This is a genomic window from Sorangium sp. So ce124 (assembly GCF_051525235.1).
Classification (GTDB): domain Bacteria; phylum Myxococcota_A; class Polyangia; order Polyangiales; family Polyangiaceae; genus Sorangium; species Sorangium atrum.
This window is the reverse complement of record NZ_CP150312.1, coordinates 5,840,658-5,897,821: the sequence shown is the minus strand read 5'-3', so window position 1 is coordinate 5,897,821 and position 57,164 is coordinate 5,840,658. Positions and strand designations below refer to the sequence as shown.

Annotated in this window: 48 protein-coding genes and 1 tRNA gene (2 of these 49 cut by a window edge); 30 read left to right on the top strand and 19 right to left on the bottom strand. The window is 71.2% G+C overall.

The annotated features are described in order from the left end of the window. Positions 1-3,199: the 5' portion of a protein kinase domain-containing protein gene (locus WMF19_RS22110; protein WP_437900886.1), read on the bottom strand. 1,229 nt of this gene lie to the left of the window's left edge; 3,199 of the gene's 4,428 nt are visible here — the first part of the coding sequence; its start codon is at positions 3,197-3,199; its stop codon lies off the left edge, out of view. A gap of 271 nt (positions 3,200-3,470) precedes the next feature. On the opposite strand from WMF19_RS22110, the gene WMF19_RS22105 reads away from it, so the two are divergent. Both WMF19_RS22105 and WMF19_RS22100 read left to right on the top strand, forming a co-directional pair. After that, the gene (locus WMF19_RS22105; RefSeq protein ID WP_012236479.1) at positions 3,471-3,917 is read left to right on the top strand and encodes a response regulator; all 447 of its coding nucleotides are present in this window, start codon (positions 3,471-3,473) and stop codon (positions 3,915-3,917) included. Positions 3,918-4,020: 103 nt separating this feature from the next. Then, positions 4,021-4,791: a carbon-nitrogen hydrolase family protein gene (locus tag WMF19_RS22100; protein WP_437901655.1), complete on the top strand. Its 771-nt coding sequence runs from the start codon at positions 4,021-4,023 to the stop codon at positions 4,789-4,791. Between the two features lie 129 nt (positions 4,792-4,920). Here the strand turns inward: WMF19_RS22100 and WMF19_RS22095 are convergent, their stop codons facing one another. Further along, on the bottom strand, positions 4,921-5,862 hold the full coding sequence (locus WMF19_RS22095) for a pyridoxal-phosphate dependent enzyme (RefSeq protein ID WP_437900884.1): 942 nt from the start codon (positions 5,860-5,862) through the stop codon (positions 4,921-4,923). Between the two features lie 72 nt (positions 5,863-5,934). Continuing rightward, the gene (hemW, locus tag WMF19_RS22090) at positions 5,935-7,179 is read right to left on the bottom strand and encodes a radical SAM family heme chaperone HemW (protein WP_437900883.1); all 1,245 of its coding nucleotides are present in this window, start codon (positions 7,177-7,179) and stop codon (positions 5,935-5,937) included. 254 nt (positions 7,180-7,433) lie between these two features. On the opposite strand from hemW, the gene WMF19_RS22085 reads away from it, so the two are divergent. After that, complete coding sequence (locus tag WMF19_RS22085) at positions 7,434-9,608, top strand: RelA/SpoT family protein (RefSeq protein ID WP_437330526.1); 2,175 nt, start codon at positions 7,434-7,436, stop codon at positions 9,606-9,608. Between the two features lie 10 nt (positions 9,609-9,618). On the opposite strand, the gene WMF19_RS22080 is transcribed toward WMF19_RS22085, so the two are convergent. Then, complete coding sequence (locus WMF19_RS22080; RefSeq protein ID WP_437900882.1) at positions 9,619-10,221, bottom strand: YkgJ family cysteine cluster protein; 603 nt, start codon at positions 10,219-10,221, stop codon at positions 9,619-9,621. Between the two features lie 294 nt (positions 10,222-10,515). Here WMF19_RS22080 and amrB point away from each other — a divergent pair, with 294 nt between their 5' ends. Continuing rightward, the gene (gene amrB / locus WMF19_RS22075) at positions 10,516-11,784 is read left to right on the top strand and encodes an AmmeMemoRadiSam system protein B (protein WP_437900881.1); all 1,269 of its coding nucleotides are present in this window, start codon (positions 10,516-10,518) and stop codon (positions 11,782-11,784) included. 116 nt (positions 11,785-11,900) lie between these two features. Here the strand turns inward: amrB and WMF19_RS22070 are convergent, their stop codons facing one another. After that, positions 11,901-13,130: an FHA domain-containing protein gene (locus WMF19_RS22070; RefSeq protein ID WP_437331147.1), complete on the bottom strand. Its 1,230-nt coding sequence runs from the start codon at positions 13,128-13,130 to the stop codon at positions 11,901-11,903. A gap of 412 nt (positions 13,131-13,542) precedes the next feature. On the opposite strand from WMF19_RS22070, the gene WMF19_RS22065 reads away from it, so the two are divergent. Together WMF19_RS22065 and WMF19_RS22060 are read left to right on the top strand one after the other, a co-directional pair. Beyond that, a tRNA-Gly gene (locus WMF19_RS22065) sits at positions 13,543-13,617 on the top strand. Between the two features lie 187 nt (positions 13,618-13,804). After that, positions 13,805-14,968, top strand: a complete 1,164-nt coding sequence (locus WMF19_RS22060; protein WP_012236471.1) for an AAA family ATPase — start codon at positions 13,805-13,807, stop codon at positions 14,966-14,968. Here WMF19_RS22060 and WMF19_RS22055 read toward each other — a convergent pair. The 3 genes from WMF19_RS22055 to WMF19_RS22045 form a co-directional block, all read right to left on the bottom strand. Further along, a complete protein-coding gene (locus WMF19_RS22055) occupies positions 14,880-16,079 on the bottom strand; it encodes a pseudouridine synthase (protein WP_437900880.1) in 1,200 nt (399 codons plus the stop codon). The genes WMF19_RS22060 and WMF19_RS22055 overlap by 89 nt on opposite strands. A 233-nt stretch (positions 16,080-16,312) precedes the next feature. Next, complete coding sequence (locus WMF19_RS22050; RefSeq protein WP_437900879.1) at positions 16,313-17,092, bottom strand: hypothetical protein; 780 nt, start codon at positions 17,090-17,092, stop codon at positions 16,313-16,315. Position 17,093: 1 nt separating this feature from the next. After that, positions 17,094-17,960 carry a hypothetical protein gene (locus tag WMF19_RS22045; RefSeq protein WP_437900878.1) on the bottom strand — a complete coding sequence of 289 codons (867 nt, stop codon included), beginning with the start codon at positions 17,958-17,960 and terminating at the stop codon, positions 17,094-17,096. A gap of 305 nt (positions 17,961-18,265) precedes the next feature. Between WMF19_RS22045 and WMF19_RS22040 the strand changes: the two genes are divergently transcribed. From WMF19_RS22040 to WMF19_RS21990, 11 genes are all read left to right on the top strand, one after another. Continuing rightward, the gene (locus tag WMF19_RS22040) at positions 18,266-18,475 is read left to right on the top strand and encodes a ribbon-helix-helix domain-containing protein (RefSeq protein WP_012236467.1); all 210 of its coding nucleotides are present in this window, start codon (positions 18,266-18,268) and stop codon (positions 18,473-18,475) included. A 449-nt stretch (positions 18,476-18,924) separates the two neighbouring features. Next, positions 18,925-20,727: a translation elongation factor 4 gene (gene lepA, locus WMF19_RS22035; protein ID WP_437330521.1), complete on the top strand. Its 1,803-nt coding sequence runs from the start codon at positions 18,925-18,927 to the stop codon at positions 20,725-20,727. A gap of 93 nt (positions 20,728-20,820) precedes the next feature. Continuing rightward, the gene (locus WMF19_RS22030) at positions 20,821-21,468 is read left to right on the top strand and encodes a hypothetical protein (protein WP_437900877.1); all 648 of its coding nucleotides are present in this window, start codon (positions 20,821-20,823) and stop codon (positions 21,466-21,468) included. 23 nt (positions 21,469-21,491) lie between these two features. Next, a complete protein-coding gene (locus WMF19_RS22025; RefSeq protein WP_437900876.1) occupies positions 21,492-22,934 on the top strand; it encodes a M16 family metallopeptidase in 1,443 nt (480 codons plus the stop codon). Continuing rightward, positions 22,931-24,295, top strand: coding sequence for a M16 family metallopeptidase (locus WMF19_RS22020; protein WP_437330518.1), 1,365 nt, complete (start codon positions 22,931-22,933; stop codon positions 24,293-24,295). The genes WMF19_RS22025 and WMF19_RS22020 overlap by 4 nt, the downstream gene beginning before the upstream one ends. 332 nt (positions 24,296-24,627) lie before the next feature. After that, entirely contained in the window at positions 24,628-25,632 is a 1,005-nt protein-coding gene (locus tag WMF19_RS22015; protein WP_437900874.1) for a collagen-like protein, read from the top strand. A gap of 65 nt (positions 25,633-25,697) precedes the next feature. Continuing rightward, positions 25,698-26,222 carry a hypothetical protein gene (locus tag WMF19_RS22010; RefSeq protein ID WP_437900873.1) on the top strand — a complete coding sequence of 175 codons (525 nt, stop codon included), beginning with the start codon at positions 25,698-25,700 and terminating at the stop codon, positions 26,220-26,222. Positions 26,223-26,322: 100 nt separating this feature from the next. Next, positions 26,323-27,732 carry a tetratricopeptide repeat protein gene (locus WMF19_RS22005; RefSeq protein WP_437900872.1) on the top strand — a complete coding sequence of 470 codons (1,410 nt, stop codon included), beginning with the start codon at positions 26,323-26,325 and terminating at the stop codon, positions 27,730-27,732. A gap of 216 nt (positions 27,733-27,948) precedes the next feature. Then, entirely contained in the window at positions 27,949-29,514 is a 1,566-nt protein-coding gene (locus WMF19_RS22000) for a protein kinase domain-containing protein (RefSeq protein WP_437900871.1), read from the top strand. Between the two features lie 63 nt (positions 29,515-29,577). Continuing rightward, on the top strand, positions 29,578-30,540 hold the full coding sequence (locus WMF19_RS21995; protein WP_437900870.1) for a hypothetical protein: 963 nt from the start codon (positions 29,578-29,580) through the stop codon (positions 30,538-30,540). After that, positions 30,540-31,745, top strand: a complete 1,206-nt coding sequence (locus tag WMF19_RS21990) for a lipoprotein receptor (RefSeq protein WP_437900869.1) — start codon at positions 30,540-30,542, stop codon at positions 31,743-31,745. The genes WMF19_RS21995 and WMF19_RS21990 overlap by 1 nt, the downstream gene beginning before the upstream one ends. 64 nt (positions 31,746-31,809) lie before the next feature. Here WMF19_RS21990 and asnB read toward each other — a convergent pair whose 3' ends face one another. The 7 genes from asnB to WMF19_RS21955 all read right to left on the bottom strand — a co-directional run bounded on the left by asnB (position 31,810) and on the right by WMF19_RS21955 (position 40,304). Continuing rightward, positions 31,810-33,822 (bottom strand): asparagine synthase (glutamine-hydrolyzing), encoded by a 2,013-nt coding sequence (asnB, locus tag WMF19_RS21985; RefSeq protein WP_437900868.1) that lies wholly within the window; start codon positions 33,820-33,822, stop codon positions 31,810-31,812. 1 nt (position 33,823) lies between these two features. Then, on the bottom strand, positions 33,824-35,413 hold the full coding sequence (locus tag WMF19_RS21980) for a class I adenylate-forming enzyme family protein (protein WP_437900867.1): 1,590 nt from the start codon (positions 35,411-35,413) through the stop codon (positions 33,824-33,826). Positions 35,414-35,432: 19 nt separating this feature from the next. After that, a complete protein-coding gene (locus tag WMF19_RS21975; RefSeq protein ID WP_437594054.1) occupies positions 35,433-35,693 on the bottom strand; it encodes an acyl carrier protein in 261 nt (86 codons plus the stop codon). A 374-nt stretch (positions 35,694-36,067) separates the two neighbouring features. Further along, positions 36,068-37,042, bottom strand: coding sequence for an NAD(+) synthase (nadE, locus tag WMF19_RS21970; RefSeq protein WP_437330508.1), 975 nt, complete (start codon positions 37,040-37,042; stop codon positions 36,068-36,070). A 214-nt stretch (positions 37,043-37,256) separates the two neighbouring features. Beyond that, a complete protein-coding gene (locus WMF19_RS21965; protein ID WP_272099608.1) occupies positions 37,257-38,222 on the bottom strand; it encodes an aspartate carbamoyltransferase catalytic subunit in 966 nt (321 codons plus the stop codon). 8 nt (positions 38,223-38,230) lie between these two features. After that, entirely contained in the window at positions 38,231-38,794 is a 564-nt protein-coding gene (pyrR, locus tag WMF19_RS21960; protein WP_437900866.1) for a bifunctional pyr operon transcriptional regulator/uracil phosphoribosyltransferase PyrR, read from the bottom strand. 166 nt (positions 38,795-38,960) lie between these two features. Then, on the bottom strand, positions 38,961-40,304 hold the full coding sequence (locus WMF19_RS21955) for a hypothetical protein (protein ID WP_437900865.1): 1,344 nt from the start codon (positions 40,302-40,304) through the stop codon (positions 38,961-38,963). A gap of 106 nt (positions 40,305-40,410) precedes the next feature. On the opposite strand from WMF19_RS21955, the gene WMF19_RS21950 reads away from it, so the two are divergent. The 9 genes from WMF19_RS21950 (at position 40,411) to ribD (ending at position 47,711) form a co-directional block, all read left to right on the top strand. Further along, a complete protein-coding gene (locus WMF19_RS21950; protein ID WP_437900864.1) occupies positions 40,411-41,151 on the top strand; it encodes a YceD family protein in 741 nt (246 codons plus the stop codon). 4 nt (positions 41,152-41,155) lie between these two features. After that, positions 41,156-41,350: a 50S ribosomal protein L32 gene (rpmF, locus tag WMF19_RS21945; RefSeq protein WP_012236448.1), complete on the top strand. Its 195-nt coding sequence runs from the start codon at positions 41,156-41,158 to the stop codon at positions 41,348-41,350. A gap of 88 nt (positions 41,351-41,438) precedes the next feature. Then, positions 41,439-42,434, top strand: coding sequence for a beta-ketoacyl-ACP synthase III (locus tag WMF19_RS21940; protein WP_437330504.1), 996 nt, complete (start codon positions 41,439-41,441; stop codon positions 42,432-42,434). A gap of 161 nt (positions 42,435-42,595) precedes the next feature. Then, positions 42,596-43,537 carry an ACP S-malonyltransferase gene (gene fabD / locus WMF19_RS21935; protein ID WP_437900863.1) on the top strand — a complete coding sequence of 314 codons (942 nt, stop codon included), beginning with the start codon at positions 42,596-42,598 and terminating at the stop codon, positions 43,535-43,537. A gap of 6 nt (positions 43,538-43,543) precedes the next feature. Further along, complete coding sequence (locus tag WMF19_RS21930; protein ID WP_437900862.1) at positions 43,544-44,290, top strand: 3-oxoacyl-ACP reductase family protein; 747 nt, start codon at positions 43,544-43,546, stop codon at positions 44,288-44,290. A 146-nt stretch (positions 44,291-44,436) separates the two neighbouring features. Next, the gene (gene acpP / locus WMF19_RS21925) at positions 44,437-44,691 is read left to right on the top strand and encodes an acyl carrier protein (RefSeq protein WP_012236444.1); all 255 of its coding nucleotides are present in this window, start codon (positions 44,437-44,439) and stop codon (positions 44,689-44,691) included. Positions 44,692-44,818: 127 nt separating this feature from the next. Then, positions 44,819-46,063, top strand: coding sequence for a beta-ketoacyl-ACP synthase II (fabF, locus tag WMF19_RS21920; RefSeq protein WP_272099595.1), 1,245 nt, complete (start codon positions 44,819-44,821; stop codon positions 46,061-46,063). 24 nt (positions 46,064-46,087) lie between these two features. Beyond that, positions 46,088-46,549, top strand: a complete 462-nt coding sequence (gene nrdR / locus WMF19_RS21915; RefSeq protein ID WP_012236442.1) for a transcriptional regulator NrdR — start codon at positions 46,088-46,090, stop codon at positions 46,547-46,549. Positions 46,550-46,565: 16 nt separating this feature from the next. After that, entirely contained in the window at positions 46,566-47,711 is a 1,146-nt protein-coding gene (gene ribD, locus WMF19_RS21910; RefSeq protein ID WP_437330500.1) for a bifunctional diaminohydroxyphosphoribosylaminopyrimidine deaminase/5-amino-6-(5-phosphoribosylamino)uracil reductase RibD, read from the top strand. A gap of 20 nt (positions 47,712-47,731) precedes the next feature. On the opposite strand, the gene def is transcribed toward ribD, so the two are convergent. Together def and WMF19_RS21900 are read right to left on the bottom strand one after the other, a co-directional pair. After that, complete coding sequence (def, locus tag WMF19_RS21905) at positions 47,732-48,244, bottom strand: peptide deformylase (protein ID WP_437300843.1); 513 nt, start codon at positions 48,242-48,244, stop codon at positions 47,732-47,734. A 115-nt stretch (positions 48,245-48,359) separates the two neighbouring features. Continuing rightward, positions 48,360-50,483, bottom strand: a complete 2,124-nt coding sequence (locus WMF19_RS21900; protein WP_437900861.1) for an ATPase, T2SS/T4P/T4SS family — start codon at positions 50,481-50,483, stop codon at positions 48,360-48,362. Positions 50,484-51,439: 956 nt separating this feature from the next. On the opposite strand from WMF19_RS21900, the gene WMF19_RS21895 reads away from it, so the two are divergent. Next, positions 51,440-51,646: a cold-shock protein gene (locus tag WMF19_RS21895; RefSeq protein WP_012236438.1), complete on the top strand. Its 207-nt coding sequence runs from the start codon at positions 51,440-51,442 to the stop codon at positions 51,644-51,646. Between the two features lie 206 nt (positions 51,647-51,852). Here WMF19_RS21895 and WMF19_RS21890 read toward each other — a convergent pair whose 3' ends face one another. Together WMF19_RS21890 and WMF19_RS21885 are read right to left on the bottom strand one after the other, a co-directional pair. Beyond that, positions 51,853-52,797, bottom strand: a complete 945-nt coding sequence (locus WMF19_RS21890; RefSeq protein ID WP_437330498.1) for a metallophosphoesterase family protein — start codon at positions 52,795-52,797, stop codon at positions 51,853-51,855. A 160-nt stretch (positions 52,798-52,957) separates the two neighbouring features. Continuing rightward, a complete protein-coding gene (locus WMF19_RS21885; protein ID WP_437900860.1) occupies positions 52,958-53,923 on the bottom strand; it encodes a formylglycine-generating enzyme family protein in 966 nt (321 codons plus the stop codon). A gap of 242 nt (positions 53,924-54,165) precedes the next feature. Between WMF19_RS21885 and WMF19_RS21880 the strand changes: the two genes are divergently transcribed. The 3 genes from WMF19_RS21880 to fxsT all read left to right on the top strand — a co-directional run. Beyond that, positions 54,166-55,665, top strand: coding sequence for an SIR2 family protein (locus WMF19_RS21880; RefSeq protein ID WP_437900859.1), 1,500 nt, complete (start codon positions 54,166-54,168; stop codon positions 55,663-55,665). Positions 55,666-55,691: 26 nt separating this feature from the next. Continuing rightward, a complete protein-coding gene (locus WMF19_RS21875; protein ID WP_437900858.1) occupies positions 55,692-56,768 on the top strand; it encodes an ATP/GTP-binding protein in 1,077 nt (358 codons plus the stop codon). A gap of 147 nt (positions 56,769-56,915) precedes the next feature. Further along, on the top strand, positions 56,916-57,164 hold the beginning of the coding sequence (fxsT, locus tag WMF19_RS21870; protein WP_437900857.1) for an FxSxx-COOH system tetratricopeptide repeat protein. It continues 2,622 nt past the right edge of the window; 249 of the gene's 2,871 nt are visible here — the first part of the coding sequence; the start codon lies at positions 56,916-56,918; the stop codon falls past the right edge of the window.

The window sequence follows — 57,164 nt, the reverse complement described above, 5'->3', positions numbered from 1 at the left end:
CCTCTGTGTAGTGCCGCGCGAGCAGCTCGGGCGGCGTATCCGTGGAGCGCTCGGCGAGGACGGCGGCGATGCGCGCGTGGTACACCTGCCGGGTGCTGCGGAGCAGCGACTGGTAGGCGGCGTCCTGCACCAGCGCGTGCTTGAACGTGTACGTCGAGCGCGGGGGGCGCCCCCGCTGGAAGAGCAGCTCGGCGTCGACGAGCTGCGCGAGCGCCTCGCGCAGCGCCTCGGGGCTCGACGCCATGAGCAGCGGCTCGGCGCCCGCGCTGCCCGCCGCGCACTGCTCGAGCGCCTCGTAGCCGAACGATCGGCCGAACACCGCGCCGAGCTGCGCGACCTCCTTGGCAGGGCCCAGGCGATCGAGGCGCGACATCAGCGAGTGCTGGAGGGTGGTCGGGATCTCGAGCGCGCCCACCCCCTGGCGCGCGGCGCTCGGCGCGCCGGTCGACTCCCCTGCGGCGGCCTGCGCGGCGGCCGACTCGACCACCATGCGCGTGAGCTCCTCGGCGAACAGCGGGACGCCGTCGCTGCGCTCGGCGAGCGTCCGGATCACCTCGTCCGGCAGCGACGCCTTCATGCCCGGCGCGCCGCTCGTCGCGTACGCGCCGGCCAGCTGCTGGACGAGCGCCCGCATTCGCTCGGCGTTGAGCGGGGCGAGGTAGATCTGGGTGAAGTGCGAACGCACCGGCCACGGCGGCGCGAACGTCGGGCGCGCGGTCAGGAGCAGCAGCAGCGGAGACGGCCGCCCCTCGTCGATGAGCCGGCCGAGCAGCTCCAGGGTCGACGGGTCGGCCCAGTGCAGGTCCTCGGCCGTGAGCACGAGCGGCTGCCGATCGGCGAGCCCGAGGAAGAGCTGCAGGAGCGAGGAGATGGTCTCCTGCCGCTGGCGCTGCGGGGTGAGCGCCGGCACGGGGTGACGTCCCTCGGTCGGGATCGACAGCAGCGCGGCGAGCAGCGGGACGGCGAGCGGCCCCGCCTCCGCCTCGGCGAGCAGCTTCTCCAGCCGCGCGAGCCGGTCTTCGCGCGGCTCGATCCCTGCGCCGCGCTCCGTCGACGGCGCGGCGCCGCTCAGCGTGCTCGCGCGCTCGCGATCGCCCGCGAGCAGCGCCTTGAGCAGCTCGATCACCGGATAGAAGGCGCTGTTCTGGAGCTGGGGCGAGCAGCGCGCCTCGAGCCACAGGTGCGGCGTCCCGGCCAGCCGGTCGCGGAACGCGCGCACGCTCCGCGACTTGCCGATCCCCGCCTCGCCCGTCATCAGCACGACCTGCCCCGCGCCCCCCGCGGCCCGCGTCCACCGGGCGGCGATCTCGTCGAGCTCGCTGTCTCTCCCGACGAGCGGCGTGAGCCCGTGCTGCATCCTCGCGTCCAGCCGGTCCCGCGCGGTCGTGCGCCCGTGCACCGCGAAGACCTCGATCGGCTGGCGCGCCTCCTTCGGGCTGATCTCGCCGAGCGCGTCCACGTGGTAATAGCCCTCGACGAGCTTCAGCGTCGCGCGGCTCACGAGCACCGTGCCCGGCTCCGCGTGGGCCTTCAGCTGCGTCGCGGCGTTCAAGGTCGGGCCTGCGAGCGAGGGCGCGGCGTCGCTGTCCGCCACGACGACGATCCCTGTGTGCACGCCGACCTGCACGGACAGCGGCATGGACACGAGCTCGCGCGCGTTCAGGCGGGACATCTGCTCGACCAGATCGAGCGCCGCCTGCACGGCGCGAAGGGCGTCGTCCTCCCTCGCGACGGGGTGGCCGAAATACGCGATCGTCTCCTCGCCTGGAGAGCGGAGGAAGACCCCCTCGTGCGCCCCGATCACCTGGGCGCACACCGCCTGATACATCTGGACGAGCTCGTGGAACGCCTCGCTGTCGACCGTGTCCGCGATGCGCTCGGCGCCGGCGAGCCCGCAGACCAGCACGGTGAGCTGGCGGCGCTCGCCGCGCCCGCTGGTGGACATCGGCCGCGTCCCGGGCGCGACGCTGGGGCGGGAGGTGAAGCTCGTCGCCGGCGCCGTCTGCGGGCTCCCGGAGGCGCCCAGGTGGATCGACGCGTTGCGGATCGGCATCGCCGGCGCCGCGGCGGGCGCGAGGTTGCGGCCTGGGATCGCGAGCGTCGGCGCGGCGCCGAGCCGCTCGTCCTGCCGCTGCTGCTCGGGGGATTTGCGCACCGTGCCCGGCGGCGGCTCGATCTGCTCGGAGGGCACGAGCTGGGTCTCCTGCTCGGCCTCGACCTGCCGCGCCGGTCGCGTCACGATCGCCCGCTGCTCCAGGGCGCCGCCGCGCTCCTTCTGCGAGGCGGCGTGGCCGGGATCTGGCGGCAGCGGCCACGGGATCTCCGACACGTCGCACTCGTCCAGCAGCTCGTAGGCCTCGCGGGCGGACCGGAAGCGGTGCGCCGGCGACTTGGCGGTCGCCTGCTCGAGCAGCGCGCCGAGGGGGTGGCCGCGGAGCGCGCGGGGGATCGGCACCGGCTCGGGGCTCAGCTGGCGGAAGATGACCTCCGCGACCGTCGCCTCGTGCATCACGGGCGCGCCGATCAGGCACTCAAGAAAGGTGAGCCCCCATGCATAGATGTCCGCCGCTGTGGTCGGGGTGGACTGCACGAGCTGCTCCGGGGCCATGTAGGCCGGGGTCCCGTTGAACTCCCCGGTGGGGGTGAGCGCGCGGTAGTCGGCGGACCGGGCCTCGCCGATGAGCGCGGCGATGCCGAAATCCAGCACCTTGGCGTGTGTCCGCTTGCCCGACCCGGCGACCATGATGTTGTGCGGCTTGAGGTCGCGGTGCACGACGCCGCGCTCGTGGGCGAAGCCGATGGCGTCGAGCACCTGCAGCATCAGCCGCTTCGCCTCGCTCGGCTCGACCCCCCTCGTGCGCTGGCAGCGCGCGGTCAGCGTCTCGCCGTCGACGTACTCGAGCGCAAGGTAGAGCTCGCCCTCGGGCAGGCGCCCGGCGTCGAGCAGGCGAACGATGTTCGGGTGGCTCAGCTGGGCGATGACCTGCATCTCCCGCTCGAAGCGCGCTTCCTGGGAGCCCGACTCGCGCGAGCGCCGCAGCACCTCGGGCCGAAGCAGCTTGAGCGCCACGCGCTGGGTGGTCACGATCTGGCGCGCATCGTAGACGACGCTATGGCCGCCGCTCCCGAGGTGGCCGAGCACCTGATACCGGCCGTCCACGAGCGCGCCGACCTCGAGCAATCCATCGCGAGCGGGCATCTCCTGATCTCTTACCGCCGAACGCTGCCGGAGTGGATCGTGAACGCCGCTGCCGGACCAGGTTGATCGCTCGCGGCGCCTCGAGGCGGGCTGAAGCGACGCGAGGCAGGCGGGGCCGGCCGGGTGTCGGGTCGACGCGAGTCCCACCTCTACCGGCCTTCCTGCAGTGCCGCGAGCTCGGCTGCCCTTCGCTGGGCGTGATGCAGGCAACCAGATCGCCTCGGCTTGAGCGCGTGGTGCGGGAGGAAGAGGTCTGATACCCTCGCGCTTGATGGGCAATGCCCCGCACTCCGGCAGCATGCCGCCACCTTCGAGTGGTCGGGGCCAAGGAGCCCTCCTCTACGCCGTCGACGATGAGGAGCTCAACCTGGACCTCATGGATCGGGCGCTCCGCTCCGGCTACCAGGTCCGCACCTTCGGGGACCCTCGCCGCGCGCTGGCGGCCGCGGTGAAGGAGCCGCCCGCCGTGGTCGTCGCCGACTATCGGATGCCTCATTTCAGCGGGCTCGCGCTGCTGCGCGAGCTGCGTCGGCAGGGGCTGAGCTACGTCCCGGTGCTGGTCTGCGCGCCGACGGACGTCGAGCAGATCCAGAAGATCTCCCGGGAGAGCGCGGCCTTCCGGATCATCACGAAGCCCTGGATCGCCTCGGATCTGCGCCGCCAGGTCGACCTGGCGGTGAGCCTCCACCAGCTCCAGGTCGCGCGGAACCACCGCTGAGCCGGGGGCGCCCCGTGGCGTTGCGCTGCGCTGTCCAGGGCGACGCGACCGGATCGCCGCCGGGCGGCGCGGGAGCCTGCTCGCGGTGCGGGCGCGTCCGGTGGTGCCCTTGAGCGATCGCCTCCTCGACGTGGTCGCGCTCGAGCTGCCGCAGCGCTTCGGCGACCGGCAGGGCGCGCTCGCCGAGATCGACCGTCTCCTCGCCTCGCCCGCGCTCGCGGGGGCCGAGCTCGCGCTGCTGCCCGAGCTCATCCTCACGGGCTACGTCTCGCCGCGGGGCGACAGCGATCTGCGCCGCTTCGCGGAGCCGATCGACGGCGAGTCGGCGGCGCGGCTCGCCGAGCTCGCGCGAAGGCACGGGATCGCGCTGGCCGGCCCCCTCGTCGAGGCGAGCGGGGGCCGCTCCTACAACAGCTTGCTCGTCTTCGACGGCGACGGACGGCGCGTGGGCCATTACCGCAAGCGTCATCCGTGGTTCCCGGAGCGCTGGGCGGCGCCGGGAGATCTGGGGACCCCAGTCCTCGAGCTGCGCGGCATCAAGCTGACCGTCGCGATCTGCTTCGATGTTCACTTCCTCTCCGAGGACGCGGGCGACGCGCTCGATGAGGCCGATCTGCTGCTCTTCCCCACGGCGTGGGTCGATTCTCCCGGGGAAGGGGACATGCGCGCCGACCTCCTGCCCGCGCTCGCCCGGCGCCATCGCATCGCGATCGTGAACGCCAACTGGGGGCCGTCCCGCCCTGCGCTCGAGGGCCAGGGCGGCTCGCGCATCCTCGACGCGCAAGGGCGGTCGGTCGCGGCGGCGCCGCCCGGCCCGGGGCCGAGCGCGGTGCGCGCCACCTTGCGCTTCGCCCGAGACCGGCGCGGTACCTGAGGGGGAGCGGGGAGCGCCAGCGCGCCCTCGCGGGGAGGATCGAACGTCGATCGCGCTCGGGCAAAGGAGCGCGTTGCCCCGCGCGGGCGCGGCGCAGCCGGGGATCCCGCGGGGCTCCCTCGATCGCGCTCAGGTGAAGGGGAGCCGGGCCAGATCGACGTTGCCTCCGCTCAGGATGACGCCGATCCGTGCTCCCTGAACCGAGCGCCGCAGGACCGCCGCCACCGCGACGGCCGCGCTCGGCTCGATGACGAGCTTCATCCGCTCCCAGACGACGCGCATCGCCTTGACGATGTCCTCTTCGCTTACGGTGACGATCTCGACCCCGCGCTCGCGCAGGACCGCGAAGGTGAGCTCGCCGAGCGAGCTGCGGAGGCCGTCGGCGATCGTGACCGGGTCGTTCGAGGGGATGATCCTCCCTTCGCGCATCGATCGCGCGGCGTCGTCCGCGGCCTCGGGCTCGGCGCCGATCGTGCGCGCGCGCGACAGCGAGCTGGTGGCGATGGCCGTCCCGGAGAGCAGCCCGCCGCCGCTCACGGGCGCGACCACGGCGTCGAGATCGTCCACCTGGGCCGCGAGCTCCAGCGCGGCCGTACCCTGGCCGGCGATGACGCGCGCGTCGTTGTACGGATGGACGAGGACCGCGCCCGTCTCGGACATCACGCGGGCGATCGTCTCCTCGCGCGACCGAAGCGTGGGGGCGCAGCCCACGACCCGGGCGCCGTAGCCCTCCACGGCGGCGCGCTTCACGGCCGGCGCGTTCTCGGGCATGACGATGTACGCGGCGACGCCGCGGATGCGTGCCGCGAGCGCGAGCGCGGCGGCGTGGTTGCCCGACGAGTGGGTCGCGACGCCGCGCCGCGCCTCCTCGTCCGAGAGGGACAGCACCGCGTTGCACGCGCCGCGGAACTTGAACGCGCCGGCCCGCTGCAGGTTCTCGCACTTGAAGAAGACGCGCGCCCCCGCGATGCCGTCGAGCGTGCGGCTGGTCATGACGGGCGTCACGTGGGCGTGCGGCGCGATGCGCACGGCGGCGCCGCGGATGTCCTCGACGGTAGGCAAACGGCTCATGGGACGATCATCGGAGCGCGGTCCCGGCCCGGCGTCCACCGCGAGCCCGGGCGCTGCCCTCGCGGCGCTGCTTCAGAACAGGTCGGCCGCGATGCCGTCGGCGAAGACCCAGGCGGCTCGCGGGACGCGGACCCGCCCGCCGGCCACCTCCAGGCGGCCGGCGCGCTCGAGCCGCTCCGCGGCCCTCCGCCGCGAGGGCGGCCACGCCGGCACCCCGAGCGCCGCCGCAGCGGCCTCGAGATCGAGCCCCTCGCGCAGCCGCAGCCCGAGCATGATCCGCTCGGACAGCCGCGTCTCCGGCTCGAGCCGCTCCTCGCTCTCCACGGCGATCGCCTCGTCGCCTTCGGCCATCTCAGCCATGTACCGTTCCGGACTCACGATGTTCCGGTAGCGGACCGCGAACGCTTCTCCCTGGCCCTCCGCGCCGCCAGAGCGCAGGCCCCAGCGCGGATCCGGCCGCGACACCGTCCCGTAGGCGGCGCACCCGAGCCCGACGTAGTCGATGCCTTGCCAGTAACCGAGGTTGTGGCGCGCCTCGTGGCCCGGCCTCGCGTAGTTCGACACCTCGTAGTGGGCGAGCCCCTCTGCCTCGAGGGCCTCGTCGATGGCGAAGAACGTGTCCGCCACTCCATCGTCTCCGGCGAGCGGCAGGCGACCGCGCCGCGCGAGCTCTCCAAACGAGGTGCCGGGCTCGACCGTCAGGCTGTATGCCGAGATATGGGTCACCCCCGTCGAGGCCACGGCGCGCGCCTCGGCGGCGGCGTGCTCGGGGCGTTGCTCCCGCGCCGCTTCCGCCGTTCCGACCGCGACACCGTAGATGAGATCGCCGCTCACGCGCGGCATCCCGGACCGGAGCGCCGCCGAGAGCGCGCCGAGACCGCCCTCTGGGTCGTGCAGGCGCCCGAGGAACCGGAGGCGCTCGACGTCGAGGCCCTGAACTCCGATGCTGAGCCGGTTCACTCCGATCGCTCGGAACGCTCGGGCCCGCTGCTCATCGAGCGAGGTCGGGTTGCACTCTGCGGTCACCTCCAGGTCCGGCGAGAGCCGGCCGGCGGCCGCGGTGATGGCCGACAGCACCCTGCCCATCTCGTCCGGCTCCCACAGGGACGGCGTCCCGCCGCCGAAGAAGATGCTCCGGAGCTCGCGCTCGCCCAGCACATCCTCCCGCTTCCGGAGCTCGGCCAGCACGGCGTCGGCATAGCCGCGGTGGTCGATCGCGTCCCGCGCCTTCGCGAAAGACACGAAGTCGCAGTAGGGACACTTCTTGAGGCACCAGGGGAAGTGGACGTAGACGGTGATCGGCTCCATGGTTTTCATGAATCCGCGACAACCTTCGACCCGACGCAGGAGGGCGAAGCGGAAACTCCGAGATGAATCGAGATGAACGGAGACGAGGACGAGGACGCGTGCAACACGTGCGAGAACGACGAGGACGACGAGGACGCGCGGCGGAGCGCGCGTGCCCTGCGCCGGGCAGCGCGCGCGCCGCGCATGGTGACACAATTGCGGGGTCTAGATCGCGGTGTTAGCGTGCGAAAGGGAGGGGGCGCATTGCGCCCACCGAACTCTTCATGCTGACGTTGACGGAGCTTGTCGATCGCGTCCGGACCTATCAGCCGGCTGCAGACGTCGATCTCATCGCCCGGGCCTACGCCTACAGCTCTGACGCTCACAAGGGGCAGACCCGCAAGAGCGGTGACCCTTACTTTTCCCACCCGGCGAGCGTCGCCGCGATCATCACCGAGCTCAAGCTGGACACGGCGAGCGTCTGCGCCGGGCTCTTGCACGACGTCGTGGAGGACACGCTCGCGACGACCACCGACATCGAGAACAGCTTCGGCCAGGAGGTGGCGTTCCTCGTCGACGGCGTGACGAAGCTCTCGAAGATCAACTTCGCTTCCAAGGAAGATCGGCAAGCCGAGAACTTCCGCAAGATGCTGGTGGCGATGGCGCGGGATATCCGCGTGCTCCTCGTGAAGCTGTGCGACCGCCTCGACAACATGCGGACGCTCGAGTTCATGAAGCCCGAGGCGCAGGACCGGATCGCCCGGGAGACGATGGAGATCTACGCGCCGCTCGCGAACCGCCTCGGCATCGCGCGCTTCAAGAGCGAGCTCGAGGACCTGTCGTTCAGGTACATCGAGCCCGAGGCTTGGTCGGACCTCTCGCAGAAGGTCAAGACGACCGCGAAGGAGCGGGACAAGTACATCCACGAGGTCTCGAAGGTGCTCGCGGGCAAGCTCGCGGAGCAGGGCTTCGCGGTCGACGTCACCGGCCGCGCGAAGCACCTCTACTCGATCTGGCGCAAGATGCAGGCGCAGCAGTGCGATTTCGATCAGGTCTACGACGTCATCGCGTTCCGGGTCCTCGTCGAGTCGGTGGCGGACTGCTACGCGACGCTCGGCGTGATCCACTCGCAGTGGACCCCGGTCCCCGGCCGCTTCAAGGACTACGTCGCGCTGCCCAAGCCGAACATGTACCAGTCGCTGCACACGACGGTCATCGGACCCGGGCGCGAGCGGATCGAGATCCAGATCCGCACCCACGAGATGCACCGCGTCGCGGAGCAGGGCATCGCGGCGCACTGGAAGTACAAGGAGAACAACTCCGGCGGCATCGACCCGAAGGACGCCGCGCGGTTCGGCTGGCTCCGCCAGCTGATGGAGTTCCAGAAGGAGCTCAAGGATCCGGCCGAGTTCCTGGAGAGCGTCAAGGTCGACCTGTTCCAGGACGAGGTGTACGTCTTCACGCCGAAGGGCGACGTGCGCGTCTTCCCCCGCGGATCGACGCCCATCGACTTTGCCTACGCGATCCATACGCAGGTCGGCGAGCACTGCTCCGGGGCGCGGGTCAACGGCGCCATCGTCCCGCTCCGATCGAAGCTCCGGAACGGCGATGTGGTCGAGGTGATGACCAACCCGAGCCAGCACCCTTCGAAGGACTGGCTCGATTACGTCTCGACCAGCCGCGCGCGCTCGAAGATCCGCAACTTCCTGCGCACGGAGCAGCGGGAGAAGTCGCTCAAGCTCGGTCGCGAGCTCCTCGAGAAGGAGATGCACCAGCGGAGCATGAGCCTGAGTCGCCTCACGAAGAACGAGGGCGAGCTGCGCAAGGTCATGGAGCGCTTCGGGGTCACCTCGGCCGACGAGCTCTTCATCTCGGTCGGCTACGGCAAGGTGAGCGTCCGCGCTGTGTGCGAGTTCCTCGCGCCCACGCCCAAGGAGAACGAGAAGGGCACGCCGACCCCGCCGCCCGAGTCGATCAAGGAGGGGCGCATCGAGTCGCTCGTCCGCAAGGTCACCGGGCGCGACAGCCACGGCATCCGGCTGAACGGCATCGATGACGTCCTCGTCCGCTATACGAAGTGCTGTAACCCGCTCCCAGGCGACGAGATCGTCGGCTTCATCACGCGCGGCCGCGGCATCACCGTCCACCGCCGCAACTGCGCCAAGGCGTTCGACACGGACCCGGAGCGCCGCGTGGAGATCTCCTGGGACGCGCGCGCGAAGATCAACCGCCCCGTTCAGATCAAGGTGATGACGGCGAACCGGCCGGGCATCCTCGCGACGGTCGGCCATACGTTCCACGAGCAGGGCATCAACATCAGCGAGGCGACCTGTCGGGCGGGCGACGACGGCCGGGCGATGAACACGTTCACGTTCCTCTGCTCCGACCTCGCGCAGCTGAAGAGCGTGATCCGGCGCCTGCAGCGGATCCCCGGCGTGATGGCCGTCGAGCGGACCTGAGCGGCGGACCTCAGCGGCCGCGGCGAGCGCGCGCCGCGCTGCTCGTCCTGGGCGGCGCGCCCGCGGCGCTCGGTCCAGCCTCCGCCAGGGCGCGGGTGAGCGGACGGCCGAGGTCGCCACTCGGCTCGTGTCGCGCGGCGATCTCCTGCACCTTGCGGACGAGCCGGGTCACGTCGTGGTGGCGGACCGGGGATCCAGCGGAGGCGCGATCACAGAAGAACGTGCGGCACCCGAGGGGCCTCGCCGCGTAGATCGCGCAGCGGCCGGCGTCGGTGAGCATCGGGCACCGCCGCTCCGATGCCTGCGGCAGCGCGCGTCGCCGGCTCGGGCCGCCGGCGGATACCCCCGGCTCGGGCGGTCCCGCCCCGTCTGCTCGCACGATCCCCTCGAGCGCTCGGCGGCCCCCGCGAGCCGCGATCGCGCGCCGGACGGCAGCGAGCTCGACGGACGTCACGTACGGCTCGCGGCCCGTGATGCCGAACCGACAGCACTCGGTCGAGGCCTCGCACGTCCAGCCACTGAAGACCTCTTCCGCCTCGCGGTACACGGCCGCGAGCTCGGTGAGCAGATCGGCTTCACGGACGGGTGGATCGAGGGGCGTGGTTCGACGCATTCGTTCGGAGGCGCTCTCGTGGTGATCGGACGTACTGCCAGCCCGAAGCGGCTGCGGCGCAAGGGGAGGGGGGCGGAGCAGGGCGGAGCTCCAAGGGGCGACCCTAGTTCCACGCGGCGCCGCTGCGAAGCGGCAATCCGCGATCGTGACGCGCGCTCTGACGCGGGGCACCAGCGCCGTCCGTTCTGGAGCAAGCCGCCGCTGTGACCGCGGGGGCGTCGGCGCTGTTCCCTTCCCCCGTGCCGCGATGCCGCGCGCTGGGCGGCGAGCGCGCACGCGCTATTCTCGCGCTGGATGCCGGTGCTGCGCCCGAAGCTTCGAGCTCTAGAGATCGTCATCATCCAGGATGAGCGCCATGGCCGCGCGTTGATGCTGCGCGACACCGAGGGCATCGCGCCGGCTCCTGTCGTCGTTCCTGCCGCGAGCGCTGCCGTGCTCGCGCGCTTCGACGGGAGGCGATCGATCGACGAGATCGCGCGTGACGCCGCCCGGTCGACGGGCCAGCCCGTGGACGCCGCCCATGTGTCGCAGCTGGCCGACGAGCTGGAACGCGCGTGGATGCTCGACAGCCCGCGATTCCACGCGCGCCGGCGGAGCGTCGTGCAATCGTTCGACGCGGCGCCGATCAGGATGGCCGCGCACGCGGGCGGCGCGTACCACGGTGATCGGCGGAAGCTCGCCGACTTCATCGAGCGAAAGTGCCTCCAGGTCGCGCGGCCGCAGGGCGGAGCGACGCGCACGGTCGCCTCGCGAGGCGCGCCGACGCGCATGGTCGGGCTCTGCGCGCCGCACATGGATCTCTGGCGCGCAGCGACGGGCTACGGGCACGCCTACGCAGCGCTGGAGCAGGCGCTGGCAGGCCCAGGGCTCGAGAACGTCGATACGTTCGTTCTGCTCGGGACGTCGCACGCCGCGATGCGCCGTCCATACGCCGTTTGCGAGAAGACGTTCGCGACGCCGCTCGGTCCTCTCGAGCCAGATCGAGAGATGATCGCGGAGCTCGCGGCGGCGAGCCGCTTCGACGTGCGCGAGGACCAGTACCTCCACAAGAACGAGCACTCGATCGAGTTTCAGGCCGTGTTCGTGCGGCACCTCCTCGGCGGCCGCGCGGCGTCGATCGTGCCCATCCTCTGCGGCCTCTCGGAGTGTCAGGCGCGGCGTCGCGACCCCGCGCAAGACGATGGGGCCGAGTCGTTCCTGAGGGCGCTCGGTGACGCCCTGGCGAAGCGTCCCGGTCGCGTCCTCGTCATCGCAGGAGCGGACCTCGCCCACGTCGGCCCGCGCTTCGGTGATCCCGCGCCCCTCGACGAGCGCCAGCGGACGGCGCTGCGCGACCGCGACCTCGCCTCGATCGAGCGCGCGACGTCGATCGATGCGCCGGGCTTCTTCGTCGACGTCGCCCGGGATCTCGCCAGCCGCCGCGTCTGCGGCCTCGGCCCCATCTACACGTTGCTCCGGGCGCTCCCGCCGTCGTCGCGCGGCGAGATGCTGCACTACGAGCAATGCGTCGACCCCGAGGAGGGATCGATCGTCAGCCATACGTCTCTCGGATTTTACGGTTGAAGATCCGCGCCTGGGCGTCCGCCTGGCGCGCGCTGGCGTTTCGTCACGAAGCGCGCCGAGAGCCCCCCTCGGCGCTGGCGCGGCGCGAGGCTCCCGGGCGTGTGACGGGCGTCAGCTCAGCCGCGCGGGACCCTGCGGCGCGCGATGTCGAGGCCGAGCCGGTCGGCCTCGCGGTAGATCGCCTGCCGCGACATGCCCAGGGCACGCGCAGCCGACGCGACGGAGCCGTTGGCCCGGGCGAGGGCGTCCTCGAGGCGGGCGCGCGCGAGCGACGGATCCGTCGCGGGCGGGAGGTTCGGCTTGACGCGCGGGCCGCGCGCGAGCGATCCCGCGATCGGCGTGACGGAGAGCGGACCGTCCGGCGAAGCCTGGGCTGCGGTCACGATGGCGGACTCGAGCTGCGGCACGCCGCCCGGCCAGCCGGCGCGGACGAGCGCCTCCAGGAGCTGCGGGGTGAAGCGATCGAGTCCGATCGCGTTGCGCTCCGCGATGTCGCGCACGATGAGCGGAACGTCCTCGCGCCGCATCTCAAGCGTCGGGATCGTGATCCGCTTGCCGGAGAAGAGCGAAGCGAACCACGGCGCCACGCGCCCGTCGCCGGCGGCCCGGTCGAGCGGCTGTCCGGTCGTCGCGATGATGCTGACGCCGTTCGAGCGGCCGACCGAGTGCGCGATCTCCAGCTGCTGCGGGCGCGGCAGGCGATCGGCATCGAGGACGAGCCATGTCATCGGTCGCGCGCCCGGCGGGATGGCCGGCTTCGTCTCGGCGCTGCCATCGACGACCAGCGTCTCACCCAGGCCCTCGCGCACCGCGGCCGCGAGGCGAGCCAGCGTCCGCTTCCCGACCCCGGGCGCGCCCTCGATGCAGACGCTGGAGCCCGACTGAACGAGCTTCATCACCGGATCGATCCAGTCCTTGCGCTGCTTCGAGCCGAACACCAGCGGCCCCAGCCGCGACGGCGCGCCGTCGTACAGCGCGAGGTGCCGCTCGACGAAGACCGCGAGCTGATGCCCGAGGCGCACCACGTCGCCGTGCATCACGCCGATGCGCCGGGCGCGGACGCCGTTTACCCACGTGCCGTCGTGGGTGTCCATGTCCTCGATGTAGCAACCGTCGGAGCGGACGCTGATCTTCGCGTGCTCCGGCGCGATCCCCTGGCCCTCGATGCGGCCGTCGCGCGCGGCGCTGCCGATCACGGCGCCGTCCATGAGGCTCACGATCCGCGGCGGAGCGTCGAGCCCGATCAGGACGAGCCCCCACCCGCCGTCGTCATCCTGTCGCTTGGCGTGGACTCCGGACCGGTACTCTTTCTGAAGGACCGGCGCCGTTGTCTCCGCAACGTCCACTCGCAAAGCAGTCTGTTCGTTCATGCTCCCCCCAAGTCCAAAGGACCTGCCTGGTCGACCCAGGCCAACCAAGAGCGCGCCGAGTGGCGGGCACCCTTATGATGTAAGAGCCCCCCACACGGTGCCGCTGTCGCGAACGCGAAGGCTTTTGTGAGCGGCACCGTGCGCGGTGCTGCTTGGCGAGCCCCCTCGCTCGCAATGGCCACACAATACTCGACCAGAGCGGCCGTGCAACCTGCCGGCGACGGAAGTTTTGAGGTTTTGTTGTTGAGAGCTTGACTCTCACCACGCCGATTGGTACTCATCCGCCACGCATCGACGGAGCGAACCTCCGGTGATGACCTGGCGCGAATCAGGATTTTTCTGACAAACGCCTTGAGATGTGGTTTCCTGAATTAAGTGATTGACATCTGCGGGAGTAACTCAGTGGTAGAGTGCAACCTTGCCAAGGTTGACGTCGCGGGTTCAAATCCCGTCTCCCGCTCCACGATATAGGCTCTGCGACAGCGAGCAGACCCTGCGAGGCCGGTGTGACCCACCGGCCTCTGTGTTTTGTTCAACATTTCGCTCAACGTTTCGCTCAACCGCTCGGCGCGGCGGCGTCCTGGGAACGCACGGGGCGATGCGCCGATCGGTACGCCAGGCGGCGGGCCTGTGATACGAGGATTCGCCTCATGTCCGCTCCGCTCCACGAGCGCCTGCGCCTGCTTGCCCATAGCCTCGAGCGGCAGTTCCTAGGCAAGGACGAGATCATCCGCCTGCTCATGATCGCGGTCGTCGCGGGCGAGCACTGCGTGCTCCTCGGCCCGCCGGGGACCGCGAAGAGCGCGCTCATCCGCACGCTCGCCGAGCTGATGCAGGCCCGGTACTTCGAGTACCTCCTCACGCGTTTCACCGAGCCGAACGAGATCTTCGGCCCGGTCGATATCGGTGCTTTTCGCGAGGGGGTCTACCGCCGGAACACCTCGGGGATGCTCCCCGAGGCGGAGATCGTGTTCCTCGACGAGGTCTTCAAGTCGAACAGCGCCATCCTGAACGCGCTGCTCACGCTGCTGAACGAGCGCAAGTTCGCGAGCGGCGGCCAGGTGCTCCGCTGCCCGCTCATCAGCGTCTTCGCGGCCTCGAACGAGGTGCCCGGCGACGAGACGCTGACCGCGATCTTCGACCGCTTCCTCCTGCGGGTGCAGTCCGACAACCTCGACGCCTACCACTTCAGCGAGCTGCTCCAGCGCGGCATCCAGCAGGAGATCCGGCACATGGCCGGCGAGCCGCTCCGCCCGCTCGTCGCGGCGCGCGAGCTCGCCGAGCTCGGCCGAGGGTTCGGCGCGCGGATGAACTTCGGAGATGCATTCCTATCGGCCTACAAGGGGCTGGTGTTCCAGATCCGCGCCGAAGGGATATCGCTCTCGGATCGCCGTGTCGTGAAGATGCTCAAGCTCTTCGCGGCGAGCGCTTACCTCGATGGCCGCCAGACGACCGACGCGAGCGACTTCTTCGTGCTCAAGCACATCTGGAACAACCAGGATCAGGCGGCGATCCTCGAGGGCATCGTGCAACCGGTGCTCGAGGCCTTCTTTCGTGAGCACCCGGATCGCCGCCGCGTCGGCGCGCTCGGCGTCGGCGTGGAGGCGCTCGCCGCGGAGATCGATCGGATCCGGCAGATCCTCACGGGCGGCGCCTCGCTGGGTGACGTCCAGCTGTTCAGTCAGCTGAAGGCGCTCGGCGAGATCAAACAGGCGCTCGCCGGCATCAACGACGCTCGCGCCCGCGAGCTCGAGGCGCGCGTGTCTCAGCTGCTCGAGGCTTCGTTTCGGAGCGGGCGCTTCGCGCAGATCTAGTGGCGCCCGGTCCGGGCGCGGCCGGCGCGGCGACGTCTGTCCTGGAGCGGGCCGCACGCCCAGCCGGGGTCCGGGCGGGCGCGCCCGGGGCGGCGTCGGTCCTGGAGCGAGCCGTACGCCCAGCGGGGTTCCGGGCGGGCGTGCCCGGGGCGGCGTCGGTCCTGGAGCGAGCCATCCGCCCGGTCGCGCTCTGCCCAGGTGCGCTCGGGACGTCGGCGTTGGCTCTTGAGCGAACCCTCGGCTGCGCCGGTCCTCGGCTGCGGGCGGCCGCACCACCGGCCTCCGGCGCAGGCCGAGGTGACGCCTTCGCGTCCGACCGGGCCGAGCTGGCCTTGCGGCGGTAGTCGACCGGACCTGACGACGCGCCCATCATCGCGCCTCGGATCCGCTTGGGCACGCCGAACGCCTCGCGGATGTGGAGGAGCTCATCCACCGTCAAGGCGCGCCACTCTCCCGGCCGGAGGCCTTCCGAGCTCACGCCGGCGAACGTCGTGCGGGCCAGGCGCATCACGGGCCAGCCGGTCGCCTCGCCCATGCGCCGGATCTGCTGGTTGCGGCCCTCGCGGAGCGTCACCTCGAGCCACGTCTTGTCGCCCTCGTGGCGCAGCACCCGCGCCTCGGCCGGCAGCGTGACGCCGTCCTCGAGGCGGATCCCCTCGCGCCACGGCGTGAGGTCGTCGTCGCTCATGACGCCCTGCACCTTCAGCACGTAGGTCTTCGGCACGCCGCCGCGCGGATGGAGCAGCGCGTTGGCGAAGTCGCCGTCGTTCGTCATGAGGAGGATGCCGCTCGTCGCGAAGTCGAGCCGACCCACGGGGTAGAGCCGCGCCCCCGTGCCGCGCACGTGGTCGGCGACCGTCGGCCGCCCCTCGGGATCGCGCAATGTCGAGACGACGTTCCGTGGCTTGTGCAGCGCGACATAGACCGGCGCCTCGGAGACGAGGCGCTTGCCGTCCACCTCGATGCGGTCCTTCTGCCGGTCGGCCTTCAAGCCGAGCTCGGTCACGACGCGCCCGTTCACGCGCACCCGCCCGGCGAGGATGAGCTCCTCGGATGCGCGGCGCGAGGCGACGCCGGCGCGCGCGATGATCTTCTGCAGACGTTCTTCCATGGTGTGCTCGGGACCTACGCCGACGCGGTGGTGTCGGCCGACGGCACTGATAAGCACGCCCCTCGCGCCGCGTCGACCGACCTGGGCGGTGCGCTGCCCGGATTCGAGGCCGACGCCGGTGCGCCTGCGCGCCTGCCCCGGCGAGCGCCGGCTGCAAGAGAGCACCCGGGCGCGCTCGCGCCGTCAGGGCAGGGGGCGAAATCGACCTCCGCGCGGCTCGAAGAAGGCGCGCTCTATTTCTTCTTGTCGCTGGAGGGCGCCGCGCTCCCGCTGTCGTCCACGGCCTCGTTCGCCTTGTCCGCGGCCGCCTGATCTTCCGCGGCCTTCTTCGCGGCTGCAGCGGCGGCCTCGTCCTCTTTCTTGCGCTCGTCGTCCTCGAGGCGGCGCTTCAGCTCGTTGTCGTGATCCCACCGATCGACCCGCTCGTCGGCGTCGATGTCCACGCCCATCCGCTCGAGCCGGCCCATGCGGTAGATCTCCCAGACGTCCGGCTTGCCGTCGCGGTTCGTGTCGCGCTTGATGCGCGCGAGCTTGCCGCCGCTGTAGTACTTCCACTCGTCGGGGTTGCCGTCGTGATCGGAGTCGACCCTCACCTCGGCCAGCCTTCCGCCGGCGAACGTGAGCCATGTGTCGATCCGGCCGTCGTAGTTCGAGTCGGACTCCTCGTGAAGGCTCTCGCCCTTGTCGTTGTACTTGCGGACGACGTCCTTCACCCCGTCGAAGTTGGTGTCGATCTCGCGGCAGACGAGCGCCCTGTGACGGTCTTCGCCCGTGCCCACGATCTGCCAGACGCGCCTCACGTTGGGCTGGATCGCGCCTGGCCCGGCGGTCTCGCTCGTCTCGCGATCGTCTTTGCCCTTCCAGTCGCACATCGAGCGATCGTCGATGCTGCCGTCGGCGTTGCGAGCCGTCTCGACCTTTGGCGCCGTCGCGCCTTCGAACCCTGGATCCGAGCTGCACGCCGCGCCGAGCAGGCTGAGCGTGGCCAGCGCCATGAGCGCTTGTGTCCTCATGTCACGGTCCCTTCTTGGCGGCCGGCTGGCCGGGCGCGGAGCCCGCGGGCGCGGCGGTCGCCGCCGTGGCCGCGCCCGCAGCCGGGGCCGATGTGGGCGCGGGGGTCGCCGATGCAGGCGCGCCCGCGGCGGGGGTCGCTGTAAGCGCGGCGCCCGGCGCCCCGGCGGCCGCGGGCTGCCCTGCTCCCGCCCCTCCCTCAGGGGGCGCGGCGACGCCCGGCGGGGTCATGGGCGCTTTCGGCGCGCCGTACGACTCGGCGCAGAGATCGACCACGCTTCCGGGATCGGCCTTGCCGTCGGCGTTCTGATCGCTCGCCACGACCGCGCACTTCGCGTCGTTCGGGTTGTTGAACTGCCACCACTGGTCGATGATCCCATCGCCGTCGGAGTCGCGCTCACGGCGCGCGAGGCGCGGACCCTCGTAGTAGTCCCAGGTGTCGAGCTTGTTGTCGAAGTTGGTCTCGCGCTCCTTCAACACGACGGCGCCGCGCTCGTAGTGCGCGATCTCGTCGGCCCGCCCGTCGCGGTCGAAGTCCGACTCGCGCCGCCGTTCCACCCCGTTGCCGTCGTAGTAGATGAAGGCGTCGATCGCGCCGTCCAGGTTCAGGTCGACGACCCGACAGATCTCCCGACCGTCCTTCTTCACGTGGATGATGTCGGGTATCCGGTCGCCGTTCACATCGACCTTCTCCGCAGAGGCGGAGTCCTTGTCGCAGGGCTCGTGGACGATCGCCGTGTCCCGTTCGCTGGTGGAGCCCTTCGCGCTCGAGGGCTCCGGCGTCGAGGACGCGCAGGAAGCGACGGAGATGGTCATCAGGGCCACGAGCGAGCACCTGGGCGACGGCCAGGTGAGCGGGAATCGCGTCATCAAGAGATTCCTCCGGCCAGCCCGGAACCCTCGGGACAGAAGCTCGACGCGCCGGGCGAGCCGTCCCGACGCGGACCAGCTTCGGCCGCAGTCTAGACCGCGGCCCGCGCGCACATCAAGAAGCCCGCCCGACGCGACGCGCCGGACGCGCCGGACGCGACGCACGCGACCCAGCCCGAGCCGATCCCCGAACCTCGGCGAGCTCGGTGGCGCCATTCCGATTGACATCATACGTACCGGCATCTAGGGTAACGTCTTGTCAGTCGTCCCCTTCGAGACTGGCGGGTTACCCTCCCGGGCGTGACATGTCGCGGAAGAAAGTCTCGACGACCATCTACATCACGCCCGAGCAGGCCGAGCGGCTGAAGATCCTGCACGAACGCACCAAGGTCCCGATCGCCGTCTACATCCGCGAAGGGATAGATATGGTCCTCAAGCACTACGAGCACGTGCTGCCAGGGCAGATGTCCCTGGAGAGCCCGCCGGTCGCCGCGCCGCCGATCCCGAAGAAATGACCGGCGCCGGGGGCCGCGAGGCTCTGGCCCTGGGAGGCCGGACGCCTGGGCGCCCGTCGCTCGGGGTGGATAGCTTCGCGGCGCGGGTCGCGCTAGTACTACAGTTGCAGTTTGCTGCCTGGCGAACTGGCGCAACCATCTAAGCCTCGGGATGCTCGACGTCGGGCTCGGCGGGACGGTGGGCACCCGGGCTCTGCAGCTCGCACCAGGTTTGCGCGGAACCGCATTGGAACCGCATTGACGAGTCGTCCGGCCCGGAGCATGTGCAACTGTAGTACTAGGAGCAGGCACGCCGCGGTCCACCATTTCCCTCGGCGCTCGTAGAGCCGCGCGCAGCGGCTCGCTCCCCGGAGGGGCACGGACGTTCCAGTCCGCTCCCTCCCATCTCGGTCGAGGCCGCGCGCTGCGGCCGCCAACGCTGGTCAGGTCGCCGCGCCCTGAAGCTCGCTATGCCCGTTGATTCCAAGCTCATCCGCAACTTCTCGATCATCGCCCACATCGACCACGGCAAGTCCACGCTCGCCGACCGCATCCTCGACGCGACCGGGGCGCTCACCGCCCGCGAGCAGAAGGAGCAGTTCCTCGACAAGATGGACATCGAGCGCGAGCGGGGGATCACGATCAAGGCCCAGACCGTTCGCCTGGACTACACCGCCAAGGACGGGCAGACGTACCGGCTGCACCTCATCGACACGCCCGGGCACGTCGACTTCAACTACGAGGTCTCGCGCAGCCTCCAGGCGTGCGAGGGCGCGCTGCTCGTCGTCGACGCCACCCAGGGCGTCGAGGCGCAGACCCTCGCGAACGTCTTCCTCGCCCTGGACAACAACCTCGCGATCATCCCGGTCCTCAACAAGATCGACCTCCCGTCGGCCGACGTCGAGCGGACGACGCGCGAGATCGAGGACGTCATCGGCCTCGACTGCTCCGGCGCCATCCCCGCCAGCGCCAAGACGGGGATCGGCATCGCGGAGATCCTCGAGGCGGTGGTCGCGCGCATCCCGGCGCCGAAGGGCGACCTGAACGCGGCGCCCCGCGCCCTCATCTTCGACAGCTGGTACGACAGCTACCGCGGCGCGGTCGTCATGGTGCGCGTCGTCGACGGCGTCATCCGGAAGGGCCAGAAGGTCCGCTTCATGGCGACCGGCCGCGACTACGAGGTCACGGAGATGGGCGTGTTCACGCCCCACGCGACCGCCATCACCGAGCTCGGGCCGGGGGAGGTCGGCTTCCTCGTCGGCAACATCAAGAGCGTCGTCGACACGAAGATCGGCGACACGGTGACCGACGCCGTCCACCCCGCGACGACGCCGCTGCCCGGCTTCAAGGAGGTCAAGCCGATGGTCTTCGCCGGGATCTTCCCGACGGACTCGGCCCAGTACGAGGACCTCCGCGACGCCCTGTCGAAGCTCCACATGAACGACGCCGCGTTCGTCTTCGAGCCCGACACCTCCGAGGCGCTCGGCTTCGGCTTCCGGTGCGGCTTCCTCGGCCTGCTCCACATGGAGATCATCCAGGAGCGGCTGGAGCGCGAGTACAACCTCGACCTCATCACGACCGCGCCGAGCGTCGTCTACCACTGCTACCTGAACGACGGCTCGATGAAGTCGATCGAGAACCCCGCGAAGCTCCCGCCGCCGAACCTCACCGATCGCATCGAGGAGCCGATCTTCCGGATGACCGTCCACGTGCCCTCGGCGTACGTCGGCGCGGTCCTCGCCCTGTGCCAGGAGCGGCGCGGCGAGCAGAAATCGATCCAGTACGCCTCGTCCGACCGCGTGATCATCACCTACGACATGCCCCTCAGCGAGGTGCTCTTCGACTTCCACGACAAGCTGAAGAGCGTGTCGCGCGGCTACGCGTCGATGGACTACGAGCTCGTCGGGTACCGCGCCGACGATCTCATCAAGCTGGACATGCTGGTGAACGGCGACCCGCTCGACGCCCTCAGCGTCATCGTGCACCGCGACAAGGCGTACGCCCGGGGCCGGGACCTCGCGGTGAAGCTCAAGGACATCGTGCCGCGCCAGCAGTACGAGGTCGCGATCCAGGCGGCGATCGGGTCGAAGGTCATCGCGCGGACGACCGTGAAGGCGATGCGCAAGGACGTGACCGCCAAGTGCTACGGCGGCGACATCAGCCGCAAGCGGAAGCTCCTCGAGAAGCAGAAGGAGGGCAAGAAGCGGATGAAGATGGTCGGGAGCGTCGAGATCCCGCAGGAGGCGTTCCTCGCCATCCTGAAGATCGACTGAAGCGCGGGGGCGCTGGTCGCGGCGCGCCGTCTGCGAGCGCCGCGCGGCCACGCGAGCGTGGCGGCGCGCGGCGCTCGCCCGTATAAGCCGCCCATGCAGCCCGCCCCCGTCCGGCCGCGCGAGCTCCGCGCGGCGACCCCTGCCTTCGCCCTCGCCCTCGGCCTCGCCGTCCTCGCATGCGACGATCCGCGCGCCGCGGCGCCTCAAGCGGCCGCCTCGGCCTCCGCGCCGCCGGGCGCGGACAGCGCGGCGCCGGCCCCGAGCGCCGCGGCGACCGCCGCGGCCGCGGAGACCGCGAAGCGCGATATGCCGCCGCGGCCGATCCCGATCGGGTCGAGCGGGCCGATCCAGCCGAGCGCGCCGCCGGAGCAGCAGATGATGGCGATCCAGTACACGCTCGCCATGGTGTCGCCGCGGTCGACCGACCCGCTCGTCGACAAGCCCTACCTCGAGGGCATCCTGCCGAAGCTCGCCGTGGCGGTGCGCACCGCCGACAAGGGCAAGACGCCGCCGAACCCCGTCAAGGCGACCAAGGGGAACAGGAAGATCGAGGTCGACATGGGCAAGGGGTGCACCGAGCGCACCCCGTCCAACCTGCTCGCGCAGCGGGCAGGCTCCTCTCTGAAGGAGGCGTACGACGCCGGGATCCTCGTCGTCTCCTGCCACGACGACCGGTGGGAGTGCCACCAGTCGACGCGGGATCCGAGCGACGTCTTGTGCCACGCAGCGCCGCGGCGCTGAGCGTGGTATGGGCTGCGCCTGCCATGCAGGAGACGCTTGCCTACTCGGTCCCCGGCGCCAACGCGCTCCCTCGAATGGGTCCGCTCGCCGAGATGCTCGTCGAGCTGAACCGCGAACGCCCGCCGCTCGCCCGGCTGCGCCACGACGCCACCGTCGCGTTCGGCCCGACCATGCGCGTCGAGCGCTTCGCCCTCGGGAACGGGCTCAAGGTGCTCGTGCTCGTCGACCCCTCGGCGCCCGTGGTCTGTCTGCAGACCTGGTTCGGCGTCGGCTCGCGCCATGAGCGCGTGGGCAAGACCGGCATCGCCCACCTCTTCGAGCACCTCATGTTCGGCGAGACGGAGAGCGTCGCCCACGGCGCGTTCGACCGGATGCTCGAGGAGGCCGGCGCCGAGACGAACGCGGCGACGTTCCTCGACTGGACCTACTACCACACGAACCTGCCGAAGGACGCGCTCGAGCTCACCCTCCGCCTCGAGGCGGAGCGCATGGCGCGGCTCGTCCTCCGCGATCCGCAGGTGTCGAGCGAGAAGGAGGTCGTCGCCAACGAGCGGAGGCAGCGGGTCGACGACGACGTCGACGGGGCGGTGAGCGAGCTGCTCTACAAGGAGGCGTTCACCAAGCACGCCTACGGGTGGCCGACCATCGGCTGGATGGAGGACATCAAGGGCTTCACGACCGAGGACTGCGTCGAGTTCTACCGGACGTACTACGCCCCCAACAACGCGGCGCTGGTCATCGTCGGCGACGTCGCGCTCGACGAGGCGCTGCGCGGGGTGCAGGACCACTACGGCGCGCAGGAGCCGTCGAAGATCCCGGTCGAAGAGGTGTGCCCCGAGCCGCCGCAGATCGCGGAGCGCCGCGCCGAGGTGGTGAAGCCGACCGCCACGCACAAGGTCGCGATCGGCTATCGCGCGCCGGCGCTCGGGGATTTCGACCACGCGCCCCTCGCCCTGCTGAACGAGATCCTCTTCTCCGGGCGGTCGTCGCGCGTGCACCGCGCGCTCGTCCAGGAGCAGGAGATCGCGAGCGAGATCCGGGGCTGGGTCGGCTCGTTCCGCGATCCTTCGCTCTATGACATCTACCTCTCGGCCCGCGGCGAGCACACCGGCGAGGCGCTGCTCGCGGCCCTCGAGCCGCTCCTCGAGGCGGTGCGCCGCGCGCCGGTCACCGAGGCGGAGCTCGATCGCGCGAAGGCGCGCATCGAGCTCTCGGTCCTGCAAGGGCTCGAGACCGTCGCCGGCAAGGCCGAGCAGATCGGCTTCTACGAGACGGTGCTCGGCGATCCCGCGGCCCTGTTCGAGCGGCTCGCCGCCTACCGGCGGGCGACCGTCGGGGATCTGCTGCGCGTGGCGCGGCGCTACCTGGTGACCTCGGCGCGGACGGTGATCCACGTGATCCCGGACGGGACGAGCGACGAGGACGAAGAGGACGGGACGGACGCGGAGAGCGAGGAGGCATCGTGAGCCAGAGCGTGAAGAGCGGCCTCGCCTGGGGCGCCGAGGGGCAGGGCAGGGGAGCGACGGGCGGCCGCGTGGCGCCCCGCGAGGGCGCGGTGCTCGTGGAGACGAGCCACGCGCTCCCCATCGTCAGCATCGTGGTCGCGTTCGCCTCCGGCTCGGCGCACGATCCGGCCGGGCGCGAGGGGCTCGCGCGCGTCACGGCGCGCATGCTCCGCCGCGGCGCGGAGGGCTACAGCGCGAACGAGATCGAGGAGACAATCGACGCGCTCGGCGGGGAGTTCGGCACCGACGTGGCGACGAGCGCGACGACGGTGCATTTCGAGGTGATCAAGCGCTCGCTCGATCGGTTCGTCGAGCTCGGGGCCACGCTCCTCGCCCGCCCGACGTTCTCGCCGCCGGAGCTCGCGCGGCTCCTGCGCGAGGCCGAGGCCGAGCTCATCGAGGCGCGCGACAGCGATCGCTCGCTCTGCAGCCGCGCCTTCCGGCGCACCCTGTTCGCCGGGCACCCCTACGGCCGCCGCACCGCGGGCACCATCCCGACGCTGCGGGAGATCACGCGCGACGACGTCGCCGCGTTCTACGCGCGGCACTACACCCGGCGCAACGCGATCGTCGCCATCTCGGGCGACATTGAGCCCGGCGAGGCGCACGTGGTCGCCGAGCGCCTCCTGTCCGGCCTGCCCGAGGGCGAGGCGATCCCCGATCCGGTGACGGATCCCGGGGCGAGGCCGGGGCGTTGCCTCGTGTTCGTCGACAAACCCGAGCGGACACAGACGCAGATGGTCATCGGCGGGCTCGGCACCGACGCCCACGACCCCGATCACATGGCGCTCCTGGTCGCGAACACCGCCTTCGGAGGCACCTTCTCGTCGCGGCTGATGCAGGAGGTGCGCGCGAAGCGTGGCTGGTCCTACGGCGCCTCGTCGCGCGCGGGCTTCGATCGGCACCGCGACGCGTTCACCATGTGGACCGCGCCCGCGGCGCAGGACGCCCCCGCCTGTCTCTCCCTGCAGCTCGGGTTGCTCGAGGCGCTGCGGCGCGACGGGATCACCGAGGACGAGCTCACGTTCGTGAAGCGCTACCTCGTCCGCTCGCACGCGTTCGAGATCGATACCGCGAGGAAGCGCGTGCACCAGAAGCTCGACGAGCTCCTGTACGATCTGCCGGAGGGGTACCACGAGACCTACCTGAAGCGGATCGAGGACGTCACGCTCGATGAGGCGAACGCCGCCGTGCGGCGCCGGATCTCCGAGGACGATCTCGTGATCGGCGTCGTCGGCACGCACGAGGAGATCGGCGAGGCGATCGCCGCGGCCGTCCCGAAGCTGGCCGAGGTGAAGGTCGAGCCGTACGATCTCGAGTAGCCGGCGCCGCGCCGAGGGCGATCACGTCGCGGCGCGCAGGCCGCGAAACCCGGGCGCGCCGTCTCGGGCGGCCTCGCCCCGCGGCGGCGAGGCCTCGGCGCTCGCGACGCTGGCGGCTTGCCCGAGCGGCGTCGGACGACCGGGAGCGCGATCGGAACCGCCCGTCGGCCGCTGGCATCCAAGGCGCTGCTCCATCGCGAGATCGTGGCAGGGCTCGCGGCCCGCTCCAGGATCATCGACGCCTCCGGGCGCGATTGCTCAGCGCGCGCCGCGCGATGTCTGCCACGGCGCACCTTGCGCCGGCTCGCGAGGGCGAACCAGGGGAGCTCGCGATGAAGGCACGAACCATCCACGCGCCGGTCCTTGCGGCGGTGACCGCGCTGTCCGGGCCCGCTGCCGCGGCGGTCCCCGTCACGATCACCCACCAGGGGCGCCTCTTCGATTCGGTGGGCCAGCCCATCGACGACACGCTCGACGTGGTGTTCGCGTTCTACGACGCGCCCGACGCGTCCGTGCCCGTCTGGAGCGAGCTCCACACCGTCACGTTCGACCAAGGCTATTTCTCGGTCGACCTCGGCGAGCTCGCGCCCGTCGACAAGCCGGTCTTCGAAGGCACGGCGCGCTTTCTGGGGATCACCGTGGGGGACGACCCCGAGATGCTGCCGCGCGCCAAGATCGCGAGCGTTCCGTATGCGCTCCAGGCCAGCAACGTCGCGGGGGACATCACGCCGAACTCGATCTCCATCGGCGGCCGCCTCGTCGTCGACAGCAGCGGCGTGTGGGTCGGCGATCCGATCGGCCTGCAGGGCGCGCAGGGGCCAGCGGGCCCGCCCGGCGCGGTGGGACCGGCCGGTCCGAGCGGGCCAGCTGGGCCGCCTGGCGCTGCCGGGCCGCCTGGTGCGCAGGGTGCGCCGGGGGCGGAGGGGCCGCAGGGACCCCCTGGCGTCATCTCGAGCACCTACGTTTCCGGCGCGGGCGCAGCCCCTCAGAAATCGCTGCAGTTCCTGGCTGCGCCCGCGACCGTGAGCGTGACGGCCCCGGGGCAGCGCGTCGTCGTCGTCTCGAACAAGGCGCTCGGAGCGGCGTCGACCCCCGCGGATCAGCTCCACCTCTGGATCTGCTCTCAGCAGCTCTCGCCTCTCGGGGAGCTCAGCCCGGAAGGGACGGGCGTCTATGCGGTCCAGGTCCCGGCGCACACCCGCATCCCCATGGGGCTGAGCGCCGTGCTGTCGCCGCCCCCGGGCCAGTACAACGTCGGCCTCTGCGGGAAGTCCGATAGCCCCTTCTGGACCAACAACGACTATTCGTACACCTCCGCTGTCGTCTCGATGCAGTAAGGTCGGGCCGGGCGGCCAACCTCGCGCGCCGCGAGGTGCGCGGCGCCTGCCCTCCGATCGCCACCATGCAGAAGGAGCTGATGACCCCCGCGGCGATCCTGCTCGGCAGCCTCTTCATCGCGGCAGGGCTCTACCTCGGGCTGCAGCGTCCGCCGCCGCCACCTGCGCCTCCGTCGGCCAGCGTGGAGGCCTCGACGGCGCGTGCGGGCGCGCTGCCTGCGCTCGCAGACGCGCCCGCTCCTTCGCTGCCTGCGCCTCACCCCGCGTCGGCAGGGGCCTCGCCTCTGACGAGCGAGCTCTACAAGAGTGTCGAGGGGGACGCCGCCAAGGAGCTCGAAGCGCGCCGGTCGCTCTTCGTGAAGCAGTGCTGGGAGCCTTCGCTCAGGAAGAACCCGGCTCCAGCCCGCGCCAGGTACATCTTCAACATGACCTTCGATGCGTCGGGGAACGAGATCGCCCGCGGCATCAGCGAGGTGCGCGGGATGGATCGTCCCGATGCGGCGCAATGCCTCCGGATGATGCCGCTCGGGCTCGTGGTGCCGCCGCCCGGAAACCGCGTCTCCGTCGCGGTCGAGATGACCCTGCCATGAGCGCGCCGCGGCCGTGAGCGCGCCCTCGCCGCGGCGGACGCGCTGCAGCGATGCCTCTCCGCCGTTTGGTCCGCGATGGGCGGTGGGCTAAGGTCACGCCGTGCCTTGGCTTGCCGAGCTCGCCCTGCACCTCTGCCGCGCGCTGCACCTCCTGGTCCTGGCGGTCGCGCCCACGTGGCTCTCGCCTGAGCCGCTCCCGGCCGGCGCGCTCGCCCTCTCGGGAGCGCTCTCGGCGGCCGCGCTCGCCGCGGCGCTCGGCCTGTCGGCGTGGTTCGCCGCGCGGCTCGATACGCGGCTCGCCAGGAACGGCGCGGCGCTGCTGTGGATCGCGATCGCCACGTCGCTCGCGGCCACGCTCTACTACCGCGGGCCTCGCGCGCCGCTCGCGCAGGGGGTCGTGTTCGTCGCATTGCCCCTGTGGGCGGCGCTCGCGACGCTCGCCGCTGCCGCCGCGGAGCGCTGGCTCGGATCGAGCTTCAAGCACCGGCGCATGGGGGCCGCGATCGTCGTGATCGGCCTCGGCGTCGTCCAGCTGAACGGGGCAGCGCCCCTGCTCGGGTCGCGCGAGCGGATGTGGTGGGCGGCGCTGCGCCGCGACGGCGCACACCTGCGCGCGATCGACGAGCTCGCGAGGCCGCTCCGCGAGCGGCGCAAGCTCGACGATCTCGACGGCGTCGCGGCGCGCTGCCTGAGGATGCACCCCGCCGCCGCCGCGCCCGCCGCGCCCGCCACGTGTGCCTGCCTCGCGCTGCGCGCCGAGGCGAGGCTGCACGCCCGCAACGCTGGCGCCGCCCTCCGCGACGCGGAGTCCGCGCGCGAGCGGTGCCCGGAGCAGCGCAGCACGCGCGCGGTCCTGGCCGAGGCGCTCGCCGTCGCCGGCCGCCCCGAGCGCGCCGAGGCCGAGGCGCGGGCCGCGCTCGAGGAGGGCGGCGACCCGTCGCGGCTCCGCTATGCGCTCGCGCTCGCGCTCGAGCGCGCGGGTCGCCTGGCCGAGGCCAGGGCCGAGGCGGATCGCGCGATCGACGCCGGCGCTGGCCGGAAGGCGCAGCTCCTCGCGGGAGCGCTCGCGATCCTGGCCGGGGATCTCGACGGGGCGAAGGCGCGCCTCACGCCGCTCGCCGAGCAGGATCCCTCGGACGCCGAGGCGCTCTACAACCTCGCGCTCATCGCCGACAAGCGCGGCGACTACAACGGCGCACGTCAGGGCTACCTCGCCGCCCTGAAGGCCGATCCCAGGAGCGCCGATGCGCGCTACAACCTCGCGCTCCTGACGTTCCGCGCGGGCATCGTCGAGGAGTCGCGCCACCACGTCCGCAAGTTCCTCGACGCGTTCCCGGACGATCCGCGGGGCAGCCAGCTCGCGCAGACGACGGGCACGCCGCTCGGCAAGGCGGACAAGGCGGACAAGACGGACAAGACGGACACGACCAACGGCGCCACGCTTCCGGGCCGGCCCGGCGCGCGGCGGCCTCTGCAGGAGCCCGCCGCCGCGAGCTCGGGTTCTCGCTAGCCTCCGCCGCGAAGCGTCGTAAACGTCGCAAGCGGTGCAACTGATGCAACTGATGCAACTGATGCAAGCGTCGCAAGCGTCGCAAATGCAGGGCGCGCGCGGGGGATGGCGGCGCTTCTGCGCCATTTCGCGCTGTCGGCCCCAGCTCACTTTTGCACGGCGCGAACGTGACCCTGGACGACGACCTGTGTTATTCCAGAAGGTCTGGGAGGCTGCGTGACACCCGCCGCGGGGAACACCGTTGCCGATCGCTTTCGCCTGGTGCGTCCGCTCAGGCAAGGTGGGATGGGCTCGGTGTGGCTCGCCCAGCACCTCGGCCTCGACATCCCGTGCGCGATCAAGTTCATGAACGCGCAGGGCGTCTCGAAGGAGGTGCGGCACCGGTTCGAGCGCGAGGCGAAGGTCGCCGCGCAGATCCGCAGCCCGCACGTCGTGCAGATCCTCGACCACGGCGTCTGGCAGGGCACGCCGTACATCGCGATGGAGTACCTCGAGGGGGAAGACCTCGATACCCGCATCCAGCGCGTGGGGCGGCTCGACCCGCACGACACGATGGCGATCACGGCGCAGGTGGCGCGCGCGCTCACGAAGGCTCACGCGAGCGGCCTTGTCCATCGCGATCTCAAGCCGGCCAACATCTTCCTCGTCCGGGACGACGACAGGGAGATCGCCAAGGTGCTCGATTTCGGCATCGCGAAGGACAGCACGCATCAGGTCACCTCCACCACGAAGACCGGCTCGCTGCTCGGGACGCCCGCGTACATGAGCCCGGAGCAGGCGCAGGGCACCAAGAGCATCGATCACCGCTCGGACCTCTGGTCGCTCGCCGTCGTCGTGTTCGAGTGCCTCACCGGCAAGCTCCCGTTCAACAGCGAGGCGTTCGGCGATCTGCTCCTCAAGATCATGGTCAAGCCGCTGCCCGTGCCGTCGCAGCTCGCCCCCGTGCCGCCCGGCTTCGACGCCTGGTGGGCCCGCGCGGCGTCGCGCGAGCCGGAGGCGCGGTTCCAGAGCGCGAAGGAGTTCTGCGACGCGCTCGCGATAGCGCTCGACCTCGCGAGCGAGAGCTTCGAGCCCAGGACGAGCATCGTCGGCCCGTTCCGCGTGTCCGGCGAGCGCATCTCGGTGGAGCTCGGGTTCGCGCCACGATCGAGGGAGAGCGCGGCGCTCCCCGACGCGGGGCCCGACAGCGCGGCGCCTTCGTTCGGGGACGCGGTCACGCTGATCGCCTCGTCGGACGCCGAGGTCGCGCGGACCCCGGCCGGGTCCGGCGCGACGGTGGCCTCGCCAGGAGCCGCGGAGGCCGCGTCCGCGATGGCCGGCCGCCAGATGCGGTCGCACACCGCCAGCGCGCTGGTCTCGGTGGTGTCGACCCCGGTCCGGCGGCCTGTCGTCGGACGCGCGCTCGCCGCCGCGGCGGCCGGCGCGGTCGCTCTCGTGGCCGTCGCGTTCTTCGCCCTGCGCGGCGGGAGCCCTGACGCGACGGGGCAGCCGCTCGCGCAGCCGGCTCCCACGGCCTCGGTGTCCGATGCGCCGCGGCGGCCCGACGTCGTGGCGCCGGCCACGGTCTCCGCGCAGGCGCCGGAGCCGCCCCCCTCTGTGGCCCCGGCGGCCGCGGGCTCTGCGACGGCGCCCGCGGCGTCTACGCCGGCGTCCCCGGTCTCGGCGACGCCGGCGAGCGGCCCGCGTGCGCCAGCGGCTCAGCCCGCCCAGGCGAAGCCGCGCTCCCCCGCGCCGCCGGGGAGCGCGCGCCGCAAGCCGAAGCCGACGGACTTCGGCATCTGACGTTCACCCGCAGCACTTCGCACGGACCTCCTTCGTATGGCTCGTCGACTAGGGATCGCTTCCTTGCTGCTCGCCCTGACCTGCGCGCCCGCCGCGCTGGCGCAGGTCTCGGACGCCGATCGCGCGACCGCGCGCTCGCTCGCCGTGGAGGGGCAGGAGGCCCTCGAGCGAAAGGACTTCGCGGCCGCGCTCGATCGGTTCAGCCGCGCCGACGCCATCATCCACGCGCCGACGCTGCTGCTCGGCGTCGCCCGCGCCCAGGTGGGCGCGGGCCAGTGGATCGCGGCCCAGGAGTCGTACAGCCGCATCCTCCGCGAGGGAGCGCCGGAGAAGTCGCCCGAGCAGTTCTTCGAGGCGATCGCGGCCGCCCAGCGCGAGCTCGACGCGCTCGCGCCCCGGATCCCGCAGGTGCTCATCTCGGTGATCGGGCCGGACACCACCTCGGTCACGATCGACGACGCGCCGGTGCCGCGCGCCGCGCTCGGGGTCCGGCGGCCGGTCGATCCAGGCGACCACGTCGTCCGGGCGTCGGCCGCGGGGTTCGCTCCGATCGAGGTGAAGGTGACGCTCGCCGAGGGCGCCAGCGAGACCGTCGCGCTGGAGCTCAAGCCGGCCGCGCCGCCGCCTCCGGTCAAGCCGCATCTGTCTGTGGCGCCGCGTCCAGATCAGGGCGCTTCTGCTTCCGGTTCCGGCGGCAGCAGCCGCACGGTGCTGGCGGTCGCCGCGCTCGGGCTCGGCGGCGCCGGGCTCGCGGCCGGCGCTGTCGGCGGCGTGCTCGCGCTCAGCAAGCACGGCGATCTGTCGGAGCGCTGCCCCGGCGGCCGGTGCGACCCGTCGCTCAAGGGCGAGCTCGACAGCTACCACGCGATGGGCACCCTCTCGACGATCGGGTTCGCGATCGGCGCGGTGGGCGTCGGCGCGGGCACCGTCCTGCTGCTCACAGCGCCGAGATCGCCGCAGCGCGCCGGGATATCGATCACGCCCGTGATCGGGCTCGGCTCCGCGGGGGCGAAGGGGAGTTTCTGATGCGCCAGGCGTTCGGAATCGGCTCGATGCTCTGCGTTGCCATCATGACCGCCGCGGCATGCACCAGCGTGCTCGGGGACTTCACGGTGAGCGAAGCCAGCGCGAGCTCGGCCAGTGGAGGCGATGGGTGCGCGGCCGGCACGGCGGACTGCGACGGCAACCCCGACGACTGCGAGGTGAACCTGCTCGACGACCCGCAGAACTGCGGCGCTTGCGGCGCGGTGTGCCTGGACGGCGGGAGGTGCAGCGCGACCGGCTGCAGCGGGGTCACGGAGATCGCGCGCGGGTTTCCGACCATCGAGGCGCCGAACGCGAACCTGCTTACCGTCTACCAGGGCGAGGTCTACTGGACGGCGGGCGAAGGCACGGATGGCAGCGTGCAAAAAGTGTCGGTCCTCGGCGGAGCCGTCACGACGCTCGCCGTCGGCCAGAACGCTCCGTACGGGATCGCCGTCAACCAGCACGGCGTCTTCTGGTCCAACCTCAACGACAAGGACGTCTTGACGGTGGACCGCAACGGAGCACGCGCGCCAGAGGTGCTCTTCGACTCGGACTTCGCGACCCTCGGCGTGGCCGCGGACGAGGAAGCGGTGTTCTGGGCGCAGCGCGCGGCCGGCATCGGCACGCCGGGCGAGGGGAGCCTCATCGGCAAGATCACGATGCCCGACGCGGAGGTGGACGACGAGTTCCACGAGGACAACAACGTGTCGCCGCACCTCATCGCGATCGACCGAGAGCACGTGTACTGGGTCGATCGGAGCCTGCGCGGCTCGGTGAACCGGACGCAGCGGGCGACCGGCGACACGCAGCGACTGGCCAGGGAGCAGCTGTTTCCGTACGCGATCGCCGTGGACGACGACCACGTCTACTGGACCAACAGCCCGCGCGGGGATCACGCCGGCGAGCTGTCTGCCGTGATGAGGGCGCCAAAGGACGGCTCGGAGGACGCGGCGGCTGTCTGGACGGCCATCGAGGATGATGACGTGGCGCATGCGTCCCCCGACTGCATCGCCGTGGATGGGTTCGATGAGTTCGTCTACTGGACCGACCAGGGGTCACCCCGCGTGATGCGGAAGCGCAAGGACGGCACCGGCAGGGCGCGGCCGCTGTACGAGGGCGGCACGCCGCGCGGTATCGCGCTCGCCGGCGGGTTCGTCTTCTGGGCGGACGAGAACAGCGGCACGATACGCAAGCGGGCCCGCTGAGGGGCGGCTCCCATGCGCCCCGCGGCGCCGCGCACCGGCTCAGCGCGGCGCCGAGCGCGCCCGCTCAGCCCGCGGCGTCGCGCACCCGGTCGACATCGACGCCCAGCCGGCCGGACGTGTCGTCGGCGGCCGAGACGACGCGCGCACCCTGGATGATGTCGCGCGCCATGAGCTGCGTGGAGAGGATGGCGCAGAACGCCATGTCGTCGGTGTTGCTCATCGACTTGCCGCCGGTCTTGCGGCACTTCGCGACGAGCGCCGCGACGGGCTGCGCCTGCCAGATGCCGGCGTCCTTGATGGCGTCCGGCGACAGGCACGCCTCGACATAGTCCGGCGTCCCGCTCCCGAAGAACGGCTGCACCACGGGCGCGCGGTACGGCTGCTTCTTCCGCTCGAGGACGCCGGGCGGCAGGAGATCGCCCATCGCGCGCTTCAGCACGTGCTTCTCGTCGAGGGTGCGGAGCTTGAGCGCGTCCGGCAGCGCGTCCGCCACGTCCATCACGTTGGGATCGAGGAACGGGAAGCGCCCCTCGACCGAGTTCGCCATCATCATGCGCTCGCCTTGGGAGGAGAGCAGGTAGCCGGAGAGCAGCGTCGTGATCTCCAGGTACTGCGCGCGCGCGAGCGGCGTCCATCGCATGAAGTCGCGCGGCAGCTGCTCCCTCAGGCGATCGGCCGCGGCGGTGTCGCCGATGCCCTCGCGCATCGCGGGATCGAGCATCAGCTTGATGCGGCTCGTGGCGTCCCACCGCGGGCGGTGGGAGTAGAACGGGTCGTCCGTCTGCGCGAGGTTCCGCCCGAAGAAGGCCTTGGCCATCTCGACCTGCGCGACGGGCGACCGCTGCAGGTAGGGGTAGAGCCGGAGGAGGAGCTGCGGCCTGAGCTTGCTGTCCGGGTGGCGCGCCCAGAAGCGGCGTACCCGGTCCTCGCGGAAGATGTCGTAGCCGGCGAAGAACTCGTCGGCGCCCTCGCCCGTCAGCACCACGCGGTAGCCGCTCTGCCGGACGAGGCGCGCCAGGATGAACAGCGGGGCCGGCGCGGTGCGCAGCAGCGGGGCCTCGGCGTGGTAGACGACCTCCGGGAAGACGCCGGCGATGTCGGCGTCGCCGCACTGGATCGACGCGTGCGACGTGCCGAGGTGCGCGACGGCGGCGCGCTGGTACTCGGCCTCGTCGAACTCGCGCTCGGCGAACTCGACCGAGAACGTGCGCAGCGGCACCTCCCGGTTCGAGGCGATGAGCGCCGCGACGATCGTGGAGTCGAGCCCGCCGCTCAGGTAGCTGCCGACGGGGACGTCGGCGCGCAGGCGGATCGTCGAGCCGCCGCGGACCGCCTCGCGCACGCTGGACACGAGCCCGGCCTCGTCGCCGCCGGGCGCGCGCCCGACGGGGAACTCGGGGCGGAAGCGGACCGAGACGCGCGGCGCCACGTCGCGATCGAGATCGAGCGTCGCCACCGCGCCCGGCGGGATCTGCTGGATGCCCTCGTACGGCGTGAGCGGGGCGATCGGCGCCCAGAACGTCAGCGCCTCGTCGAGGCCCTCGCGCGAGATCGCGCGGGGGATGGTGGGGTCCTGGAAGAGCGACTTCACCTCGCTGGCGAACCGGAGGACGCCGCGGTGGACCGTCCAGAAGAGCGGGTTGATGCCGACGCGGTCGCGCGAGAAGAACGCGCGCCGCCGCTTGACGTCCCAGATGACGAACGCCCACTGGCCGTTCAGCCGATCGACCATGGCCTCGCCGTACTCGGCGTAGGCGTGGATCAGCGCCTCGGTGTCGCTCTTGGTCCGGAAGTGGTGGCCCTTCGCCGTGAGCTCCTCGCGGAGCTCGATGTAGTTGAAGATCTCGCCGTTGAAGCAGACCCAGAGCGTCTCGTCGGCGTTGGCCATCGGCTGCCAGCCGCCGTCGAGGTCGATGATCGACAGGCGCGAGTGGGCCAGCGCGACGTGGCGATCGCGGTAGATGCCGAAGCCGTCGGGGCCGCGGTGGCGGAGCGCCCGCGCCATCTTGAGGGCCAGCTCGCGGTCGGGGTTCGGCGCGTCGGTGCGTAGGTTGATGAGGCCGGCGATACCGCACATATCAGATGAGCTCGCTCTTCTTGACTTTGCCGCTCGCCGTCTTGGGGAGCGAATCCATGAACTCGACGAACTTGGGCACGGCGACCTCGTCGAGCTCGGACCGCACCTTCTTGCGGACGTCGTCGGCGGTCACCGCGGCGTCAGGGGCCTTCACGACGGCGGCCTTCACCGCGACCCCGAGCACCTGATCCGGCACGCCGACGACCGCCGCCTCGACGACGCCCGGGACCTTGCAGATCACGGACTCGACCTCGAGGGGGCTCACCTTCTCGCCGCGGGTCTTGATGATGTCGTCCTTGCGCGCGACGAAGTAGAGGTACCGGTCCTCGTCCATCTTGAAGAGGTCGCCGGTGTGGAGCACGACCTCCCCCGGGAGGGGCCCCGGCCGGAGCGCGCGGGCGGTCGCCTCGGGGTTCCTCCAGTAGCCGCGCATCACGTTCGGCCCGCGCACGACGAGCTCGCCCACCTCGCCCGGCTCCGCGTGCGCGCCGTCCTCCCGCTCGACCCAGAGCTCCTCGTTCGGCATCGCGATGCCCACGGAGGACGGCCGCTCGAGCGCCAGGGAGGGCGGCAGGTAGCAGACGCGGGTGCACTCGGTCTGGCCGTACATCGCGAAGAACGAGACGTTGGGCAGGAGCTCGCGGAGGCGCAGGAGCTGCGGCGCCGGGAGCCCGTACGCGGCGTTCGTCATGTACCGGAGCGCCGAGAGATCGGCCTTCGCGAAGTTCTTGAGCGAGAGCATCGACGCGAAGATCGTCGGCACGCCCGCGAAGCCGGTCGCCCGCTCCTCGGCCATCCGCTGGACGATGGGCCACGGCATGGAGAAGCCCTTCTCGAGCACGACGGTCCCGCCGAACGCGTGCGTCACGAGCAGCTGGAAGAGCCCGTAGGTGTGCGACAGGGGCAGCACGCAGAGGATCACGTCGTCCGCCGTCTGCTCGAGGTACGCGCCGATGGCCGCGGTGCTGTTGCGGAGGTTCTGGTGCGTCAGCATGACCCCCTTCGACTCGCCCGTGCTGCCGCTCGTCCAGCAGAGCGTCGCGAGATCGAGCTCGATCGCGCGGCGCGCAGGGGGCTCGCCGGGCGCGCCGGCCAGGGCCTCCTGAAAGTCGCGCCCGTCGGGCGGGGGCCCGGCCGCGGCCGGGGGAGCCGCGCCGCTCAGGAACGTCGCCGCCGGCCTCGCGCCGGGCGGGAGCTCGGCCACGGCGGCGAGGCCCTCGCGCATGCCGCGCGCCGCCACAAACACGCGGGGGGCGGCGAGCTCCATCACCTGACCGAGGCGCCGCGGTCGCATCGCGGTGCCGAGCAGCGACGGCACGCCGTCGGCCCGGAGCGCTCCGTAGTACGCGACGACCGCGTCCACGCCGTTGTCGAGCGCGACCATGACGCGATCGCCGCGCTGCACGCCCGCCTCGCGGAACAGGGCGGCGCAGCGATCGGCGAGCGCGTCGAGCTCCCGGTACGTGATCCGCCGTCCCTCGCAGACCAGCGCGACGTGGTCGGGGCGCGAGGCGGCGAACGATCGCAGCCCGGAGTCGATGAGAAAGCGATCCGAGCGCGGATCGCGACGAGCGGTCTGCTGCGTGCTCATGCGCCCCCCGGGGTTCGGGCTAGTTGCTGTTCTTCTTCCCGTTCACGTAGGTGACGAGCCTGGCGATCGAGCCGAAATTCTCCGGCACCATCTCCTCGTCGGCGACCTGGATGCCGAGGTCCTGCTCGAAGAACTGAACGATCTCGAGGACGGCCGTCGAGTCCAGGATCCCCTGATCGAGCAAAGCGACCTCGGACCCGAGATCGGCGGTAGCGCCCCGGTATCCGAACGAGGTGACCAGGAAGTTGCGAATCGTCGATTCGATGCTGGAAGTGCTCATGGAGGTAGTCTCAACGTCTATCACCCCCCCGGCTTTCGTGTCGAGAACACTCCGCGGAGCGACGGCCAACGCGCGGATCGCGGCAGGACGCAGCTTCCGTTGCGGTTGCGGTTCATCGCTCACGCTCGCGTCCGCGCTCGTTCGTGTGCGGCGTCCCCCGTGCCGTCCGCGTCCGAAGACCGCCGCCAGGGCACGCCGCTTAGGTGAGATTGGCGACTGACGATCTCGCTGCGAGCCCGTCCGTCACCGTCGTCAACGGGAGTGAATGTCAGCGCGGCTCCAAGCTGTTTCCGGCGGGTTTCACGCCAGGGGAACGGCGTACCAGGTTGAGAATGCCGTTGACAGCGGCGAGCGCGGTCCGACGGCGCGGCTCGTCAGGCGTGGCCCTGATCGCGGACGAGCATCGGCTGCGCGTGGAGGTACTGCGCTACCCGGCGCTTCGCTTCGATGTCCTTGAACACGCGCTCGACCTGCTGCGGCGTGATGCCGACGGCGGCCGCCGCGTCCGCGGCCGGGACGTTGTTGTTGTAGGCGTACAGGCAGAGGTCCATCTTGTCGTAGGGGAGCGCGAAGTAGAACTCGTCCTGCCCCTGCGGCATCGAGAACGTGTCCGTCGTCGGCGCGCGCCTGCGGATATCGGCAGGGACGCCGATGTACTCGGCGAGCGCGTAGACCTGGCTCTTGTACAGGTGCGCGATCGGCTTGAAGTCCGCGGCGCCGTCGCCCTGCTTGACGAAGAAGCCCTGATCGTACTCGAGCAGGTTCGGCGTGCCGGCGACGGCGTAATTGAGCCTGTCCGCGTGGTAGTACTCCATCATCTTGCGGATGCGCTGCTTGAAGTTCGTCGCGGCGACGAGCTGCAGGTACGCGTTCAGGGGGATCCGCTTCACGCGCGGCTCCTCGCCGGGCGGCTGCGCCGTCAGCTGCGAGACGTTCAGCCTGTCGCTCTCGAGGATCGAGGGGAGCGTGATCTTGAACTTCCAGCTCTCGTTGTAGTCCGGGTAGACCATCCGGATCGCCTCGTCCTGCCGCTCGTAGCAGCGGAGGCCGGTCAGCGCGGGCTTGATGTTCTCGATGACCGCCTCGATGCCGAGCCCCTCGGCGAGCAGCTTGCCGAGGCGGAGCGCGTCATCGGAGGTGTCGCGCTCGGGCATGAAGATGCCCAGCACCTTGTCCTTGCCGAGCGCGCGGACGCACAGCGTCGAGACGACGGAGCTGTCGATCCCGCCCGAGATCCCGACCACGGCCCCGCGCCGCCGCAGCGTACCGAACACCTGATCCCGGATGGCCTGCTCGATCTCTTGCGCTACTGCCGGAGCATCGATCCTGAGGACGTCTCGCGAAAACATGGTTGGCTCCACCCTTTCAAAAAGATGGACCAGCCTATTAAAACGGGGCGCAACAGGGAACCCTGTTCGCTGCAAGCGGGCATATGCCGCGGGGAGCCGCGCGCGGGGGCCGCGCCTTCCATCATGCTTCCGTGGGTTCCATGGGCCAGGGCGTCCGTCTGCCCCGGCCGCGCCGCCACGCCGCCACGCCCCGCTCGGGCGGCCGGGGCGGTCGTCAGGGCGCTGGCCGTGGCTCGCCGGTCGCGGAGAACTCGTTGGCCTCCGCGGCCAGGATCCAGAGCACGGCCATCCTGACCGCGACGCCGGCCTCGACCTGGTCGAGGATCACGCTCTGTGCGCCGTCCGCGACGCGCGGATCGATCTCGACGCCGCGGTTCATCGGCCCCGGGTGCATCACGATCGCGTCCGGCTTGGCGAGCGCGAGCCGGGCCGGGTTCAGGCCGAACGTGCGGCTGTACTCGCGCGTGCTGGGCAGGAAGCTGCCGCTCAGCCGCTCGCGCTGCACGCGCAGCATCATCACCACGTCGGCCCCCTCGAGGGCGGGCTCGATCCGGTCGTAGACGGTCGCGCCGAGCGACTCCCCCGCGATCGGAAGCAGCGTGCGCGGGCCGGCGAAGCGGACCCGCGCGCCCATCGTCGTGAGCAGGTGCGCGTTCGAGCGGGCCACGCGGCTGTGGACGATGTCGCCGCAGATGGCGACCTCCAGCCCTTCGAGTCGGCCCTTCGCGCGCCGGATCGTGAACGCGTCGAGCAGCGCCTGCGTCGGGTGCTCGTGCGTGCCGTCCCCCGCGTTGACGACCGCGGCGCGGGTGTGCGCGGCGACGTGGTGCGGCGCGCCCGACGCGGCGTGCCGGATGACCAGCACGTCCGGCTGCATCGCCTGGAGGTTCTGCACCGTGTCGAGCAGCGATTCCCCCTTGACCGCGCTCGACGTGGAGACGCTGATATTGATGACGTCGGCGCTGAGCCGCTTGCCCGCGAGCTCGAACGACGTCCGCGTGCGCGTCGACGGCTCGTAGAAGAGGTTCACGACCGTCTTGCCGCGGAGCGTGGGCACCTTGCGCACGCTCCGCCGGGAGACGTCGAAGAGCGACTCGGCGGCGTCCAGGAGGGCCACGATCTCGGTACGCGAGAGACCCTCGATGCCGAGCAGGTGTCGGTGCGGGTAGATCCTCCTCATGCGCTGGCTTACGTTCCTTCCGGTGGCGGGGGGGGCTCCGAGAGCTTTGTGCCGGCGGCGGTGACGAGAGCCCAGAGCTCGCCCGCGCGCTCCACGACGTCGACGCGCTGCCCGGGGGCGAGCTCGACCGCGCGGACGACGTAGTCGGGGTGAATCGGCAATTCCCTGCCGCCGCGATCGACGAGCGCGACGAGCTCGATCCGCTGCGGTCGCCCGTAGTCGAGCACGGCGTCGAGCGCCGCGCGGATGGTGCGACCGGTGTAGACCACGTCGTCGATCAGCACGATGCGCCGGCCGTCGACGGGGAAGGAGATGTGGCTTGGGCCGATGCGCGGGTTCGGCAGGGCGGTCGCGGCGTCGTCGCGGTAGAGCGTGATGTCGACGGCGCCGACCGGCGGCGCGTGCCCCTCGATCTCGAGGAGCAGCGCGGCCAGCCGCTTGGCCAGCGGCTCACCGCCCCGTCGGATCCCGATGAGCGCCAGATCTTCTATGCCGCGGCCGCGCTCGGCGATCTGGAGCGCGACGCGCCGCAGGCCGCGCCCGATGGCGGCCGGGTCGAGCAGAGCTTCCATGGCGCGGCGAGGGCTAGCACGGCGAGCGCCCTGCACCCAAGGGCCGCGTGCGCCGCCCGCTGGATCGCCCGCGCGCCCGAGGGAGCGCGCGCCTTCCGGTCGCGCTGAGGGAGGAGGAGCGTCCTCGGCGCGGCGTCGCGGCAGCGGCGCGGAGGCGTGGGCCGACTCAGTCGGGCTGGTGCAGCACCCGCTGGGTGCGCTCGACGAAGTAGAACCGCTCGAAGCCCGCGCGCTGGAACGTGAGCGCGCCGAACCCGTTGACGGCGATCGCGGCCGCCCCGAGGGCGTAGAACGGCACGCCGAAGCGGCGGCCGGAGACGGCGATCATGGCGAAGAGAAACGGGGCGAAATCGTTGGAGAAGCGGTAGCCGAACTGGAGCCAGCCGGTGTTCTGGTAGAGGAGGCTCGGCAGCGCGACCGCGGATACCGTGGCGGCGAGCGCCCAGAACGGGGGCGGCGTGCGCCGGGGCCAGAGGGCCCACGCATAGATCGGCGTGGTCACCCAGAGCGCGAGCCCGTGAGCGTTGATCTGGAAGGGGGCGCCCTGCACGTGGGTGTACGGCAGGCCGGTGAGCACCACCGCGAGGTTGCGCGGCAGGTAGTGGTACGAGAAGAGCCCCCACTTCTCGATCCGCGCGCGCCACGCGATGTGGAGGTACCGGTGGCCGAACTCGACAGCGTCGCCGAAGCGCGCGTGGTTGTGCCAGAGCAGCGCCGAGAGCACGAGCGCCGCCGGCGCGGCGAACAGGGCGAGCCGGCGCAAGAGGGCGCGCGGGTCCGAGCGGTCCACGCGGAGCGCCTCGAACAGGAACAGCGGCAGGGCGAATCCGAGCGGCGTACGGGTCGCGAAGCCGAGGCCCAGGGCGAGCCCCGCCGCGAGCGGATGGGCGGCTTCGAGCGCGCAGTAGAGGTAGACGCACGCCAGCGCGACGCCGACGACGTGGGCGGCGAACCACACCGTCCCTTGCACCGCGCTGAACCAGTAGACGCTCCCGAGCGCGAAGAGCAGCGAGAGCGCGACGTTCTCTGCCTGCGCGCGGTGGCTGCGGCGTGAGGCCGAGAGCTTCTCCAGCGCGAGGAAGAGCACAGCCGGCCCGATGCCGGCGAACGCCAGGAAGAACTGCCCGTCGCGCACGCGCTCGGCGCCGCCGGCGAGCTTGACGAGCGGCGCGATGAGGACCGCGGGGAAGGGGGGGAAGCTGACGTAGTAGCGGTCGCCGAACACGGCGAAGTCGTTGCCGCCCGCGTGCGCCGGCGGCGGTCCGCCGAGATCGAGGCGGCCGTGGAGCCACGCCTCCGCGAGCAGCGCGTAGTGGTTGTAGGGCGTGTGGGCGCCGAAGATCTCGCGGGAGGAGCTCGCGGCGTACGCGAGCGTCACGAGCGCATAGAGGGCGATCGCAATCGCCGCGCGGCGGCCTGCTCGCCGTGCTTCCCCTGAAGGTTCCGGCCGCCGATCGGCGGCGCCCGGCGGCGGCGGGGGCCTGGCCTCGGGCGTGGCGCTGCGGTCCATGCGCGGGCGACGCTACCATGCAGCCCGATGTGACGGCGGCTGCGGGTCGTTCTTGCGAGCCAACGCACCCCGCGCTAAACGCTCCGCTTTCACTGGACCGGAACCCATGTCCCAGTTTGCCGTCTCCGCCAACGACATCGACATCTCCGGTATTTCACTGGACCTGCCGCTGCCGCTCGACTGGATGAACGCGACGCTCGCTGACTCCGACGTCACCGGGCGCGCGCCAGGCCACATCACGGCCCGCCTCTCGCGGACGGGGAACGAGATCGTCGTGCGCGGCCGCGTCAAGGCGCCCGTCGCCACGCCCTGCGCGCGGTGCCTTGCCCCTGCTGCGCTGGACATCGACGCCGAGCTCTCGCTCCTCTTGCGTCCTGCCCCGAAGGCGGACGGCCACGGGCACGGGCACGGCCACCACCGGCGGGACGACGCCGCCCGCAACGGCGCGGCGAAGGCGGGGGCCAGCAAGGTCAAGGAGCCGGAGTACGAGTTCACCTCGGAAGAGGCCGACGTCGACACGTACGACGGCGAGACGGTCGAGCTCGATCCGTTCATCCGCGAGGCCATTCTCCTCGAGATGCCGAACTTCCCCTTGTGCTCGGAGGCTTGCCCGGGTATCGGTCCTGCCGCGTCCCGAGAGGACCGCGAAGGCGGCTCCTCGGCCCTCGTCCGCGGGGTGGCGGAGGAGGATGAGGCCGCTCCAGGCCTCGACCCGCGGCTCGCGCCGCTCAGCGCGCTCCGAGAGAAGCTTGGACAGAAGCCCAGCGGCTCTGACAGGCGCGCAGAACCTGCATCGACCCCCCCGGCCAAGGCCGGGACACCGAAGAAGAAGACCAAGAAGGAGTAGTTCCGTGGCCGTCCCCAAGAGGAAAACCACCCCCAGCAAGCGCGACATGCGGCGCGCCAACCACGACAAGGTGACCCCCGTCCAGCTCGTCTCTTGCGAGAACTGCGGGGAAGCCCGGCTCCCGCACCGCGCCTGTGGCGCCTGCGGGCACTACAACGGGCGCAAGGCGAAGGCGACCAAGGCGACCGCGGCCTCATGACGGGCGCGGGTGCGCCGGCGCGCGCGAACGCTGCGCCCGCGCACCTGGGCGCGGCGCCGGCTCGCGCGGATGCGCGAGGGGCCGTCGCATGAGCTCCACGCAGCCGAGGAGCCGCATCCTCGGGACGGGCAGCTACGCGCCCGCCCGAGTCCTTCACAACACCGATCTCGAGAAGATCGTCGACACCTCCGACAGCTGGATCAGCGAGCGAACGGGGATCCGTCGGCGCCATGTCGCTGCCGAGGGAGAGCTCACGAGCGACATGGCCGCCGCGGCTGGCCGCTCTGCTCTGGACGCCGCCGGGCTCTCGGCGGCCGATCTCGACATGATCATCGTCGGGACGATCAGCGGCGACACCCCGATGCCCTCCTGCGCCGTGTACGTGCAGCAGAAGCTCGGCGCTCAGGAGATCCCCGCGTTCGACATCTCGGCGGCCTGCGCCGGCTTCGTCTACGGCCTCACGATCGCCGATCAGTTCATCGCGAACGGCGTGGCCCGGCACGTCCTCGTGATCGGCGTCGAGCTGCTCTCGCGCATCCTGAACTGGAAGGATCGCACGACGTGCGTCCTGTTCGGCGACGGCGCGGGCGCGGTCGTGCTCGGGCCTGCGTCGGGCGACGGCAGGGGCATCATCTCGACCCGGATCTTCAGCGACGGCGTGCTCGCGAACTCGCTGGTCATCCCGGGCGGCGGCACGGCCGAGCCGCTGACGGCCGAGGGCATCGAGCAGAGCCGCAACAAGGTCCACATGGTGGGGCAGGACATCTTCAAGGTCGCCGTGAAGAACCTGTCCAGCGCATCGCTGATCGCGCTCGACACGGCGGGCATGGCGGCTGCGGACCTGGACTGGGTCGTCGCCCATCAGGCGAACCTGCGGATCATCAGCCAGGTCGCCGCGCGGCTCAACCTCCCCCTGGAGAGGTTCGTGCTCAACATCGAGGAGTACGGCAACACGTCGAGCGCATCGATCCCCATCGCCCTCGACGAGGCGGTCCGCGATGGACGCATCAAGCCGGGGCAAAACGTCCTGTTCTGCGCGCTCGGCGCTGGCATCTCCTGGGGCGCGTCCGTCATCCGGATGTGAACGGGCCCATGCGCGTGTGCCTGCGTCGGGGTCGGGGTCTACGCGTGGCGGTCGAGCTCGCCGGGCGATCCAGCCTGAGGTAGTCTCGCGCGCGCCGGCCGCATGACGTGGTTCGGGGGACGGACGGCGTCCGCCTCCCTGGCTTGGAATTGAGGGCAAACGTGAAAATCGCTTGGCTGTTTCCAGGGCAAGGGGCGCAGGAGGTGGGGATGGGCAAGGCCCTCGCGGAGGCCTCGGCGGCCGCGCGCGGCGCGTTCGCGCGGGCGGACGCAGCGCTCGGCGAGCCGATCTCGCGGCTCTGCTTCGAGGGGCCGATGGAGGCGCTGACGCAGACGAGCAACACCCAGCCCGCCATCGTCGCGACGAGCTGCGCCGTGGCCGCGGCCCTCATCGAGCACCTGCCCAACCTCGAGCCGCCGCTGTACGCGGCCGGCCACTCGCTCGGCGAGTACAGCGCGCTGGTCGCCGCCGGCGCGCTCGAGATCGAGGATGCGGTGCGGCTCTGCCGGATCCGGGGCAGCGCCATGCAGGAGGCCGTGCCGGCGGGCGAGGGGGCGATGGCGGCGCTCATCGCGCTCGACCAGGAGGTGGTGCTCGCGATCTGCGCCGAGGCGGCGCAAGGCGAGGTGGTCGCCCCGGCGAACTACAACGGGCCGGGGCAGATCGTGATCGCCGGGCACGCCGGCGCGGTCGCGCGCGCGGGCGAGCTCGCCGTCGCCCGCGGCGGCAAGGCCATCCCGCTCAAGGTGAGCGCCCCCTTCCACTGCGCGCTGATGCGACCCGCGGCGGAACGCCTGCGTCCCGAGCTCGAGCGCACCCAGCTGATGCCGCTCGCCTTCCCCGTGATCGCGAACGTCGACGCCACGCCGAACGCCGATCCGGAGCGGGTACGGTCGCTCCTCCTGCGCCAGATCGATGGAACCGTGCAGTGGATGCGGACGATCGAGCGCATGGCGGAGGACGGCGTGACGCACGCCCTCGAGATCGGCCCTGGCAAGGTGCTCGCCGGGTTGGTGAAGCGGATCACGAAGCAGATCAAGGTGCTCAGCGTGAGCGACATGGCGGGGATTGAGCGCGTGAACGCGTTCCTTTCGGAGGCATAGGCATCGATGTTCGACCTTACGGGCAAAGTTGCGATCGTCACGGGTGGATCGCGAGGAATCGGGCGCGCCGCGTCGGAGGCCCTCGCGGCGCAGGGCGCGCACGTCATCGTCAACTACGTGCGCGGAGAAGCCGAGGCGCGCGCGGTCGTCGAGGCGATCACCGCGCGCGGCGGCAAGGCCGAGGCGCTCGGCTTCGACGTCGCGAACCTGCAGGCGACCGAGGCCGCCATCGCCGAGGCGGCGAAGCGCCTTGGCCGGCTCGACATCCTCGTCGCGAATGCGGGGATTGCGATCGACGGGCTGCTCTTGCGGATCAAGGAGGAAGACCTCGATCGCCTCTTCGCCGTGAACGTGAAGGGCTCGATCGCGTCCGCGCGCGCCGCGACCAAGGTCATGATGCGCGCGCGCACGGGCCGCATCGTGTTCCTCTCCAGCGTTGTGGCGGAGATGGGCAACGTGGGCCAGGCGGCCTATGCCGCGACGAAGGCGGCCCTCCTCGGCGTGACGAAGTCGCTCGCCCGCGAGTACGCGGGGCGCGGCATCACGGTCAACGCTGTGGCGCCCGGGTTCATCGACACCGACATGACGACGACGATCACCGCGGAGATGAAAGAGGGGTTGACGAAGATGGTCCCGCTCGGGCGCACGGGCCGAGCGGAGGAGGTCGCCGCGGCGATCGCATTCCTATGCTCCGACGAGGCGAGCTACGTGACGGGCGAGACGCTGCGCGTCAACGGCGGAATGTACGTGTGAGAGCGCTGGCTTGAGGACCCCGTCTGCCAGGCGTCACGCACAGCGGCAAACCAGGCGCACACGAAAAAAGCGGTCGCAGGTAATTCGATGGTGCAACGCTGATGGCGATGGGCTACTAGGGGTTCCGTTTTCCCGGGAGGAATACCATGGCTGAAGGTCGCGACATCACGGCCGAAGTAAAGCGGATCATCAAGGAACAGCTCGACGTCGACGAGAAGGACATCAAGCCTGAGGCGAGTTTCATCGACGATCTGGGCGCCGATTCGCTGGGCCTGGTGGAGCTTGTCCTCGCGTTCGAGGAGGCGTTCGAGATCGACATTCCGGACGAGGACACGGAGAAGATCCGGACTGTCCAGGACGCGATTGACTACATCGAAAGGAATGCCAAGGACAAGAAGTAGCGTCCCCACCGCCCTACCGGACGCGGCGTCACCATGGAGGTGGGTTGGCGCGTGAGCCAGCGAAGGGTCTGCTCTTCGCCGATGCACGCGCTCTCGCCTCTGTGGTGGCGCTAGGGCAAGAAGAGCCATGGAACGCGTTGTCATCACCGGCATCGGGCTCGCTACGCCCAACGGCCTCGGGACGCAGGCCACCTGGCAATCTTTGCTGGCTGGTCAGTCGGGTATCGCACCCATCACCCTCTTCGACGCGAGCACGTTTCCCACGCGCTTCGCCGGCGAGGTGAAGGGCTTCGTGCCCGAGGAGTACATCCCCAAGAAGAAGGTGAAGGAGATGGGCCGCTTCGCCCAGCTCTCCGTCGCCGCATCGCAGATGTGCATGCAGGACTCGGGGATCGAGCTCACCGACGAGGACCGCGATCAGTGCGGCACGTTCATCGGTGTCGGCCTCGGGGGCCTCGAGTACCTGTTCCAGCACTCGATCACGCTGCACGAGAAGGGGCCTCACAAGGTCAGCCCCTACTTCATCCCGACGGTCATCGCCAACCTCGCCGCGGGGCAGGTGGCGCTGTCGCTCGACCTGCGGGGCGCGAGCTACTGCAACACGAGCGCGTGCTCGTCGAGCGCGCACTCGCTCGGAGAGGCGTTCGAGTGGATCCGCCGAGGTCGCTCGCACATCATGCTCACGGGCGGCGCGGAGGCGACGATCACCGGCCTTGGCATCGGCGGCTTCTGCGCGATGTTCGCCCTCTCTAGGCGCAACGACGAGCCGCAGCGGGCGAGCCGCCCCTGGGACAAGGGACGCGATGGTTTCGTCTGCTCCGAGGGCGCCGGGTCGCTGCTGCTCGAGTCGCTCTCCCATGCGAAGAAGCGGGGCGCGAAGATCTACGCAGAGGTCGTCGGGTACGGCGCCTCGTGCGACGCGTACCACATCACGAAGCCGGCGCCCGACGGCGCCGGGGCGCAGCGAGCGATGAAGATGGCGCTCGACGACGCCAAGCTCGCGCCGGACGCGATCGACTACATCAACGCTCACGGCACCTCGACCCCGCAGGGGGACATCGAGGAGACCCGGGCGATCCTCAAGACGTTCGGCGATCACGCGGCGTCGAAGCGCCTCTGGGTGAGCTCGACGAAATCCGCGATGGGCCACCTGCTCGGGGGCGCAGGTGGGGTCGAAGCGGCGGTCTGCGCTCTCGCGCTGCGCCACGGCGCCGTGCCGCCGACGCTCAACCTGGACGATCCCGACCCCGAGTGCACCCTCGACTACGTGCCGTTCACCTCTCGCGAGCGCCGCCTGAAGCATGTGATGTCGAATTCGTTCGGGTTCGGTGGCACCAACGTGTCGCTCGTGTTCTCCCAGTTCGACGGCTGATCGCGCGCCGCGCTGGATGACTCGATGAAGTGCCCATTTTGCGGCCATCTCGAGGACCGGGTCATCGACTCCCGCGCTGGCGGCGCGGGTGAGGTGATCCGGCGTCGGCGCGAGTGCGCCTCGTGCGAGCGCCGGTTCACGACGTACGAGCGCGTCGAGGACATCCTGCCGACGGTCGTCAAGAAGGACGGTCGGCGCGAGTCGTTCGACCGACAGAAGCTCGTGCGAGGGCTGCGGATCGCGTGCAACAAGCGGCCCGTGTCCACCGACCAGATCGAGGCCATCGCCGACGCGATCGAGCGCGAGGCGCAGGAGTCCGAGCGGCGGGAGATCTTGTCGACCGAGCTGGGCGAACGGGTCATGAACCACCTGCGTACCCTCGATGAGGTCGCCTATGTCCGGTTCGCAAGTGTTTATCGTTCCTTTCGGGACATTGACCAGTTCATGGTCGAGCTTGGCAAGCTTGTGAAGGCCAAGGCGCCCTAGTAGATCCGGCACTTCGATGTCTGCGAAGCCCCCCAGCCCCGATCCCGAGCTCGACGTCGCGATGATGCGCCTCGCCATCGAGGAGGCGCACAAGGCGATGCCGTCGCCGAACCCCCCGGTCGGCGCGGTGGTGCTGAACGCCGCGGGGGAGGTCGTCGCCGTCGCGCACCACGCGCGCGCGGGCGAGGACCACGCGGAGGGGCTGGCGCTCGCGGCCGCCGGCGACGCGGCGCGCGGCGGGACGCTCTACGTGACGCTGGAGCCCTGCAATCACGAGGGGCGCACGCCGCCCTGCGTGGATGCGGTGCTGAGCGCCGGCATCAAGCGCGTCGTGGTCGGCGCGCCCGATCCGAACCCTGCGGTGGTCGGCGGCGGGGCGCAGCGGCTCAGCGACGCCGGCCTCGCCGTGGAGATCGGCGTGGCCGGCGCCGAGGCTCGCGCGCTGATCGCGCCCTGGACCAAGTTCATCACGACGGGCATCCCCCACATCGCGCTCAAGCTCGCCCTGTCGCTGGACGGTCGCATCGCGACCCGCACGGGCGCCTCGAAGTGGGTCACCGGCCCCGAGGCGCGCGCCAAGGTCCAGGAGCTCCGCTCGCGCCACGACGCGGTCGCGATCGGGATCGGCACGGCGCTCGCCGACGACCCTCGGCTCACCCTGCGCGAGCCTGCGCTCGCGCCCGGGGGGCGGAGCCCCATCCGGCTCGTCTTCGACACGCGGCTCAGGCTGCCGCTCCACACGCGCCTCGCCCAGACGGCGCGGGAGGTGCCGACCTGGGTGCTCACGGGCGCCGACGCGCCCGAGGAGGCGGAGCAGGTGCTCGTCGACGCTGGCTGCGTCGTCCTGCGTGCGCCAACCTCGGCGGAGGGCCGGGTCGACGTGACCGCCGCGATGCGCCTCTGCGCCTCGCAGGGGATCGTCTCCATCCTGGTCGAGGGAGGCGCCGAGCTCGCCGGCAGCCTGCTCGCGTCGCGCCTGCCCGACGAGCTGCACGCCTTCGTCGCTCCGATCCTGCTCGGCCCCCGCGGCCGACCGGGCGCCGTCGACTGGGCCGGCCCGGACACGCCAGGCGACGCGCCCCGGATCGTCGATCCTCGCTGGGAGCTCTGCGGCCGCGACGCATACGTCAACGGCCCGCTCGCCTTCCCAGCGCGCAGCTGAGCGCGGGGCGCCCGGGCCGGTCAGCTCGCGGCCTCTGCGCCGCGCTTCTGCATCTTCCGCTGGACGATGCGCTTCTTGAGCGTGCCCATCCGGTCGATCATCAGCACGCCGTCGAGGTGGTCGAGCTCATGCTGGATGGCCACGGCGAGCAGGCCGTCGGCCGCGATCTCGAACGTCGCCCCGTCGCGGCCGCGGGCGCGGACGGTGACGCGCTCGGCTCGCTTGATGTCCTCGCTGATGCCAGGGAACGAGAGGCACCCTTCGGGGCCGGTCAGCTGCCCCTCTTGGCGCACGATCTCCGGGTTGATGAACACGAGGAGGTTGCTCGGCTCGTTGTCTGCGGCGATGTCAACGAGGAAGACGCGGTGTGGCTCCCCGATCTGCGTGGCCGCAAGGCCGACGCCGGGCGCCGCGTACATGGTCTCGGCCATGTCGTCGATAAGCTTCGTGATTTCGGGCGTGATGTCCCCGACCGGCTGTGCCTTCTGGCGCAGGCGCGGGTCGGGATAGTGGAGGATGGTGCGGATGGCCATGGCTACTGAGCATCATAACCTCCGTTCCTAGCTGGCGCCCGTCAAGACGCTCTCATCTCGCGGGTTCCGCGTGCTCTGCGTGCTTCGCGTCGGCCGCCGTTTGTACGGCCAGCCGCTAGCGATTTCGTCGGAACGAGGTCGACGTATCGACGCTGAGCCCGCGGGACTGAAGATCTTCCACGATGTCCGGCACCAGCCCGGAGGGGTGAAACGTCCCCTCGAGCGCGCCGCCGGCGGCCGTCCGCTCGACCACGAACGTGAAGACGTCGCGAATGGCGATCTGCCCGCCCTCCACCGCGAGCTCCGCGATGCGGAGCACCCGGTGGCGACCGTCGCGGAGCAGCGCGATCTCGATCGCGAGGTCGAAGGACGAGGCCAGCCACTCGCGCGCCGTCTCCGGCGTGATCCCGGGGCGGGTCGCGGCGATGTCGGCGGGGAGCCTCGTCACTGCCTGCCGCAGCGTCGGCGCCCGCGAGGCCGCGAGCACGCCGTCCATGCCGCCGCCGATGGCGTCCACGATTTCGGCCGCGACGTGGCCCGAGAACGAGCTCACGACGACCCGCTCCGGCCGGATCCGTACGGCCGCCCGCACGGCCCGGGTGCGTTCGTCCGTCGTGGCGCCGAGCGCGATGGACAGCGTGTTCGGCTGATCGAGGGCGAGCTCGTCCTCCTCCTGGAGCACCACGAACCGGTCGTCGGGCTGCGCCGCGGCAGCGAGCGCGCCGAGCAGCCAGCCCGTCCCGGCGTCCCGCGTCCCGGTGACGAGGAGGTTGCCGCGACCGAGCACGCACTGGGCGAGCAGCCCGGCCATCGCGCGCGAGATCGTCCCGTTGCGCACCAGGTCGTCCAGCGTGACGTCGGGGCGCTGCGGCTTCCGGATCACCAGGGTGGAGCTCGCGGCCGGCGGCAGCACGGCGAACAGCCGGCGCCCCTTCGGCAGGGTCCGCTCGATGAAGCTCGCGCCCGCCTCGATCGGCTGGCCGGCCGTCATGCAGAGCCGGCGGATGGCCCGGCCGACCGCGCGCTCGCTGCTGAACCCGACCTCCGCGATGACGCGCCGGCGCCCGTGCATCGCGATCACGTGGTCGTAGCGGAACACCTGGATCTCGCTCACCTCGGCGTCTTCGAGCAAGCGGTCGAGCGGACCGAGCGTGAAGAGCTCCCGCTGCGCGTCGGCCAGGAGCGCCTCGACGTCGAGCTCGGGGGGGAGCTCGCCCGCCGCGCGCAGCGCCTCCGCGCCCGCGGAGATCGCCTGCGTGATGCGCGGGGCGAGCGCGCTGTCCGGCGGGGCGCCGCCGTCGAGCGCCGCGAGGTCGACCACGTCGGCGAGCCGCTCCATGAGGCGCCCGAGCGCCCGGCGGTGCGCCACGGCTTGCGCCGAGTCCCCCTGTCCCCGGTCGACCCGATCCGAGACGGGCGGGATGGCTCGCCGGCTCGGGATGGGGACCACGCTGGGGTGGACGGCGACGTTCGAGGCGCCCTGCGGCGACACCGCGGCGGTGCTCGTTGCGCTCTGCGCCGGCAGCGGGGTCGCTGTCGCGTACGGGCGCGGCGCCTGTGGGGGCGGGATGGCGGCGTTGACGGCGCGGCCGTCGCGCGCCGGCGGGGCGTTGGTCGCCGCCGGGTGCGCAGGCAGCGACGGGATGGACGCGCCGCTCGGCGAGAGGGGCGGGCGAGGCGAGGGGATGCGCGGCGGACCGGGGACGGGGATGGCCGCGGCCGCGTCGACCGACTCGTCCGGATCGTTCTCGAGGGGGAAGTGGCTGATCACGCCCTGGCTGGTGCGCGACGGCTCGCCCCTCTCGTTGATCAGCGGCAGCGGCGCCGACCGGTGCAGCCCCTTCTCGGCGGACGGCGGCGGCCCGCGATCGGGCAGAGGTCCCGGCTCTCCGGACATCTCTTCCGGCGCGCGCGGGGGCGCCGTGCTGTCCGGAGGGGCCGTCCCGGCCGCCGCCGTCTCGATCCGCAGCACGAAGTCGCCGATGTAGATCTTGTCGCCTTCGCGGACGATCGTCGCCTGAGCGATCTTCCGGCCGTTGACGTACGTGCCGTTCGTGCTCTTGAGATCGGTGACGATGAAGCGCCCGTCGCGGAAGAGCAGCCGAGCGTGCCGCTTCGACACGTTGCCCTTCGGCAGCATCAGGTCGTTGCCCTGCACGCGGCCGACGTTGATCTCTGTCCGGTCGAAGGTTTCGCGGCGCTCCGCGCCCCCCTTCTCGCTGATGATCACCGAGAACATCTCGTCGCCTCGCGGGGCCAGGGCGGAGGTGAGACCCGATGCCCTCGCCACGCCATACGAGCAAGCTCGAACAGACATGTCAACGAGGTGCCTTCGATTCCTGCTCCCGGGCGGCGAGCGGGCTCGAGCCCGGGACTGAGCCGCCTGCGCCCCTGAGCGCACGCGGCGCGGTGCAGATCGAGCGCGCGACGCCGGTCCTGGGATCGATCCGCCGAGCTTCCGGCCCAGCCGTGCGTCGGGAGCACCTCGTCGAACAGGCTGAGCCGGTGCCGCCCGGCGCCTGGCGCCCTCCGAGCAGGCCGCCTGCTCCGGTGAGGCGCTCGATCGATGTTCTTTGCAAGGTTCGGCAAGCGCCTGGCTCGCGCTCGGCGAGCGCGCTGCACGAGGAGCGCGCCCCGCGCCCCATCGCGGCGGAGGCCAGGAGATCGCCGCCCGACGTGCGAGGCTCGCTGCGTGACATGGCGAGGCCCTCACGGATCAAGCGACGCCCTGCGCGGGTCGAAGGACAAGGCTCTTCGATAAGAGCGCAAATCTTGACGGTTGCGCGAATCCTGCTTCGCACCCCACGGCGCGCCGTCACCACGCGTGATCGTGTACTGCCGTCGGGATCCGCTGTACGGCGCGAAATTCTCGTCGGAGGCTGCTGCAACCGGAGACTGCCGGTGAAGCGGTACTGCCTCGCGTAAGCACCGGCCGAACCATCATCGCTGCTTGACCTTGGCGCATCGAGCCGTTTACGTTGGCGCCCGCTCGGACCGGGGAGAATCGTCGAAGTCGCCGCGCACGCACATCAACCAGCGGCTGGGCAGCCGCCCTGCGCAAGCTGGATCTGTCTACGAGGGGGGTTTGCTGCATGCAGCCAAGCCCGCATCGGAATCAGGGACCGCACCCGTGGTCACCTCCCGACTGCCAGCCTGCGCGCCTCGGGTATCGACGAGCTCTGAAGTGGAGGAAATATGGCAGTTGGCAAGGTTAAGTGGTTCAACGACGAGAAGGGTTGGGGCTTCATCAAGCAAGAGACTGGCCCCGACGTCTTCGTTCACTATTCGCAGATCAACGGGGAGGGGCGCCGCCGTCTTTTCGAGGACGAGACCGTTGAATTTGAGATCAAAGAAGGTCCCAAAGGTCTGCAGGCGGTCAACGTGATCCGCGCCACCGCCTGACTTTCCTCCTGACCAGAGCCCCACCGGATTGCCCGCGCAGCGCCCCCGCTGCGCTCGAGTCACGGCATCGCCGAGCCCCGAACATCGCACGCCCGCTTGGAGGGTCCTGCGCGTGGCGGATGGATTGCGCGCGGCTCCGGTGGGGCGCTCGGCGGAGCGTCGATTCGAAGGGGAGCGCTCGGCGGAGGGCCGAGCGCGCGGCGGGCTCATCGCTCGGGGACCGGGACCTCGCGGAACGCGTCTTGACCCGGGACGAAGCGGTGTGACGTGATGCCCCCGATCGTCCCCGCGTCGTCGATCTCGTAGACATTGAACCCGGCCATCCGTTCATCGCTGTCGTGAAGGAGCGAAGCGCTGGTGGCGCCCACGGCGTCGATGTGACCCCGCTCGGTGTGCAGCTTGCGGTGGATGCGCCGGTGCAGGTGCCCGTGCAGCAGCAAGCCGCGGCGAACCTGCCGCAGCAACCGCCCCTCGGCCGCGGCGTCACCCAGGCCTTCCAGCAAGGTCTTCGCCCGGCTCGCCGGGTTATGGAAGGGGTGGTGCTGGAGCACGACCGGCGTTCGCCGTCGCACCTCCGGGTGCGCTAGCGCTCGCTCGAGCGCGCGCAGCTGGACCGGGCCGAGCCGCCCCGATGCCACCAGCGGGGGACGCGGCCAGGCGGTCGAGAGGCCGATGATCGCGACCGGCCCGCGCAGGTGCACGAAGGGGAACGCCGAGCCTGCGTCATCGCGGCCGGCCCCGCCGTCGTCGCTCTTCCCAGGCGCGTCGAGGACGAGGTCGGAGCGCAGGTACGGCGCGAAGTACCGAGAGAAGCGCTGCGAGCGGTGCGCGCCCTTCGTGTACGCGTCGTGGTTCCCCGGGACGATGCTCACCCGCTCGGGAGGAAGACCGAGATCGCTCTGCAAGAAGTTGCGGACCAGGACGAACTCTCGCTCGAGCGCGAGGTTCGAGACGTCGCCGGTGATGACGACGTGGTCCACGCCGAGCCGCCGTATCTCCCGCGCCGCTGCGTGCACCGCGTGCGGCTTGTGGATGGCGTGGCGCCGGAAGCGGAGGTTGAGGTAGCCCGTGAGACGCTTGTTCAGGAGCCGGAACGGGATGGCCCCCTCGAGGGAGAGGAGGTGCAGGTCGGAGAGGTGCGCGATCCTCACGGGCGCAGTATGGGCTCTTCCGGCGCGGCGGCCAACCGCCGCGCGCCTCGGCCCGCGCGGCGGCCCACCGCCGCGCTCCTGGGATCGAGCGTCGCGCGCGCCTCGGCCCGCGCGGCGGCCCACCGCCGCGCTCCTGGGATCGAGCGTCGCCCGCAACGGCTCAGGCGTCGCGCGCGCAGCGGAAGCCGCGCCACGCGCGGCGGCTCGTCGGCGAGTCGTGGCCCCGCGCGGCGCCGCGCAGCCAGGGCCGGCCCAGGATGTAGCTGCCGCCCCGCAGCACGCGCTCCTCCCCCATGTCGGGCCCACGCGGGTTCTTCGCGCTGCCGCTTGGATACTCGGGATGGTAGTAATCAGCGACCCACTCCTCGACGTTGCCGGCGAGGTCGTCGATGCCGTCGGGGGTGCGGCCGGCCACGAGCGAGCCGACGGGCGCGAGCTCGAGGAAGCCGTCGCCGTCGTCGAGCTCGTCGAACGACAGCCTCCCGTGGTTCGCGTGGAAAGGGTTGTAGACATGGCCCCAGGGGTAGCGGCGCCCGGCCACGCCGCGCGCAGCCCGCTCCCATTCGGCCTCGGTCGGCAGGCGACCGCCGGCCCAGACGCAGTAGCGCTGCGCGTCGCTCCACGAGACGAGCACCACCGGATACTCGGGCCGATCGAACCGCTGCCCGCCGGAGGCGTACGGGGGTTCGGCGCAGACGCCGGCCGAGACGCACCGGCGGTAGCTCGCGACGGTCACCTCGGTTCGATCGATCCAGAAATCCGACAGGTACACCTCGTGGGGCACGAGCTCATTCGCGAAGCTCGCCTCGGTCTCATCGACGCACAGCTCACCGGCCGGCTCGAGCTTGCAGAGCGTCACCGCGTGCGCGATCTCGACCTCGCTCGATCCCATCGTGAAGCTCCCTGCGCGCACGAGGACGGCGGGCGGGCCGGGCGCGCGCAGCGCGACGACGCTCGCGGGCGACCGCGCGCGCTGGCCCTCGGCGCCCGCCGAGAGCGCGGCCTCCGGGCGCGCCGGGAGGCGCGGGGCGCGCTGCGCGCGGGGCGGTGGAGCGGCCGCGCCGGCCAGGGAGAAGGCGACGAGCGAGGCCACCGTGGCCAGCGTGAAGAGGGCCGCCGGGCGCATGTCGGAGACGTAGCATGCTCCAGCCTCGCGGACTGTTTCCCCCTCTTCCGACTTCGCTCGAGGCGGCGGTCGGTCGTCTGGGACGTCAGGAACACGGCGGGCCGGCTGGTCGAGCGGTCGATCCAGCGTCGCGCGACGCACTTTTGCGGCGCACCTTCGCCGCGCGTCACGCGTGGCGCTCGCCGCGCGACGCGCCGCAAAAGTGCGCTGGGCGCCGAGGAGCGATAGACTCGAGGGGCTCGATGTCAACCCTTATGGACAACGCGAACACGGTGAGCGCGGAGGTCGACGCCGCGGTGATCGAGGCGCTGCATGAGGCGCTCGAGAGCGGAGAGCTCGTGCTCTTCGTGGGGGGAGGCATCTCGGCCGCGGCCGGGCTGCCGACGTGGCGTCAGCTCGTCGATCTGCTCGTCGAGAGGGTGCGCGAGCAGGCCAGCGACGAGGTCGCGATCGCCGAGGTCGCGGCGCTCGCGCGATCGCAGCGCTACAGCGAGGCGCTGGGCGCGGCGGAGCAAGCGCTCGGCGCAGCGGAGTTCAACGCGTTCGTCGAGGATGCGCTCGACGACGAGGGGCTCGATCCGCCGCGGATCGCGATCGCGATCGCCGCGCTGCGAGACAAGCTGCGCGCGGTGCTCACCACGAACCTGAACCACCTGCTCGAGCGCGCCTTCGGCTTCGAGTGGGACACCCTGTGGCGCGTCACCGACGAGGTCGCGTGGCGGCGGCGGTTCATCCTCAAGCTGCACGGCACGCTGAAGGAGCCGCACAGCTGGGTGTTCGCGCGCGAGCGCTTCCTTGCGTCGATCGCGCCGCCCGACGTGCGCAAGTCGCTCACGACCGTGCTCTCGCGGTGCCCCGTGCTCTTCATCGGCTTCGGGCGCGCCGACGGCAACTTCGAGGAGATGCTGGCGGACATCCACGCGCTCTCGGGCGCCTCGCCGCCGCCCCGCTTCGTCATCGCCCCGGGCGCGAGCCTGACGCCGCACCGCCGCAAGACGCTCGCGGACATGGGGTTCCTGCTCCTGCCTTACGACACCCCCGACGGCAGCCACGACCGGGTGCTCGCGATCCTCGAGCGCACGTGCGCGCCCCGGCCGCGCGCGGTCACGTCGCGCGGCCGCTCGATCCTTCCTCCCCCGATCCCCGATCTCGAGCTCCCGCCCTCCTCGTCGCCGCTCGGCGCGCCGTACGACATCCCGCCCGACTCGGCCGCGTACGACGACACGGTCACGATGACGGGGGCGCTCGAAGGGTCGCGGCGCGAGCGCGTCTCCGAGCCCCCTGCGAGCCCGATCGAGGTGTTCTTCTCGTACTCGGAGAGCAACCGCGAGCTGCGCGACAAGCTCGAGACGCACCTCGCCATCCTCAAGCGCAAGGGCGTCATCCGCGGCTGGCACGACGGTGAGATCGGCGCTGGCGAGGAGCGCGACACGGCGCTCGCCGAGCACCTCGAGACCGCGAAGGTCATCCTCCTGCTCATCAGCGCGGACTTCCTCGCGTCGGACTTCTGCTACGACGTCGAGATGCAGAAGGCGATCGAGCGCCACGATCGGGGTGAGGCGCGCGTCATCCCCGTCATCCTCGACGCCTGCGACTGGGAGGGCGCGCCCTTCGGCAGGCTGGCCAGCTTGCCGCGGGGCGGGCGCCCGGTGACGAGCTGGGTCAACCAGAGCGAGGCGTTCACCGACATCGCAAAGGGCATCCGAAAGCAGGTCGAGCAGCTCACTCAAAACCCCTCCTGAGCTCACCGAGCGCCGGCACCCAGCCGGTGAGCAATTCAGAGGTGCCACCGCCGCCCGGGATCTGGGGCGTCCCCGCGTCGACCAGCCGGAACCTGGCCGCGCGCGACGATCTGCTCGCCGAGATCGGCGCCGCGCTCGCCAGGCGGGGCGTGGCGCCGCTCTGCGGGCTCGGCGGCACCGGCAAGACCAAGCTCGCGATCGAGTACGCGTACCGCAACGCCGGAGCCTACGACACCGTCTTCCTGATCGACGGCCAGAGCCAGGCGACGATGGACGCCTCCTTCGTCACGCTCGCCGCGGAGATGAGGCTGCCCGAGCACGAGCAGCTGGATCCCGCGCGCGCCGTCGCCGCGGTGCGCAGCAAGCTCGGGCGTCGCGGGCGCTGGCTCCTCCTCTTCGATGGCGTGCGCGACCCGAGCGAGGTCGAGCCCTATATCCCGAGCGTCTCCCACGGCGGTCGCGTGCTCACGACCTCGCAGAACCCTATCTGGCGCGGTCTCACGACGGTGAACGTCCGCGGTATCGAGCGCGCCGAGTCGGTGCGCTTCCTGCTCCAGCGCACGGGCGAGACCGACGCGGAGTCGGCCGACGCGCTCGCAGAGGAGCTCGGCGATCTGCCGCTCGCCCTGGCGCAGGCCGGCGCGTACATCGAGGAGACCGGACGCCCGCTCGCGGAGTACCTCGCCCTGTTCCGCCAGCGGCCGGCCGCGCTCCTGGAGCGCCCCGCCAGCTTCCCGGTGACGGTCGCGACCGCCTGGGAGAGCGCGCTCGCGGCCGTGTTCAGCCACCAGGCAGCGGCAGAGCTCCTCAGCTTGTGCTCGTTCCTGCCGATGGACGCGATCCCCCGGCGGTCGCTCGGCGAGTACGATCCGCTCGCGCTCGACGACGCCATCGCGATGCTGCGGCTGCACTCGCTGATCGAGGTGCGGCCGCACGCCCTCAGCGTTCACCGCCTCGTGAAGATCGTCGTCCGCAACCAGCTGCGGCGGGACGATCGGCGGCGATGGATGGAAGCGGCGCGCCGCATCGTTCAGGCTTCCGGCCGGATCTCCCCGAGCACGGAAGAGGAGCGCGAAGGTAGGACGGAGCCGGAGTCGGGGTAAGGCAAGCCCCTCACGAGACGATGGAGGTTCGACCCGCATGTATCCGCCGACAGCGTCAACTACCGTCTCTTCCTGGGTCTTTTCCGACCGCGTATTCTCGTTGCGCGTCAGGTCCGTCGTGAGACTTTAAGGCCCGCGAGAGGAACTATGGTTGCCTTGGCGACGAGCCCCGCCGATGTGTTCTTCTCCTACTCTCCGAGGGACGAGGACCTGCGGCCCAAGATCGAGACCCACCTCGACGCGCTGAAACGGCAGGGGGTCATCCGGAATTACCAGGGCTTCGCGCTCGGCGGAGGGAGGGAGCGGCGAGAGGCGACCGCGGCGAGGCTGCGCGAGGCCCGGGTCGTGCTGCTGCTCGTGAGCGCGGATTTCCTCTCCACCGACGCGTGGCTCTCT

Coding starts and splice junctions, on each gene's coding strand:
- WMF19_RS21885 (WP_437900860.1), bottom strand. CDS start 53,923: ATGCGCCCGGCGGCCCTCTTCACGCTGGCCACGGTGGCCTCGCTCGTC.
- WMF19_RS22010 (WP_437900873.1), top strand. CDS start 25,698: ATGCAGAAGGAGCTGATGACCCCCGCGGCGATCCTGCTCGGCAGCCTC.
- fabF (WP_272099595.1), top strand. CDS start 44,819: ATGGAACGCGTTGTCATCACCGGCATCGGGCTCGCTACGCCCAACGGC.
- WMF19_RS21965 (WP_272099608.1), bottom strand. CDS start 38,222: ATGAGGAGGATCTACCCGCACCGACACCTGCTCGGCATCGAGGGTCTC.
- WMF19_RS22030 (WP_437900877.1), top strand. CDS start 20,821: ATGCAGCCCGCCCCCGTCCGGCCGCGCGAGCTCCGCGCGGCGACCCCT.
- WMF19_RS21895 (WP_012236438.1), top strand. CDS start 51,440: ATGGCAGTTGGCAAGGTTAAGTGGTTCAACGACGAGAAGGGTTGGGGC.
- WMF19_RS22080 (WP_437900882.1), bottom strand. CDS start 10,221: ATGCGTCGAACCACGCCCCTCGATCCACCCGTCCGTGAAGCCGATCTG.
- WMF19_RS22105 (WP_012236479.1), top strand. CDS start 3,471: ATGGGCAATGCCCCGCACTCCGGCAGCATGCCGCCACCTTCGAGTGGT.
- WMF19_RS21940 (WP_437330504.1), top strand. CDS start 41,439: ATGAGCTCCACGCAGCCGAGGAGCCGCATCCTCGGGACGGGCAGCTAC.
- WMF19_RS22095 (WP_437900884.1), bottom strand. CDS start 5,862: ATGAGCCGTTTGCCTACCGTCGAGGACATCCGCGGCGCCGCCGTGCGC.
- lepA (WP_437330521.1), top strand. CDS start 18,925: ATGCCCGTTGATTCCAAGCTCATCCGCAACTTCTCGATCATCGCCCAC.
- WMF19_RS22060 (WP_012236471.1), top strand. CDS start 13,805: ATGTCCGCTCCGCTCCACGAGCGCCTGCGCCTGCTTGCCCATAGCCTC.
- WMF19_RS21900 (WP_437900861.1), bottom strand. CDS start 50,483: ATGTTCTCGGTGATCATCAGCGAGAAGGGGGGCGCGGAGCGCCGCGAA.
- WMF19_RS22050 (WP_437900879.1), bottom strand. CDS start 17,092: ATGAGGACACAAGCGCTCATGGCGCTGGCCACGCTCAGCCTGCTCGGC.
- WMF19_RS21990 (WP_437900869.1), top strand. CDS start 30,540: ATGCGCCAGGCGTTCGGAATCGGCTCGATGCTCTGCGTTGCCATCATG.
- WMF19_RS21880 (WP_437900859.1), top strand. CDS start 54,166: ATGTCAACCCTTATGGACAACGCGAACACGGTGAGCGCGGAGGTCGAC.
- WMF19_RS21930 (WP_437900862.1), top strand. CDS start 43,544: ATGTTCGACCTTACGGGCAAAGTTGCGATCGTCACGGGTGGATCGCGA.
- nrdR (WP_012236442.1), top strand. CDS start 46,088: ATGAAGTGCCCATTTTGCGGCCATCTCGAGGACCGGGTCATCGACTCC.
- WMF19_RS22025 (WP_437900876.1), top strand. CDS start 21,492: ATGCAGGAGACGCTTGCCTACTCGGTCCCCGGCGCCAACGCGCTCCCT.
- WMF19_RS21955 (WP_437900865.1), bottom strand. CDS start 40,304: ATGGACCGCAGCGCCACGCCCGAGGCCAGGCCCCCGCCGCCGCCGGGC.
- nadE (WP_437330508.1), bottom strand. CDS start 37,042: ATGTTTTCGCGAGACGTCCTCAGGATCGATGCTCCGGCAGTAGCGCAA.
- WMF19_RS21980 (WP_437900867.1), bottom strand. CDS start 35,413: ATGAGCACGCAGCAGACCGCTCGTCGCGATCCGCGCTCGGATCGCTTT.
- acpP (WP_012236444.1), top strand. CDS start 44,437: ATGGCTGAAGGTCGCGACATCACGGCCGAAGTAAAGCGGATCATCAAG.
- WMF19_RS21950 (WP_437900864.1), top strand. CDS start 40,411: ATGTCCCAGTTTGCCGTCTCCGCCAACGACATCGACATCTCCGGTATT.
- pyrR (WP_437900866.1), bottom strand. CDS start 38,794: ATGGAAGCTCTGCTCGACCCGGCCGCCATCGGGCGCGGCCTGCGGCGC.
- WMF19_RS22085 (WP_437330526.1), top strand. CDS start 7,434: ATGCTGACGTTGACGGAGCTTGTCGATCGCGTCCGGACCTATCAGCCG.
- asnB (WP_437900868.1), bottom strand. CDS start 33,822: ATGTGCGGTATCGCCGGCCTCATCAACCTACGCACCGACGCGCCGAAC.
- WMF19_RS22045 (WP_437900878.1), bottom strand. CDS start 17,960: ATGACGCGATTCCCGCTCACCTGGCCGTCGCCCAGGTGCTCGCTCGTG.
- ribD (WP_437330500.1), top strand. CDS start 46,566: ATGTCTGCGAAGCCCCCCAGCCCCGATCCCGAGCTCGACGTCGCGATG.
- hemW (WP_437900883.1), bottom strand. CDS start 7,179: ATGAAAACCATGGAGCCGATCACCGTCTACGTCCACTTCCCCTGGTGC.
- WMF19_RS22040 (WP_012236467.1), top strand. CDS start 18,266: ATGTCGCGGAAGAAAGTCTCGACGACCATCTACATCACGCCCGAGCAG.
- amrB (WP_437900881.1), top strand. CDS start 10,516: ATGCCGGTGCTGCGCCCGAAGCTTCGAGCTCTAGAGATCGTCATCATC.
- WMF19_RS22055 (WP_437900880.1), bottom strand. CDS start 16,079: ATGGAAGAACGTCTGCAGAAGATCATCGCGCGCGCCGGCGTCGCCTCG.
- def (WP_437300843.1), bottom strand. CDS start 48,244: ATGGCCATCCGCACCATCCTCCACTATCCCGACCCGCGCCTGCGCCAG.
- WMF19_RS21975 (WP_437594054.1), bottom strand. CDS start 35,693: ATGAGCACTTCCAGCATCGAATCGACGATTCGCAACTTCCTGGTCACC.
- WMF19_RS22015 (WP_437900874.1), top strand. CDS start 24,628: ATGAAGGCACGAACCATCCACGCGCCGGTCCTTGCGGCGGTGACCGCG.